This is a genomic window from Brevibacterium sp. Mu109 (assembly GCF_900169375.1).
GTDB classification, from domain to species: Bacteria; Actinomycetota; Actinomycetes; order Actinomycetales; family Brevibacteriaceae; genus Brevibacterium; species Brevibacterium yomogidense_A.
This window is the reverse complement of sequence record NZ_FXZF01000023.1, coordinates 1-49,817: the sequence shown is the minus strand read 5'-3', so window position 1 is coordinate 49,817 and position 49,817 is coordinate 1. Positions and strand designations below refer to the sequence as shown.

The following is a 49,817-nucleotide window of genomic DNA, read 5'->3' as shown; positions in this document are numbered from 1 at the left end:
GGCTACTGGGAGTAGCCGCCAGGACGACAGGTGCCGGCCCCGAGCACACGCTCGGGGCCAGTACCACTCCCACCGAGCACCAGTACCAGGTACGTGGACTATCCGTACCAACCGACGCTACGCGCCAACCGGGGTGGCGTCGGGCAGCTCTTCGGCCGCGGCTGACTTGTAGCCGGCGAAGCCATCCATCGCGACGTCCTCAATACCGTGACGGAATGTCTGCGATTGGGCGGCCAGCCAGGTCTTGAAGACCTTCTTCGATCGGCCCTCAACGATGTCCAGCAGGCGGGAGGGACCGGTCTTGTCGCGGATCGGGGTGAGATCGATGATGACAGTGACGAACTTGCTGCCGAACGGGGTATGCCGCCACACATGCTCATCGACCCCGAGGACCCGGACACCGTCGAACCTGCTGGGGTCATCGACCAGCAGCTGTTGGCCGGTGGCGAGGATCGCGGTGTTGACGGTGTGCCACGCTGCGCCCAGGCCCGCAGCGATGCGGCTGATGGACATCCTGTCGATGACGAGGCATTTCAGCGCCCACAGCACCGCCGACCTTGACAGCTTCGCCCGCGGTGCGGCGATCCGGGTGAGGTCTTCCCGCCAGACGCGTGCGCAGGTCGGGCACCGGTAGCGGCGGACGCGCACGTGCAGGAGCGTGGGTCGCCAGCCGAGCGGGACATGGACAAGCCTGCGCACCGCGGTTCCGCGGGGGACGCCTTCCGTGCCGCATTCTCGGCACCAGGAGTCGGGATCGTCGGTGGTGGCGCGGCACTCCAAGACTGCTTGATCGACATCGATAGCTTGTCCTGTGATAGTCACGGCGTGGGTGTCGAGGAGGCAGAACGCGTCAAGATCGGGGGTCGTGAAGCTAGGCTTGCCCATGTCGAGGTCTTCCGGATGGAGAGTGTGAGAACTTCCATCTTCAGGGAGGCCTCGACGTCTACCCCGGCAGCGACACGGACGGATCCCCGGCACCAGGCTGTACACCCTCAATTACGAAGAGCCGCTTTCTGCTTCATCACTCCGGTGAGTGAATCGCATTGTGGGTTTTGTCCGGACAACCGACGACGGATTCGCTCAGTTGAGCGCGAGGAGGAGGCCTCGAACCATTCCACGTCGTGAGTGTCGCGTCCCGCTGAATGGAGGCACTGTCGCCGGAGCGAACTGCGACTGTGCGTGGCTGGAGTCGTGACTACCGAAGGGCTGCGCGGAGGCGGCGGGCGGCGGCTTCCGGGTCGTCGGCCTGGGTGATCGCCCGGACGACGACGATCCGCTGTGCGCCGGCGTCCAGGACTTGGCGCAGACGCTGCTCGTCGATCCCGCCGATCGCGAACCACGGCTTCGCGGGGTCCTCGTTGGTGACGCGGTCTGCATCGTTATTCTCCGCATGTGCGACGTCTTCGACGAAGCTCAGTCCGGTGGCCTTGCGGCCCGGCTTCGTGGGGGTCTCCCAGATCGGCCCGGTGCAGAAGTAGTCGACGTCCGGGTCGAGCCGTGCCGCCTGGGCCTGCTCGACCGTGTGCGTCGACCGGCCGATGGCGACCTCGTTGCCCAGCAGCTTGCGGGCCTGGGCGGGGGTGAGGTCCTGCTGGCCCACATGGAAGACATCGGCGCCGATGAGGGAGGCGACGTCCGCGCGGTCGTTGACCGCGAAGAGCTTCCCGTGCGCGCGAGCCGCACGAGCGAGGATCTCCAGTGCTGCGAGTTCATCGGCGGTGCCGATCGACTTGTCGCGCAGCTGGATGATGTCGACGCCGCCGGCGTACGCGGCGTGGAGGAAGCTCTCCAGATCTCCGGGGCCGGTGCGAGCATCCGTGCACAGGTAGAGGCGAGCGGTGGCGATGCGCGCGGCCCTAGCCTGCGCGTCCTCCCCAGCGGGGGCGTCTGTATGATGGCTCACGATCCACGAGTGTAGTCACGACGATGCACGCACTCGTGGGGATCGCGAACTCTGCGGGAGCCCTACGGGGCTGAGAGGGCCCCAGCGCCGACCGTCGAACCTGATGCGGGTCATGCCGCCGAAGGGAAGGATGAGAGCAGTGGAACCGTCGCACCCGGATGCGCCACGCAGCGATGTCGTCATCGTCGGCGCGGGGGTGATCGGCCTCGCCACAGCTTGGCGTCTGCGTGAGCGCGGACTGTCCGTCTCGATCGTCGACCCGGACCCGGGAGGAGCGGCCTCCCGTGCCGCGGCGGGGATGATCGCCCCGGCCAGTGAGGTCCAGTACCAGCAGCACGCCCTGTACCCGCTCATGCGCAAGGCCGCGTCCAACTACCCGGACTTCGTCGCCGGAGTCCAGGCGGCCTCGGGCCACGACGTGGGCTACCGCCGGACGGAGACCCTCGTGTGCGCCGGCACCCCAGCGGACCGGCAGGGCTTGGCCGAGCTCCGCGAGCACCAGAACGCGCACGGGATGGAGGTCGACGCGCTCACGGTCCGTGAGGCGCGCGCGCTGGAGCCGGCACTGTCTCCCCGGTTGGCGGGGGCTTTCCGTGCGGTGGGCGACCACCAGGTCGACCCGCGCAGGCTGGTGGCGGGTCTGATTGCGGCATTGTCCTCGCGGGAGCATCGCGCGCACGCCACGCTCGTCACGCAGGCGGCTGTCCGGCTGTGTGACGACGGCGGGGGAGTCGAGCTGGCGGACGGCTCCCGGATCGCCGCGAGGCACACGATCCTCGCGACCGGCCTGGGCAGCGACCTGTTCGCCGGCCTGCCCGCCTCCCCGGCGGCCGTGCTGCGACCGGTGCATGGCGACATCCTCCGCGCGCGGCTGCCGGACGGCGCCGCGCCGCTCCTCGAGCGCACGATCCGCGGCGTCGTGAACGGTGTGCCGGTCTATCTGGTGCCGCGGGCCGACGGCGAGATCGTCATCGGGGCGACCTCGCGCGAGGACGACCTGGCGGGCGCGAGTGCGGGCGGTGTGTACCGACTGCTCCGTGATGCCCAGACGCTCGTCCCTGCGGTCTGCGACCTGGAACTGGTCGAGGTCATGGCCCGTGCTCGGCCGGGCACCCCGGATGACGTGCCGCTGCTGGGACGACTGCGCGACGGCGATGGTGCCGAGGCACCCGGCCTCATCCTCGCGACCGGCGGCTTCCGGCACGGAGTGCTCCTCGCACCTCTGCTCGCGGATGCGGCCGCGGCGCTCGTCACCGGTGATTCTCGGGGGCCCGACCTCACAGGCGTCCTGCGAACCACCGACCCGTACCGCTTCCACCCGACAGATTGACCCTGGACACCGCTCAGGAAGGACCTTTCATGCCCACCCTCGCCGTCAACGGGGCCGCGCATCCGATCGAGGATGACGCCTCACTCCTGGACCTCGTCGCCCAGACGATCGATCGACCGCTCACTGCGGACGGCACACCGGCGGACGGCGGGCGCCTGGGTGTCGCCGTCGCCCTCGACTCCACCGTCGTCCCGCGCAGCCGCTGGCAGCACACGCGCCTGGTCGACGGCCAGACCGTCGAGATCATCACCGCGATGCAGGGAGGCTGAGAGCCGTGACGATGGCGACTCAGACGACGGCGGACATCCCCACGGACACCGGGGACTCGCTCACCATCGACGGTGTCGAACTCACCTCACGCCTCATCACCGGCACCGGCGGGATCACCTCTCTGAGCGTCCTCGAGGAGGCGCTGCTGGCCTCCGGCACAGAGCTCACCACCGTCGCGATGCGGCGCTACTCGAAGCAGGCCGGCGACTCGCTCTTCGCCCTGCTGGAGCGCAATGGCATCCGCATCCTGCCGAACACCGCCGGTTGCTACACCGCACGCGACGCGCTGCTCACCGCAGAGCTGGGTCGCGAAGCCCTGGAGACGGACTGGGTGAAGCTCGAGGTGATCGCCGACGAGGAGACGCTCCTGCCCGATGCCGTCGAACTCATCGATGCGACGGAACGCCTGGTGGCGGAGGGCTTCACAGTGTTCGCCTACACCTCCGACGACCCCGTGGTCGCGCAGCGGCTCGAGGACGTGGGAGCCACCGCGGTCATGCCGCTGGGCGCGCCGATCGGCACCGGCCTGGGCATCCTCAACCCGCACAACATCGAGCTCATCGCCTCCCGCGCGCAGGTGCCGATCATCCTCGACGCGGGGATCGGGACGGCCTCGGATGCGGCGCTCGCGATGGAACTGGGTTGCGATGCAGTCCTCCTCGCCAGCGCGGTGACCCGCGCGCAGAATCCGGTCCTCATGGGCCGGGCGATGAAGGCCGCGGTCCAGGCGGGACGGCTGGCCGCGCAGGCGGGGCGGATACCCGCTCGCAGGCATGCGCTGGCGTCATCGCCCGCGGACGGGCTCATCGATCCGATCGGCGCTGTGGGGTCGACGGGCGACGCGAACGCGGCCGTCGGCGGGATCCCGCGCGGTGACTGGCCGGAGGTGGGGCAGCCGTGAACGCCACCGTGCAGTCGAGTGCGCTGCCTCCGCTCGTCGAGCCGGGGCCGGAACTCACGGTCGAGGAGATCGAGCGCTACTCCCGCCACCTCACCCTCGAACAGGTGGGGGAGACCGGCCAGCGTAGGCTGAAGAACGCCCGCGTCCTTGTCATCGGAGCTGGCGGACTGGGAGCGCCCGTCCTTCATTACCTCGCTGCCGCCGGGGTGGGGACGATCGGGATCGTCGACGACGACCGCGTGAGCGTCTCCAACCTGCAGCGGCAGGTCCTCCACGGGGTCGAGGACGTGGGCGACCTGAAGACGGAATCGGCTGCTCGGGCGCTCGCCCGCCTCAACCCGCTCGTCGCGGTCCAGCAGCACCCGGTGCGGCTGAACGCCCAGAACGCCCGGGACATCGTCGCGGGCTACGACCTCGTCCTGGACGGGGCGGACAACTTCGGAACCCGGTACCTCGTCTCTGACGCGTGCGCGCTCGAAGAGGTTCCGTGCGTCTGGGGATCGATCCTGCGGTTCGAGGGGCGCGTGAGCGTGTTCTGGTCCGGCCGCGGTCCCACGTACCGCGACCTCCACCCGGAGCCGCCACCCGCAGGTGAGGTCCCCAGTTGCGCGGAGGGTGGCGTACTGGGCATGCTGCCGGGGACCATCGGCTCCGTCATGGCGGCCGAGGCCGTCAAGCTTCTCACCGGGATTGGGGAGCCGCTAGTGGGGCGGCTGCTCCTCCACGACGCGCTCGCCATGACGTGGCGCGAGCTGCGCGTCGTCGCAGACCCCGCGACCCCGTCGGTGACGCGAGTGTCCGACGGGACATTGGACGCGGACGGCCCTGGTGCGTGCGAGCGAGCGCCGGGAGCACCGGGTGAGCCGGGAGCGGAAGCGGAGACGACCTCGGCGGCGAGGGACGATGCGGTCACCGCAGGTGAGCTCGCAGCGATGCTGGACCGGCGCGCTGCGGGGCGTGCGGAGTTCGCCCTCATCGACGTGCGCGAGGACTGGGAGCGCCGCCTGGTCAGCATCCCCGGTGCTGTCCCCGTCGCACTCGACGCACTGCTGGACCACGGGATCGAGGCACTGCCGGCAGAGGCCCGTGGAGTGCCAGTGGTCCTGCACTGCAAGTCCGGGGGTCGATCGGCACGAGCGCTGGCGCGTCTCCAGCCGAACTTCGCGTACCGGGAGGAGACGGTGCGCCACCTGGACGGGGGAGTCCTCGCCTGGGTGCGCGACGTCGCACCGCACCTGCCGGAGTACTGAAGGCGGCATCGACCAGGCAGGTCGCAGAGTCCGTCGTCGTGCACGCCCCGTCACCGCATGACGAGTCCTCCGTCGACGAACAGGCACGCCCCGGTCACGAAGCCCAACCAGTCTGAGGTGAACGCCAGCACGGCGCCGGCCACGTCCTCGGGCTCGGCCAGTCGACGCAGGGGAGTGGCGGCCTCGAGCCCGTCCCGCAGCTGATCGTCCGTGCCCACCGCGGCACCGGTCGACGGCACCAGCCCCGGCGCCACGCAGTTGACCGTCACCCCCAGCGGCCCCAGCTCTGCGGCCATTGCCCGCGACCACCCCAGCAGCGCGGATTTCGCGGTCACGTACTCCGGGTAGGGGACGCCCGGACGCTCGATGAGGTCGGAGAGCACGGACACGATGCGCCCGCGCCCGTGCCCCGTGAGGTCAGGCAGCGCGGCCTGCGTGACCGCGTGCGCGGCACCCACCGCCGCGTTCACCTGCGCGGTGTAGTCCTCGACACTCAGATTCCACGCGGCACGCCGTCCCCGGGGATCGAACTGGAATCCGGCCAGCGCATTGTGGACCACGATGTCGATTGGCCCCAGCTGCTCTCGGGTCTCTTCGACCAGTCGCCTCGCCGCGGCCGGATCCGTCACGTCCGCAGCGATCACGATCCCGCGACCGCCTGCCGCCTCGACATCCGCGACGACCCTTTGGGCGGACTCCGTGTCGCGCAGGCAGTTGATCGCGACATCCGCTCCGTGCTGCGCGAGACCGCGAGCGATGGCCGCCCCGATCCCGCGGCCCGAGCCGGTCACGAGCGCCGTCCGCCCCTCCAGCATCCGACTGGTTCCCAGCATTCTGTCTCCTATACGTCCCATGCGCGCAGCGGCCCCGCCAGACTCGCGGTGGCCGTCAGCCGTGTTGTCGTCAGCGCTGCCGTCATCCGCCGGACCGGTCGTCCGGGTCGTAGAGGTCGAGCTCCACATCTACGGATGGCTCGAGGTCCGTCCACGTCACGAGGTCGCCCAGCCCCGGTCGCCCGTCGTGGTGCCAGCCAGCTGCTGGCGCTCCCATCCGGCCCAGCGCGGCGATTCGATCCACGCCGGATGCCGCCAGCACCTCTGCGAACGCCTCCGTCCTGGCCGGTGCGCAGGCCAGGCCTGCCGACTGCACGATGCGCGTCACCCCGGCCAGGCCGCGACCGATCGCCGCCGGTTCGGTCACGGGGATGAGGCGCACGAAACGTCCCAGCGGGGACGCTTGGAATGGTGCATCGAGGGGCTCGACCGTGACAGCCCACGGGGAGTCGTCGCCGGCAGTCAGCAGGGAGCGTGACTCGTCGTCCCAGGTGGCGAACTCTGTCTCCTCTCGCGCGCTCGCCCAGCTTGCGGCCTCCTCGAGTGTGAGCGGTGCGCGCGGACTGCGGCGCTCGATCGTTGCGAGCTCCGTCGCGACAGCCGCGGCGAACACGTCGACGGGGACGCCCGTGTCCGATGCAGTCGTCTCGATGTACGCGACGTGTGGGGAGAGACAGGCCTGCTGGTCGTAGTGGGCGACGTCCCGGGCGAGCCTGCGGGCGGTCTCCTGGAAGCGGTCGGTGCGCAGGGCCTCGGCGGCGAGGACCGCAACACTCACCGTCGCGCCGTGCTCGATGAGTCGTATGCCTGCGGGTACGCGGGTGCGCAAATCCGCGAGTGCGGTCCGCGATCCCGTCGCGACGACGGCATCCGACCCGGCGAACGCGGCGGTCTCGATCGCGTCGTCCCCACCGGGCCACGGCAGGATGGCGAGGCAGGAGGCCAGGCTCGCGTCGACCTCGGCGACGGAGCGGGCGAAGAGCGAGGCGAACAGCGGCTCGCCGGAGGCGGGCTTGCCCAATGACGCGGACTTCACGAGCAGCCCGCAGAGCAGATCCCAGGCGGGCAGACCGGGCACATTGCCCGCGAAGACCTGCGTGAGGACGGCGGGACCCCGGGCTCGGCGGCGACCACCGGCCGGAGAGGGGCGGAAGCCGTCGAGGACGCCCGGATCCGGGAAGTCCTGTGCCAGGAACCGCAGGAGCCGATCGCGGCGGAACGTCGTGAGGTAGTCGCGCAGGGTGCGGCGCACATGCAGCGGCGCGTACCCGGTGAGGCGGGGGAGTGCGTCCTCCGCCGTGCGCCGCAGGGAGAAGTCCGGGTTCGCCCATAGTGCTTGGACGCGGCCCAGGGCGTCGACGATATCGAGCACAGGACGGTCAGCCAGGTGAGTTTGCTGGGCATCTCGCAGTCGCTCGGTGAGAGTGGTGACGAGCGCCGGGGTGGGTTCCGGCGCCTGCAGCGCGACGCCTCCGCGCGTGGATGTCGTCCACGTGAGGGCACTGTGCTCCGCGTCTGTGAGCTGCGGGAGGAAGGAGACGTCGAGGGTCATGGGCGGGAGGGCGGGACGGCCGGGGCGCGATTGGCACTGAGGACCTCGTCCAGTGCCAGTGAACACCCGCGGGCCTCTGCCCCTGCGGCTCGGCCGCGCAGGACCACGTCCGCAGTTCCCAGTCCTGGTGAGGTGTGGGCGCGGGCTGTCGGATCGGAGCCGACCGCCCAGCCGATATCGTCAGACAGAACGGCCAGGCACGAGCTCGCGTTCGCCAGGTCCAGGTGCAGCAGCAGGCCCGGCTCGCCGTGGGGGACTGGCGTGCGTGTCAGCGGATCGACCACGACCAGGCGCGCCCAATGGGGGACGATCTTCGCGCGCTCGCCCGGGGCTTCGTCGCCGGCCGGGGCCGTCGTAGCGGCTGTGGACGCGTCGGAGTCCGTCGCGGGGGTGGCGTGCGCTCGGTCTGCCGGACCTGTGCCCAGGGGCGTGCGGTCGTAGTACTGGGTACTGATCTCCGTCATGCCGTAGTAGTTCGCACAGTGATCCTCCGGCACGCCCAGCCGACCGCGGAACGCCTGGCGCAGGTCTTCGGCCGTCACTTCGCGCGACTTCCCCTTGAAGCCGCCGGTGTCCAGGACACGGGAGCGTGCAGGGAGCTGGAACGTCCTGTCCGCGTCGGCCATCGCGTCGAGGAGGTGGACGAAGGAGAACGACGTGCCCAGGACTGCCAACGGCTCGCCGGTCTCCTGGGCGTGCGCGAAGGCCTTCAGAGCTGCGTCGACGTCGAGTCCGTCCTCGCTCACGAGGTGGAGGCTGTCGGGAGTGCCCCGATGCTCGACGAGGGTGGAGAAGAAGTGCGCGATCGACGAATGCGGCGCCTGACCCCGTGGTGCGTTGAGAACGACGATGCGCATCCGGTCGCGACCCGCTGCGGTATCGTCTGCGAGCCCGCTCTGCTCCGGCAGGAACTGGTCGCGGAAGGCGCGCAGGAGCGAGGCGTCGTAGAGCGCCAGGTGCCGGTGGTGGTTGCGGCCTCGGCTGGCGGGGTCGGTGCTGCCAGAGGTCATGAAGACGGCGGCGGCATCCTTCTCTGGGACGGTCGTGAGAGTGAGGCGCTTGAACGCGGTCAGTGGCACAGCGGGGATCTCACTCCAGTGCCGCAGCCGGTCGGGTGTGGCCTTCCGGCTGCGGCAGTACCGCTGATACGCGGGGTTGGCCTCGAACTGATGGGCGAAGAGCCGCAGCGCCAGCGCGTCGAACGTGGCGGGGTCAGGCTCCTCGGACTGGATGAAGGCGAGGATGTCCGCATCGAGTGCTGAGAGATCGGCAGTGTCGTGGCTCGTGGAGTACGAGGCTGTCGTCATCGTGGAATCCTCTCGTTCAGCGATCGAGCAGGCCGGCTGCGGCGGGTGTGGTCGTGCGCGTGTCGCCTTGTGCTGGAGATGCGGGTCGGGTGAGGAGGCTCAGCACCAGCGTGACGAGCCCCGAGCCCAGGAGCGCGGCGGCGAACGGCCCCAGCGTCAGCCCGTCCGCGAACGTCGTGACGGCCAGCGCGCTCGCGGGGTCGAATCCGGTGACGACCAGCCCGTACCCGGCAGCGGACACGAGACCCGCGACCGCGCCGGTCAGCGCACCCGTCCGCGTCGTGCGGCTCCACAGCCCCAGGAGGACTGGCACCAGGGTCGCGGCGCAGAAGAGGTCCGCGATGAGGAAGAGCCGCAGGACGGAGAACCCCTGGAAGGCGATCGCTGCGGGGATGAGCGTCGCGATGACTGTGAGGACGCGCGCCCCCGCGACTCCCAGTCGTGGCGCGCGCACGGCGATCGCGGCAGCGATGCCATTCTGCAGCGTGTCCGCGGTTGAGGCGATGAGGGTGAGCGTGAGCACGAGGATCGCCAGGAGCAGCCACGTGGGCCCGCCCGCCACGAGCGCGAAGAACGGTGCCGGGGGAGACCCGGGATCCAGACCCAGGACTGTCGCGACGATGCCCACGCACCCGGCGGCGACGACGATGGGGAAGCGGGTGAGCGATCCCAGGACTGCGCCGCGGCGCAGTGCGGTGAGGTCGCGGGCGGCCCACACGCGCTGCCAGTAGCCGTTGTGGAACAGCGTCGTCGCGGTGACCGCGATGGCGACGGTGACACCGGCCTCGATGCCGGTCCAGTCGACGGTGAGGAATGCGGAGGCGGGCAGGGCAGGGGTGCTGGCCCCGGCCTCGGCGGTGGTCAGGGGTGCGGTCTCCAGCAGGCCCAGGCCGCGCAGGGCCAGCCACCCCCCGATGACGATGACGAGAGCGAAGAGCAGCCACGACTGCCAGCGGTCCGTGCCGATCGAGGCGCGCAGCCCGCCCACCGCGGTGTAGGCGGCGGTGACGGCCGCGACCGCGATGATGCCGATCCGGGGATCCAGGTCGGAGATGCGGCCCAGCACGCTGCTGACGGCGGTCAGCTCGGCCGCCAGCGCCGTGAACATGTAGAGCATCGAGATGAGCAGGACGTAGCCCTGCATGCCGGGACCGAAACGGAGGCGGACGAACTGGGCGAGGTCATAGCCCTCCGGCAGCAGACGGCGCAGGCGGCCACCCACCAGCAGGAGGCCCACGAGCGGCAGGACGACGCCCACCCCGTAGCCCACGGCGGCGGCGATCCCGCCGGTGGCGCCGACCTCGGGGGCGGAGAAGAGCATCCAGGAGCCCACGCCCGAGGCGAAGAACGACAGGCCCAGGGCCGCGCCGGACTGGGTGCCGCGGGCAACGGCGAATTCCTCGACGGATCGGTCCGCGCCCGTGCGCAGGCCCACCACGAAGAAGCTCGCCAGGGTGAGGGTGAGAATGAGTGCTGTGACAGTGGTGCTGAGCATCGACTTGTCCCTTCGCCGGCATTACCCGGACAGGTTCGTGCGGTCGACGGCCAGTCAGCCGTCCTCTCAGCCCGGTTCACCGAGCTCCCGCGTCTGTTGTTCGCCGTCGACTCTAGCCCATGGGGCGGGGACGTGGTCTATCAGGCACGATCGGGCACGTCGATCGTGCACGGGCGCGGCTGGCCGCTGTCAGCGGTAGACCTCGCGACGGTGACCGATGGCGAGCACCATGCGCTGCGCGACAACCCGGTCGAGCTTGCGCAACGACGTGAGGGCCGACTGCGAATACGTGATCTCGTATTGCACGAGCGGAGGTCAGAGATCGAATTCGGCCATCACGTCAGCGTGAGGTGTGCGCGGATCAGTTTCATTTCGGGCTTCTGCCGCGGCCCGGATGTCAGCCTGCTCCTCGAGCGCCTGCACAGCGCGGTCGTAGAAATCCGGCGACACGACGACTGCGCGGCTTCCCACGCCGCGTGACGTGATCTCGACCGGTTCGCGTTGCGCAGCAGCGATGTAGTCACTCTGACGCGCTCGGAACTGGGTGATCGAAGTCATGCCGACATGTTTCAACGTGTACAAGTTGTCCATAATGGTCATGGTGCAGCGAGGGTCTATCGGCGCGCCAGTGATCTCATCTGCGGCTCTCCGAGCGCCGTGTCAGAGACCTCTGCCGCGCTCCAGGTGAAGACGGTGACGGCGCCCACGACCATGGCGGCGAGCGCGCCCCAGTTGGTGAGCTTCTGCCAGTAGAGGCTCAGCACGATGATCGGGGCCTCGGGATCGCCCAGGTCGATGCCGCGTTGCTCGATGTACGCGATGCCGATGAGGCCCGCGAAGACCGCGCCGGACAGCGAGATGATCTGCCAGGTGACGCCGATCCGACGGGCGCTCGCCGCCTCCTGGGGCTTCCGCAGCGCGATGAACCGCACGGCGATGTGCGGCGGGCCGAAGTAGCCCAGTCCCCACGCCAGTCCGGAGAGCACGCCGATGACGGTGGCCGAGGTGAGACCGGTGCCGCCGAGCAATGTGTACGCCAGCGTCACGACGGTCAGGAGGATGGGACTGCCGCACAGATAGGTGACAGTTGGGGTGTCAGGCTGCGAGGGCCGCGGTGGGGTTCATGATGGTCTCGTATTCGATGGGGATCAATCGGCTCAGGCGGGGCTGTCGGCGGCGTCGGTGGTAGGTCCTCTCGGTCCAGGGGGTCTGCTGAAGGTTTAGTTGACTCAGGGGTTTATGCCGCCAGAGCGACGGCATCGTGGCTAACAGCCTCGTATTCGACCGGGGTCAGTTTACCCAGCCGCCGCTGTCGTCGACGGCGATGGTAGGTCCGCTCGATCCGGTGAATGATCGCTGCCCGCAACTCGTCGCGTGTGCCCCACGTGCGTCGGTCGAGCACGTTGTTCTGCAGCGTCGCGAAGAACGATTCCATCGCTGCGTTGTCCCCAGCTGCCCCGACTCTGCCCATCGAGGCGACCAGCCCGTGATGTTTCAGCGCCAGCTGGAATCTCCGAGATCTGAACTGGCTGCCGCGATCGGAGTGGACCACGCACCCAGCCACCCTGGAAACCCTGCCACGACTGGCCACAGCGTCATTGAGCGCCGCCACAGCCAAGCGGGACTTCATCCTGGAATCGACGGCGTACCCGACGATCCGGTTGCTGTAGACGTCTTTGACCGCGCAGAGGTAGAGCTTCCCCTCACGCGTGCGATGTTCCGCTGGGACCGACCTGACGAGGCTTTGGACCGATCGGTTCCTGGCCATTGGGAAGGCGATCTGATCATCGGGAAGAACGGTCACTCCGCGATCGGCACGGTCGTGGAGCGCCACTCGAACTACCTTCTCCTGGTCCATCTGGAGCCGACGAAGAACCGCGTCGAGGGGCTATCCGACGGGCTGGTGTCCAAGCTCGCAGAGTTGCCCGAGGCGCTCAAGCGCTCGTTGACCTGGGACCAGGGAACAGAGATGTACGCTCATCAACGCATCGCGCAGATGGCCGGTATCGACATCTTCTTCGCGGATCCTCATTCGCCGTGGCAGCGAGCGACGAATGAGAACACCAACGGTCTGCTGCGTCAGTACTTTCCCAAGGGCACTGATCTCAGCGTCCACAGCCAGATCGATCTCGACCACGTCGCCGATCAGATGAACCGCCGACCACGTCGGCGTCTGGAATTCGCGACTCCCTACGAAGTACTCTCAGACCACCTGTTGCGATGACCCACTGAAACCGCCCGCCCGGCTGGTCCGGATGTTGCGCTCTCGACGGGCGAACGCACCCATGATTGGTCGTCCACGCATCGCGGTCGCACGCACGCATAGGCTGGGCGCGTGGACAACGCGTTCGAGCACCTCACAGAACCCGCCGCCGAGGGCCCGGTCGCCTGGTCGATCGACGTGACCGACCTGCGGACGGGCGCCCCGCTGCTGCGGCACGAGCCCGACCGGGTGCTCGCGACGGCGAGCGTCGCGAAGGTCTTCCTGCTGCTCGAGACCGAAGCCCGCATCGCCGACGGGCGGATCGACCCCGTGGCGCGGCTGCCGATCCGGCCGGAACACGAGGTCGCCGACTCCGGGCTGCTCCACCTCTTCCGCGACCGGACGATCACGGTCGCAGACGCCTGCCTGCTCGTCGGTGCGGTGAGTGACAACCTCGCGACGAACGCTCTCACGGCACTCTGCGGTCTGGACGCTGTGCGCAGACTGTCCGCGGCCCTCGGCTTCGCGAGCACTGCGTTCCTCGACGTGATCCGCGACGAGCGGACGCCCGCGCACCCGTGGGCTCCCTCGTGCGGAACGGCGGCGGAGATCGCGCGCCTCTTCGCGATGCTCCATGCGGGGGAGGCGGTCTCCCGCGAGGTCTCCGCCCGCGTTCTGGCACATCTGTCAGCCGGCGTCGACGCGTCGATGGTCGCCGGCGGCCTCCACCTCGATCCGCTCGCGCACGGCGAGGCGGACGGCGGTGTCCTCCTGAGGCACAAGACCGGCCACGACGCCGGAGTCCGGGTGGACGCGGGACTCGTGACCGGTCCGCGCAGGGGAGTGGCCTACGCCGTCGGTGCGAACTTCTCGCCGGAGGCCGACACCGGTCCGCATGGCGTCCGCGTGGTCGTCGAGGACCACATGCGGCGGATCGGCGCGGCGATCAGGACCCACGTCCTCGACGGCTGAACCCGTCCCCGGCTGTACCGGGGCCCGTCCGCACCTGGTTCAGTCGGAGCCCGGCCCCGTCGCCAACCCGGCCCCCATCGTCACCGTCGCGCAGCGTCCAGCGCCGACCGCACGATCGCGTCGGCGTCGATACCGTGGTGCCGGTGCACGTCGCCGATGTCGCCGGATTGGCCGAACTCGCTGACGCCCAGCGCGACGTGCTCGACCCGGTTGATCGTCGCGAGGAACGACAGGCTGTGCGGGTGTCCGTCGAGCACGGTCACCATCGGCCGGGCGCGCGAGGCGGGGAACACCTGATCGAGGATCCACGAGCTCCCCGCCCGCTGGTCCGGTCGCCGCACGCTCTGCAGCGCGCGGAACAGCTGACCGGGGCTCGTCACGCACACGACGTCCGCGGCCAGACCCTGCTCAGCGAGACGGTCCGCGGCGGTCAGGACCTCCGGCATCATCGCGCCCATGCCGACCAGCGTCACCGCCGGCTCCTCCGCGATCCGCAGGAGGTAGCCGCCTTCGACCGCCTGCTCCCGCCGCCGCTGACGCGCCGCCGGGTCCGTGGGCACCGCGGCGAGCTCCTGGTCGATCCCACGGGTCGTCAGCCGCAGGTAGGAGGACATGCCTCCGGGCCTGCCCAGCTGCGAGATCGCGTGGAGCAGCGTCCACTCGACGTCCTGGGCGAAGGCGGGCTCGTACGCGAGCAGCCCGGGCACCTCGATCCCGGTCGACGGGGTCGTGATCGACTGGTGCGCCCCGCCTTCGGGAGCGAGCGTCACTCCGGACGGCGTGCCGACGAGGATCGACTGGCCGCCCGCGTACATGCCGAACGTCCACGGCTCCAGCGCACGATTGACGAACGGGTCGTACATGACGCCGATCGGGTAGAGCGGCTCGCCCCAGCGGCTCCACGTCGCACCGAGCTCACCCAGGAGTCCCACGAGGTTCGTCTCCGCGATGCCCAGCTCCATGTGCTGCCCGTGCGGGGACTCGTTCCAGTGGAGGATCGTCTCCTTGTCGTCCGCGAACCAGTTCGGAGCCTGCGAGGCGCTCCACGCTCCCACCTTGTTGACCCAGCCGCCGAGGTTCGTCGTCGACGACACATCAGGGCTCACCGTGACGACGCGACGAGCGGTGTCCGGCGACTGCCGGCTGAGGTCCATGAGCACCCGGCCCAGCGCTGCCTGGGACGACGACGTGCCGCGGTGCGGGCGCCCCAGGTCCAGGAGCGGTTCCGGCTCGGGGGCCGGAGGGAAGTCGGGTCGGGTGAGGCGCTGCGCTGCCTCTGCGACGGCTCGCCCCTCGGCGCTGTCCGGTGAGAAGCGCGACCAGGGGCTCGCGGGGTCCTGGCCGGACTGGACGGCGAACTCCTCGTACTCCTCCTGGCTGATGAGTGCGGAGTGGTTCTGCGGATGCCCGGAGCTCGGCAGCCCGTAGCCCTTGATCGTGTAGGCGATGATGACGGTGGGGCGTGTGTCGTCGATCCGGGCGAAGGCGTCCAGGAGGGTGGGGATGTCATGCCCGCCCAGGTTGCGGATCGCCGCGGTGAGGGTAACGTCATCGAGCGTCTCGATGAGTCCGCGCAGAGCCTCCGCACCGCCGTCGGGCCCGTCGCCGGGCAGCCGGTCGCGCAGCTCCTGCGGGTCGCACCGCAGCAGCCGCTGGTACTCCGGATTGGACATTGAGACGATGCGCGCGCGCAGCTCGGGACCGCCGGGCCGGGTGAACAGCTCTTCGAGGAGCGCCCCGAACTTCACGGGCAGGACCTGCCAGCCCGCGGCGTCGAACATCGCCTCGATGCGGCCGGCGGCGATGTCGGGGACCACCCGGTCCAGCGACTGGCGGTTGAGGTCGACGATCCACACGATCTCACCCAGGTGCTTGACCTCGGGATCGATCACGGCCTCCCAGATCGCGCCCTCGTCCAGCTCTGCGTCGCCCACGAGCGAGTACTGCCGGCCGCTGCCGACGGGGCGCAGCACGGAGTCGACGTAGCGGCGGGCCACGGCGCCCCAGATCGGAGCCGTCGCGCCGATCCCCACGGAGCCCGTCGAGTAGTCCGCCGGGACCGGGTCCTTCGAGCGGCTCGGGTAGGACTGGAGACCGCCGTACTGGCGCAGCGTCGTGAGGTGCTTCTCATCGAGCTCGCCCAGCAGGTAGTTGATCGCGTGCCAGACGGGACCCGCGTGCGGCTTGACGCTCACGCGGTCATCGCGGGTCAGCGTCGTGAACCAGAGTGCGGTCATGATCGACGCGATCGATGCGCAGGACGCCTGGTGGCCGCCGACCTTGAGCCCGCTCAGGTTGGGGCGGACACGGTTGGCGTGGTGGATGATCGACGTCGACAGCCAGAGGACCCTGCGGTGGATCTCTTCGAGGAGTGCCGGGTCGACCGACACGGGGGCGGCTGCGTGCGTGGGCACTGCAGGGGTGGCTGCCCCGTGGGTCTGAGAGTTGGGGTGAGAATGCACGATCTGCCTCCGGTGGCGAACGACGAACTGGTCCGAGGGCCCGTGGGGCCGCCGGTGGGTGTGCCGGCGAAAGGTGGACGGATCGTCCGGATGCTGTGCAGACGGGGTGTGTCGTGCAGGTGCCGATGCGGTTGCCCTCGACGTGTGAGCCACACAACCACGAAGGTGCAGAGTGCTCAACCCTGCTCTGTAGAAGTGAGCGGTATGCTCAGAATGAGAGTGCCGGAATGGGCGCACGCTGATGGATTCGATGAACAGGAGACCCGCTGTGGGAGACGGAACCGCGTCGGACCCGATGCCGCCGCGCCGTCGGCGCAGGCTGAGCGACGCCCTGGACGCGAAGATCCTCCTGGCACTCGTGGCGGACCCCCGTTCCACGATCGCAGGGCTCGCGCACCGCCTGAGCGTCGCCCGGAACACGGTGCACGCGCGGATGAACCGCCTCGAGGAGGAGGCGCTGCACCCCAGCGACCACCGCATCGACCCCGCAGCCCTGGGGTACCCCCTGCGCGCATACGTGCTCGCGAACCTCAAGCAGCGCCGCCTCGACGAGGTGGGGGAGGCGCTGTCGCAGGTCCCCGAAGTCCTCGAGGTCATCGGCATCACAGGCCCCGGCGACACCCTCATCCAGGTCGTCGCCCGCGATGCCGATGACCTCTACCGGGTCGCGGGGCGGATCCTCGCGATCCGCGGGGTGAAGCGCACCCGGACGCTGATCTCGATGCGGACGATGGTGCCCTACCGCCTGACGCCGCTCCTGACGCGGCTGCGCGATGGACGGCGCCTGGAAGCCTCACCCGAAGTCGACTAGTGTTCGCATCATCCCGGAGGGGCTCACATCCGGCCGATCGCAGTGACGCGACCGGCGGATCCGTACGCGAAAGGCCGCGAACATGAAGAAGGCTTCTTCGTCGGGCGCGGAGTACCTCGCCCGCGAGTATCAGCGTGAGGTGACGCGCGCGTTCGGGCGGCTGTCCGCACGCGCCTCGGAGACCGGCCTGAACACCGTGCGCAGCATCGTCACGGAATCATGGCAGCGGTCGCTGGGCGCACTGCCGCCGACGGGTCGGGAAGCCGCGTCGATGGGCATCGATCCGGACGAACTCGCCCGCCTGCGCAGCGAGGGGCCGCTGGCGAACGCGCTGCCGATCGTCCGCCGCCTCCTCATCGAACCCGCGCGGGACACCGGTCTGGTCGTCGCGATCGGCGATGCGCAGGGACGCCTCCTGTGGGTCGAGGGCGACCACTCTGCGCTGCGACGCTCCGAATCGATGGGATTCGCCGTCGGCGCCGACTGGTCAGAGACCGGCATGGGCACCTCGGCACCGGGGATCGTCGTCGCCACCGGGGAGTCCGCGGCCGTCGTCGGCGAGGAGCACTTCTCACCCTCCGTGCGCGAGTGGAGCTGCACGGCCGTGCCGCTGATGGATCCGCACACCCGTGCTCTCCTGGGGGTCCTCGACATCACCGGAGGATCGGAGGCGGTGTCCCCGCTCAGCCTTCCGCTCCTCACGGCCGCCGCCGCGGCGATCGAGGCGGAGCTCGCAGCCCAGCTGCCGGCCCCGTCACCGGAGGCGACCATCGCCGAGGCGCGGGAGGCGCTCGTGGTGACCGGCACCTCGCACGCGGGAGACGCGGGTGGAGCCGGCTTCCCCGTCTCGGGGATCCGGACGGCGCATGCGGCGCAGCCCGAGGCAGACGCTGCCGGACCCGTCGTCCGGGTCACCGGACCGGGCGCACCCGCGCTGATGAGCGGCGGGCGGGAACAGCAGATCGGCCTGCGGCACGCGGAGATCCTGACCCTGCTCGACTGGCACGACGACGGACTCACCGGGCCGCAGCTGGGCGAGATGGTCTACACCGAAGTGCCGGAGGCGGCGACCGTCCGGGTCGAGATGCACCGGCTGCGCCGGGTGCTCGCGGAGGCCTCGGCCGGTTCCATCGAGCTCGCGTCGCGCCCCTACCGCCTGGTGTCCTCAGACGGCGGCGAACGGCCGCCGCTCACGGATGCGCGGGCGGCCCGCGACGCGCTCGCGGACGGCGACGTCGACCGCGCCGTCCGACTCTGCCGGGGCGAGGTCCTGCCTCCGTCGTCCGCACCGGAGGCGGAGCGGATCCGCTCCGTGCTGTCTGCGGAGCTGCGCGAGGCGGTCATGCAGTTCGCCGACCACGACCTCCTCTGGACCTACCTGCGACGGCAGGACGCCCAGGACGATCAGGACGCGTGGATGCTCGCTCTGCAGCTGCTGCCCGCGGATGACATCCGCCGGGCGGCCGCCGTCGCGCGTCTGGATGCGATCGAGGCGGAGCTCGGCGCGGGCTGATGCCGCCGAGGCGACCGTTGGTGACGCCGATGGGGCGACCGCTGCTGACGCTGCTGAGGTGGCCGCTGCGGTCGGTGTGATCCACGCAACGTCCGTGCAACGTGGTGCCTTCTAGTGTGGAGTCACAGCCCGGCGGATCGGGCAGATTCGCACGACCGCCGCCGGGACACTCGAACGCACAGCGACGTGCAGAAGGAGGAGGCCGACATGGCCGTCTACGCACATCCCGGAACATCCGGAGCCCTCGTCGACTTCAAGCCCCGCTACGAGAACTGGATCGGCGGCGCCTGGACGCCGCCGGCCAAGGGCGAATACTTCGAGAACGTCACTCCGGTGACCGGCAAGGCCTTCACCGAGGTCGCACGGTCCACGGCGGAGGACATCGAGCTGGCCCTCGACGCGGCCCACAAGGCTGCGCCCGCCTGGGGCAAGACGACACCGGCAGAGCGCGCCGTGATGCTCAACAAGATCGCGGACCGGATGGAGGAGAACCTCGAGAAGATCGCGGTCGCGGAGTCCTGGGACAACGGCAAGGCGATCCGCGAACCGCTCGTCGCCGACATCCCCCTGGCGATCGATCACTTCCGCTACTTCGCCGGAGCGATCCGGGCGCAGGAGGGCGGCCTGTCGCAGATCGACGAGGACACCGTCGCGTACCACTTCCACGAGCCGCTGGGCGTGGTCGGCCAGATCATCCCCTGGAACTTCCCCATCCTCATGGCGGTGTGGAAGCTCGCCCCGGCCCTCGCTGCGGGCAACTGCGTCGTCCTCAAGCCGGCAGAGCAGACGCCCGTGTCGATCCTCGTGCTCATGGAGCTGCTCGCGGACCTCCTCCCGGCGGGCGTCGTGAACATCGTCAACGGCTTCGGTGCGGAGGCGGGCAAGCCGCTCGCCTCGAACAAGCGGATCTCCAAGATCGCGTTCACGGGTGAGACCACCACCGGTCGCCTCATCATGCAGTACGCGTCGCAGAACATCATCCCCGTCACGCTGGAGCTGGGCGGGAAGAGCCCCAACATCTTCTTCGACGACATCGCGCAGGAGAAGGACGCCTTCTACGACAAGGCGCTCGAGGGCTACGCGATGTTCAGCCTCAACCAGGGCGAGGTCTGCACGTGCCCGTCGCGCGCACTCATCCAGTCCAGCATGTACGACAGCTTCATGGCGGACGCGCTGGAGCGGGTGAAGGCGACGAAGCAGGGCGACCCGTTCGACACCGACACCCAGATCGGTGCGCAGGCGTCGAACGACCAGTTCGAGAAGATCATGTCCTACCTGGACATCGGCAAGCAGGAGGGCGCCAAGATCCTCACGGGCGGTGAGGCCGTCGATCTGGGCGGTGCGCTGTCGGGCGGGTTCTACGTGAAGCCGACCGTGTTCGAGGGGACCAACGACATGCGGATCTTCCAGGAGGAGATCTTCGGTCCCGTCGTCGCGACGACGCAGTTCAAGGACTACGACGACGCGATGAGCATCGCGAACGACACCCTCTACGGACTGGGCGCCGGCGTGTGGGCCCGCAGCGGGACGACCGCCTACCGGGCGGGGCGCCAGATCCAGGCCGGCCGCGTCTGGGTGAACAACTACCACGCCTACCCGGCGCACGCGGCGTTCGGCGGCTACAAGTCCTCCGGCATCGGCCGCGAGAACCACCTCATGATGCTCGACCACTACCAGCAGACCAAGAACCTGCTGGTGAGCTACAGCGACAACGCACAGGGCTTCTTCTGATCCTGCAGCGCTGACGCCGCAGCACACTCACGCAGCATCCGGGGCCGGGCGGTCCGCCGCCCGGCCCCGCCATGTTTCAAACCCCTGAACCACTCGAAGAAGAGCGACACACAAGGAGCAGGACCATGAACGCAATGCAGGCAGCGATCGTCGAAGACTTCGGACACGAACTGACAGTGGGGGAGACGCAGAAGCCCACACCCGGACGGGGCCAGGCACTGGTGAAGGTCATCGCCACCGGCGTCTGCCACACGGACCTCCACGCGCTGGAGGGGGACTGGCCGGTGAAGCCCAAGCTGCCGCTGGTGCCGGGCCACGAGGGCGTGGGCATCGTCGAGGAGCTGGGCGAGGGCGTCACGAACCTCGAGGTGGGCCAGATGGTCGGCAATGCGTGGCTCTGGTCGGCCTGCGGCGAGTGCGAGCACTGCCGCCAGGGATGGGAGACGCTGTGCGAGCAGCAGCAGAACGGCGGCTACTCCACGGACGGATCGTTCGGCGAGTACATGCTGGTCGACGCCCAGTACGCCGCGATCATCCCGGAAGGATCGGATCCCGCGGAGATCGCCCCGGTGCTGTGCGCCGGTGTGACGGTGTACAAGGGGCTCAAGCGGACGGAGGCGCGCCCCGGCCAGTGGGTCGTCATCTCCGGGATCGGCGGCCTGGGACACATCGCAGTCCAGTACGCGGTCGCCATGGGACTGCGCGTCGTCGCGGTCGACATCGCGGACGACAAGCTGGCGCTCGCGAAGAAGCACGGCGCGGAGGTCGTCGTGAACGCGATGGACGGTGATCCCGCCGCAGCCGTGCAGGAGGCGATCGGCGGCGCCCACGGCGTACTCGTCACCGCAGTCCACAAGGACGCCTTCGGCCAGGCGATCGGGATGACCCGCCGCGGCGGGACGATCGTCTTCAACGGGCTGCCGCCCGGTGAGTTCCCGGCCCCGATCTTCGACATCGTCCTGAAGGGGCTGACGATCCGCGGCTCGATCGTCGGCACGCGCCAGGACATGGTCGAGGCGCTCGACTTCTATGCGGCCGGCAAGATCCACCCGACGTTCACGAAGCGGCCGCTGGGCGACATCAACGCGATCCTCGATGAGATGAGGCACGGCAAGATCGACGGACGCGTCGTCGTCGAGTACTGAGCGGGACCGCCTCGCGCTCTGACCAGGAGCGGCGCACCTGCGCTCAGGAGCGCAGCGGCCCGGTGGAGGACGTCCTCCACCGGGCCGCTGCGCGTCGCAGGGCTCCTCACACGACGAGGCTCGCGAGCATGATGAGTCCGAGGGAGATGACGGAGGCGATGCACATCGGCAGGGTGAGGGTCTTGAGGGTCCCGAGTGTGGTCAGGCGCAGCAGAGGCTGGAAGATCCAGAAGAAGTTGCTGTTGAGCTGCATGCCGAAGAGTGCGCCGGACGAGGCGACCAGCGCGACGAGCACGGTCGGCACGTCGAGCGTGGACATGATGGGGGCCAGGATGCCGCCTGCGGTGATGATCGCCACCGTGGCGGAGCCCAGCGCGATCTGGAGGATCGCGGCGACTCCCCAGGCGATGAGCAGAGGGGCGAAGGCGCCGGCGGAGAAGTAGCCGCCGAGGATGTCCTCCAGACCTGTCTGCCCGATGACCGCGGCGAGCGAGCCGCCGGCGCCGGTGATGATGAGGACGATGCCGGACTCGCGGAAGCCCGTGCCGATGGCGTCATCGGCCCTCGTGCGACCGAGCGTCCTCCACGCCAGGAGATATGCGAGGACGAGTGCGGCGAAGATCGCGATGACCGGATCGCCGACGAATCCGAGGACCCCCTCGCCGGCACCGACCATGTCGGTCACGACTCCGGCGGCGACGAGCAGCACGGCGACGACGATCGGCAGCAGCGAGATCCGCAGCGGTGCCCTCGTCGCGACAGTCGCGTCGGAGGCGGCCGCGCCACCCGTGGTCGCCTCGCCACTCATGGTCTGTGCGCCACTCGTGGTCCCCGCGTCGCCGTGAGTGCCCGTACGGCCCGCCTCCGGGTCGTCCGCGGACGAGTCGGCCTCGACGTCGCCGAGGCCCACGAGCTCGTCCTTCTCCGGGTTCCACAGTCCGAACCGGAGGAGCTGGTTGTACACGAGCATCGTGAGCACCGCGGTGGGCAGGGCGAGGAGCAGTCCGGCGAAGAGCATGGTGCCGAGCGGCACGCCCAGCAGTCCGGCGATCGCGATCGCCGCGGCACCGGGGACGACGAAGACGAGGCCGACGTTGATGCCGACCGCCAGAGCGGTGCACATCTTCGCCATTCCGCCAGGGCCCAGCCGCGGAGCGAGGGAGCGCACGATCGGAGCCATGAGGACGAGGAGCACGTCGCCGTAGATCACCGGGAAGAAGACAGTGAGCGTGAGGCCGGCGGCGTAGGGGAGCTGCTTCGGCGTGAAGAGGGCCAGGAGTCGGTCGACGATGTTCTCGAGGGTGCCCATCGACGCGAGCAGAGATCCGAGGAGGACTCCCATGGCGATGATGAGGCCGACCTCGGCCATGATGTCGCCGAACCCGGTGGCGAGGGCCTCCGTGGTGCCGGTGAACCCGAGGCCGGCAGCGAGGCCCAGGTAGATGGAGCCCGCCAGGAGGGCGATGACTGCGTTGAGGCGGGCGCCCATGATGAGCAGGACGATCAGAGCGATCGCGATGCCGGTGTGGACGAGGACCATGACGTCTCCCATTGCGCTCACCCCCTGTCCGCTGCACGGTTGAAGAGCGCACGCGCTCCGCTGAGGTCCGAGAGGGACTCGCCCGCATCGATCCGGCGCTTCTGCTCCGGTTCGGCCGCCTCCTTCTCTGCGAGGAGCTTCGCGAGGCCCTCGACGGATCCGGATGGGAGCACCGCGAGTCCGTCGGAGTCGGCGAAGACGATGTCTCCGGGCCGGATGACGGAGCCGCCGATCGAGACGGGGACGTTGATGCTCCCCTCGAGCCCGAGCAGTCGTGTGGTGTGCGCCGCGGTGCCGTGGGAGTAGACGGGGAACCCGAGCTCGGTGACCTCGCGGACGTCGTTGACGGGTCCGGAGAGGACTGCGCCCACGGCTCCCTTCGCCTGTGCCGCGTAGCTGCCCATGCCGCCGAAGCAGGAGCGCGTATCGTCGCCGGACTGGTCGATGACGAGGACGTCGCCGCGTCGCAGCGAGTCGATGGCGATGTGGACTGCGGTGTGATCGATGTGGGGGATCTTCACGGTGACCGCCGGGCCCACGAACTTCAGAGGCCGGTACAGCGGGGACAGCCCGGTCGGGAACCCGAAGTCGGTGAGGTGGCCCACTGTCGAGACGGAGGTCTCTGCGAGTGCCTCCAGCACGTGGGCCGGCGGTGGTTCGGGGGCGTGATGTTCGACGAACACGTCGGGTCCTTCCAAGGGGCGGATGATCTGTTGAGCGTCGCGATGATCTGTCGAGCGTCGCGGGGGATCGCATACACGCCGAGCGTCAGAGCGGCTGTCCGCGCAGACGGTCGACGACGCGCAGCAGCGCTTCGGCATCGCGGTCCGCGTCCGTGGTGGCCAGGGCCGCGGTGGGCGAGTCGGCCGCGAGCGACGCGGAGTAGAGGCCGTCGCCCATGAGGAGGACCGCACGGGCGACGTCGTCGTCACCCACGTCGTCGGTGATGAGGCGCAGCCAGCGGGCTCGGATCTCCTGGAGGGCCTCCGTCACGCGGGAATCGGTGCCCAGGGACAGGCGGAGCGCTGCGAGCAGCGTCCGGTCGAAAGCGGAGTCGACCTCGGCAGACGTCCGCACGTAGTGGGCGGCGGATCCCTCCGGTGCGTCGCGCATCTCGTGGGCATCAACCTCCGCCCGCTCCTGCAGCCGTGCGATGAGCCCGTCGACCAGCGCGGCCTTCGACGCGAAGTGGTAGAGCAGGCCGCCCTTGGACACGCGTGCCCGTGCGGCGACGGCGTCGAGGGTCGCCGCGCGCTCGCCCTCGTCGATGAGGATCTCCTCGAGTGCATCGAGGAGTCCTTCGCGTGCCGTCGTCATGGGTGCGACCCTATCGGACGGGGGAGCGCGCCGACCGTGTGACGGAGCCCTCGCAGATACTGTACCGGCTGGACGGTATTGTGCTGTTCCGGGCCACCGCCCCCCCCCTTCCACACCTCACGACGGAGCCTCATGTCCGCCACCGCACCGCCGACGAACTCGACGACCAGCACCGCCCCCACTCTGACCGTGCGCCGACGATGGGCCGCGCTGGCCGTCCTCATGCTCCCGGTGATCCTCATCGCGGTCGACAACACCGTGCTGGCCTTCGCGCTGCCGGGGATCTCCGCGGCCCTCGCGCCGTCGGGGGCACAGCTGCTGTGGATCGTCGACGCCTACCCACTGGTCCTCGCGGGGCTCCTCGTGCCGATGGGGAGCCTGGGAGACGCCGTCGGTCGTCGCAGGCTGCTCATGATCGGCGGTCTGGGCTTCGCCGTCGTCTCCGCATTCGCGGCGTTCGCGCCGACCGCGGCCGCACTCATCGCCGCGCGCGCCGCGCTGGGGTTCTTCGGGGCGATGCTGATGCCCGCGACCCTGTCGATCATCCGCAACGTCTTCACCGATCCCACGGAGCGGCGCACGGCGATCGCGGTGTGGGCCGCCGGGTTCTCCGGCGGTGCGGCACTGGGCCCCATCGTGGGCGGAGTCCTGCTCGAGCACTTCTGGTGGGGTTCCGTGCTGCTGCTGGCCGTGCCGGTCCTCGTCCCGCTCCTGGCACTGGGCATGTGGTTGATCCCCGAGTCCAAGGATCCGGACCCCAGCCCCATCGACCCGCTGAGCATCGTCCTCGTGATGGCGACGATGGCCCCCATCGTGTGGGCCGTCAAGGAGGTCGCGTACGCGGGGGTGACGGGGACCTCGGCGGCGGCCGTTCTCGTGGGGGTGGTGAGCGGAGCGCTCTTCGTGCACCGCCAGCTGCGGCGCCCGCGTCCCATGCTCGACGTGCGGCTGTTCACCGTCCCCGCGTTCAGCGGAGCGCTGGCGGCGAACCTGCTGAGCGTGTTCTCCCTGGTCGGGTTCCTCTTCTTCATCTCCCAGCATCTGCAGCTGGTGAGCGGGCGCAGTCCGCTGGAGGCGGGACTCTTCCTGCTGCCGGGACTCGCGGTCACCGTGGTCGCGGGGCTCGCCGCCGTCTGGCTGGTGCGGGTGTTCACACCCGCGACCGTCGTCTCCGGCGGTCTGGTGCTGAACGCCGTGGGCTACGGCGTGATCCTGGTGAGCGGGCAGGCCGGATCCGACCTGGGTCTGCTCATCGCCTTCGCGATCCTGGGCGCCGGCGTGGGTATGGCGGAGACGATCTCGAACGACGTGATCCTGTCAGCGGTGCCGGCCCACAAGGCGGGGGCGGCCTCTGCGATCTCGGAGACCGCCTACGAAGGAGGCGCGGTGCTGGGCACCGCGGTGCTGGGCAGCGTGCTCACAGCCGCCTACCGCTCGCACGTCGAGGTCCCGGACGGTGTGTCCGCCGCAGACGCGACCACGGCGGGAGAGACGCTGGGCGGCGCGGTCGAGGTGGCGGGCACGCTGCCTGGCCCTCTAGCCGCGGATCTTCTCGAGTCCGCCCGCAGCGCCTTCGACTCCGGAGTCGTGGTCACCTCGTCGATCGCGGCGGTCCTCATGCTCGTGGCCGCGGTGATCGCCGGACTGACCCTCCGGCAGCGGCGCTGAACCAGGGGCAGAGCCGCTGAACCGCTGTCAGCGGCGCAGCCGCTCGTCCCAGGCCGCCAGCACGGGCTCCGGCGTGGGGCGCGAGGCCAACGAGCCCACGAGGTAGGCGACGATCGAGGCGGCGAGGCCCAGGTAGATCGGCGAATCCGCGAAGATCCCCGCGACGATCATCATGACGACCGTCGTCACGGTGCCTGCGATCATGCCTGCCAGCACGCCCACGATCGTCCCGCGGCGGAACACGAGACCGCCGATGATCGGGATGAGCAGACCCGCGACCAGGATGTTGTAGGCGACGGTCAGCGCTTCGACGACGCTCGGCATGACGAGGGCGAGCCCCATGCTCGCGATGCCGAAGACGACCAGCCAGATCCGTGATGCTCCGACCCGGTCCGCGGACTCGTCGACGCCGCCCAGGTCCTGGGCCGCTCCGGTCCTGCGCGCTCCCCACTGCTCGACGACGTCCTGGCGGAACACCGTGGAGCCTGCGATGAGGGCACCGGAGGCCGTCGACATGACTGCGGCCAGCGCCGCGGCCAGCACGAAGCCGGCGAGCAGAGGCGCCATCGAGTGGTCGACCACGGCGGTGAAGACATCGTCGCTGACCTCGATGCCGGGCACCAGCACCTGGGCGGCGGTGCCGATGAGTGCCCCGGCGACGGCGTAGAGCAGGCAGTAGAGACCGGTCGACAGTCCCGCCCAGCGGGCGACTCCGGGGGAGCGGGCGGTGAAGACGCGCTGCCAGATGTCCTGACCGATGAGCAGGCCCAGCGTGTAGATGAGGAAGTACGTGAAGATCGTCGACCCGCCGATCGCCACGGGGTCGAACGCGTCCGGGCCCAGCGTCGCGCCGATCTCTGAGAACCCGCCCGCCTGCACGATGACGATGGGCAGGAGGATCAGGAAGATGCCGATCGTCTGGATGACGAACTGCACGAAGTCCGTCAGCGTGATCGACCACATCCCGCCGAGCATCGAGTAGATGACGACGACGGACCCGCCCAGCAGGATCGCGGGGATCCTGTCGATGCCCAGCAGGGCGTGGAAGATGCTGCCGTAGGCCACGGTCGAGGTCGTGGCGATCATGAGCCCGTACGCGGACATGATGATCCCCGACACCTGGCGCGAACCGCGGCCGTAGCGCAGCTCGAGCATCTGGGAGACGGTGTAGATCTCCAGCCTCTGGATCTTCGGCGCGAAGAAGAGGCTGAGCGCGATGATGCCCAGGCCGATGCAGAAGACCAGCCACATGCCGGACAGCCCGAACTCATAGCCCAGGCCCACGCCGCCCACTGTCGAGGCGCCGCCCAGCACGACGGCGGCGAGGGTGCCGGTGTACATGAGCGGACCCAGGCGACGGCCCGCGACGAGGTAGTCCTCCTGGCTGCGCGTGCGGCGCATCCCCCAGATGCCGAAGCCGATCATGGCGGCGAGGTAGATGAGGACGACTGCGATATCCATGCTCGGAGTCCGTTCGCTTCCGGGACCGGCGTACCGGTCGGTCAGGTATCAGATGAGGAGGGCGGGCCGGACGGGGATCAGGCGTCGACGCGGACGTGGACGACGGTCGGCCGATCCGCGGCGAGGGCGGCCCGGATCGCATCCGGCAGGTGCTCGTCGAGGTCCGTGAGCCCGACCGTGCTCCCGCGCGCGCCCATGGACTCGCCCAGCAGTGCGAAGTCCGGCCGATGGAGGCGGACGGCGAAGGGGCTGATGCCGCGCTCCACCATCTGGTGCTCGATCTCCTCGTACCCGCCGTTGTCGACGATCACGAAGGGGATCGGCAGCGCCAGTTCGACCGCCGTGACGATCTCCTGGATCGCGAACATCGCCGCGCCGTCGCCCACGATGCACACGACAGGGCGATCGGGTGCCGCGAGGCGACCGCCGATCGCGGCGGGGATCCCGTAACCGAGCGTCGCGTAGCCGGGCATGTAGAGCAGCTGATCCGGCGTCCGGGCGACGAGGGCGTGGACGGACCCGTCGTAGGTGACGCGCGAGGAGTCGCCGGAGACGATGACGTCGTGGCCCGCGGCCTCCTGCACGAGTGCTGTGACCCGGGCGCCGATCTGAGTCGCGTCGAATTCGCGCGCGACCTCCCGTCGCAGAGCCGCGGCGCGGTCCGCTCCGTTTTCGCGGCTGCCTGCGGGGATCCGGCTGTCTGCGCCGCTGCCGGTTCCCACGCCGGTGCGACTGCCGAGGCGTGCGAGGAGTCCGTCCGTGAAGGAGTGCGCGTCGCCCAGGACGAGCACGTCGCCGCGGAGGTTCTTGTGCAGCTGGTCCGGGTCGATGTCGCAGCGGATCACCGTCTGCGAGCTGTCGTCAGCGCCGGACTGCTCCTGGACGCCGATGAGGCCGCCCCACAGGTCCGAATCGGCGATCTCCGTGCCCACGACCAGCAGCACGTCGGCATCCCGCGACGCCTGCTGGACCGACGGCCAGCGGACGTTCGCGCCGAGCGCCAGAGGGTGCGTCTCGTCGAGGATGCCCTTGCCGTTCGCCGTCGTCGCGACGGGTGCGTCCAGCGCCTCGGCGAGAGCCGTGATCTGCGCGGAGGCTCCGCGTGCCCCGCCGCCCGCGATGATGAGCGGGTGGACGGAGGCGGCCAGGGCCTCGGCGGCGGTGTCCACCGCGTCCTCATCGAGGGGACGCGAGCGGGGAGGCCAGGGGGCTGCGGTCGTGCCGTGCCACCCGCCCTCGAGCACGTCCAGCGGGACCTCGATGTGGACGGGCCCGGGACGGGCTCCGGCGAAGAGCGCGAAGGCGTCCGCGACGGCCTGGGCCGCGCCCTCGGCCGTCCGCGTTCGATGCGCTGCGACCAGCAGGTGGCTGAGCGCGCCGGAGGAGTCCTTGGTCTCGTGCAGCATGCCGACGTCGGCCCGCTCCAGTCCCGTCGGCACGCCGGGGGACAGGATAAGCATGGGACGTGACTCCGCGTATGCGGTCGCCGCCGCTGTGATGACGTTGGTGAGGCCCGGGCCCGAGGTCGTGAGGACGACGCCGGGACGTCCGGACACCACGTAGTAGCCGTCAGCGGCGTAGCCGGCGCCCTGTTCGTGGCGCGGTGTGATCGCGCGGATGCCGAACCGGTCGAGGTGCCGGTAGAACTCGAGGTTGTGCGTGCCGGGGATGCCGAACACCGTGTCGACGCCGTGCGCGGCCAGAGCCGCGACGACGGCGAGCCCGCCGTTGGAGTATGCCTGGTCAGTCGGGGTGGTCCGGTCGTTCATCGCGCGTCTCCTTCCGAGCGCAGATGCTCTGCGACGGGGCCGCCGACCGCGGTCCGCCCCTGCTTCGCACCGGCCCACAGTGACAGGATCTCAAAGCCCAGCTGTGCGGCGGCGAGGCCCGTGACCTCTGCGTGGTCGTATGCGGGCGCCACTTCGACGATCTCCGCGCCCACCACGTTGAGGCCCGCCAGCCCGCGGACCGCGTTGAGGAGCTCGCGATTCGTGAGGCCGCCGGTCTCCGGTGTGCCGGTGCCGGGTGCCGCCGCGGGGTCCAGCACGTCGATGTCGATGGACAGGTAGACGGGTGCGTCGCCCAGTCGTGTCCGCATCCGCTCGACGATCCGGGACAGCGGCTGGAACTCGAAGTCATCCGACCGGATCACCTGGAACCCCAGCACGCTGTCGGACTCGAGGTCCTCCTCGCCGTAGAGCGGGCCCCTGATGCCCACGTGGAGGCAGCGCTCGAGGTCGAGGAGGCCCTCCTCGCTCGCCCGGCGGAACGGGGTGCCGTGCGTGTACGGCGCTCCCATGTACGTGTCCCACGTGTCGAGGTGGGCGTCGAAGTGCAGCACGGCGATCGGGCCGTGGGTCCGGTGCACGGAGCGGATGTTCGGCAGCGCCAGCGTGTGGTCGCCTCCCAGGGTCAGCAGCTTCGCGCCGTCGGCGCGCATCGCGTCCGCGTTCTGCTCGACGTCGGTGATCGCGGCTTCGATGTCGAAGGGGTTCACCCCCAGGTTGCCGCAGTCCGCGACCTGCTGGGCGTGGAAGGGGCGGACGTCGACGGCCTGGTTGTAGGGCCGCAGGAGCTTCGACGAGGTCCGGATGTGGTCGGGGCCGAACCGGGCTCCGGGACGGTAGCTCACACCCGCATCGAACGGGACTCCGAGGATCTTCACGTCGATGTCCGCGTCCGGACGCGCCGCTTCGACCTCGTCGAGGCGGGGGAGGAGGCCGAAGGTCGGCGGTCCTGCGAAGCGGGGGGTGGCGCTGTAGTCGGCGGGGCCCAGGGGCTGATCGTCGGACATGGTCCTCCTCGTGGGTGGATCGACGCGCGGGCGGATCGACGCGCGGCGGAGAGTCATCTGTCAGAGCGGGAGGTCAGGATGCTCCTCCAGGAATGCGGCCGTCACGTCGAGGACGCGGTCGAGCGCCTCCTGCGGGCCGACGCTGATGCGGACACCGGCGCCGAGGTTGCGGACGGCGAGCGCCTGTCGGCTCGCCGCGATCTCGAAGGCCTCGGACCACTCGCCCAGGGGGAGCCAGACGAAGTTGCCCTGCGCCTGCGGGACGGTCCACCCCTGTGCGCGGAGCGCGTCCGCGAGCGCGTCGCGCTGGGCAGCGATCTCACGGGCACGGGCGAGCACCTCCTCGTGATGGTCCAGGGAGACGAGGGCGGCCGCCTGGCTGACCTCCGTGACGCCGAACGGTATGACTGCCTTGAGGAGTCCCTCGATGATCGATTCGTGCGCGATCGCATATCCCACGCGCATCCCGGCAAGACCGTGCGCCTTGGAGAACGTCCGCAGGAGGACGAGGTTCGGGTGGGAGTCCAGCAGCTCGAGGCCGCGGGCGGCGTCAGGGTCGGTCGCGAACTCCCAGTACGCCTCGTCGAGTGCGACGACGACGTGCGGCGGCACGCGCGCGAGGAAGGCCGTCAGCTCCGCATGCGTGAGGACGGGGCCCGTGGGGTTGTTGGGGGAGCAGAGGAACACGAGGCCGGTGGCGTCTGTGACGGCCTCGGCCATCGACTGGAGGTCGTGGCGACCGTCGGGCAGCAGCGGAACAGGGTGGCGCTTGGCTCCCGCGAGGCCGGTCACCTGCGGGTACATCTCGAAGGACGGCCACGGGTAGATGGCCTCGGTCCGATTGTCCGACGTGATCTGCGTGACCGCGACGAGGAGCTCCGAGGCCCCCGTCGTCACGATCGTCCGTTCGGGCGAGACCCCGAACACCTCGCCGATCCTGCGGCGCAGTGCGACGGCCGCGTCATCCGGATACCGGGTGGGCCCGGAACCCGGCCGGGCGAGCTGCTCGAGGACCGCGGGGAGGGGATCGAGATGGTTCTCGTTCGACGACAGGCGGAACGGGGTGAGACCGGCGACGTCGGCGGGCGCACGCCCGGGGATGTACGGAGGGAACGTCTGCAGTTCGGCGCGCAGCCGGATCGGATCGTCTGTGACCATGCGCACATGCTGTCATACGTGACGGACACTCACCACGGTTTCGAACCGGGTTCCCGCACCCCCGATCCGGTGCCGCCCTCATTCGTCTGCGAGTGGCGCTCCTCCGACTCCTGGCGGCGCTTCTCGAGCTCCTCCATGCGCTCGTCGCTCTCCCCGGACTCCTCGCCGGACGTGTCTCCGCCCGAACCGTCCTGGGACTCCTCACCGCCGCCGCTGCCGTCTGAGTCGCTGTCGCCGCCGTCTCCGTCCTCGGAGTCGCCGCCGTCCGACCCGTCGTCGCCGTCGGTGCCCTCCTCACCGCCCTCGCCGCCGGAGGAGGGGTTGTTCATCTCCTCCTGCGATTCGTCGACCCGCTGCTCCTGGGAATCCATCTCCTCATCCTGTCCTGAGCCGTCGGGGCGGCATTCCTCGGGAGCCTCCCTGAGCGTCGTGCGCGCCGCGTCGTAGCGGTCGTTGGCCGCATCGACGTCGTCGGCATCGCGGAACGCGTCGGCCTGCCCCTCCTGCACGAGCGCGAGGTTGACCCGGACCGCGCACTCGTCGCGTGCGGGAGCGGTGGACAGTGCTGTCTCCAGCTCCGCCTCCGCCTCGTCGAGCGCTCCGTCGCCCGCGAGCGCGGTGCCGGCCGCGAAGTGGCCCTTGTGGCGCTCGAAGGGGCTCATGTCGAGGAACCGATCCGCGGACTCCTGCGCGGCGGTGTAGTCGCCCGATTCGAACTGCGCGCTCGCCCGCGCCAGCTGCCAGTGGGTGAGCCCCGACCACGCGGCGACCGCCAGCAGGACGAGGATGACCGCGCCTGCGGCGATGAGTCTGCCGCGGGAGCTTCGGTGCCGGGTCTGCGGTGCATCGGTCTGAGCGCTCATGTCGACCGCCTCGATCCGGAGAGCAGGCCCAGGCCCCGGATCCGTCGCGCGACGAAGACGCCCTCCACCGCGAGCCAGGCCACGAGCGGGATGAAGAGGATCCAGGTGAACTCGGAGACGGCCTGGGTCGTGTCCTCCTTCTCCTGGACGATCCGGTCGACATCGGGGAACTCGTAGGAGACGGCGTCACCCACGGTGCGGTGCTCGTACTCGACGCCCATATCGTCCGCAATGCCCTGGAGGTTCCCCTCGTCGATGGTCGAGACGGCGGGCGCATTCGTCGACGGGTCCGTGATGTACTCCGTCTCCTCGTCGTTCCAGTACCCCCGGGTCTCCTGCATGCGTCCTCCGCCCGACGTCCCGTAGCCCCAGACGGCACCGCCGTCGACGAGGTCGGCGACCCCGTCCATCGGCGCGGGCTCGTCGCCGGACGTCTGTTCGCCGTCCCCCAGGTAGAACACGAGGCGTGCGCTGTCCGGACGGTCCTCGGCGGCCTTCTCCAGGCGCTCGACGAGGTGGTCCCGCGCTGACGTGATCGAGCTGCCGGAGGAGTACAGCGTCACTTCGGGGCGCAGCACGTCGAGCGCGGAGCGCATGGCGGTGTCGTCCGTCGTCAGCGGCAGGACGGTCTGGCTGGTCGCAGCGAAGGTGATGAGGGAGTAGCGGGCCTCCGGCGCCTGCTCCATGAGCTCCGAGACATCCTCTTCGACGCCGTCGAGACGCGGAGCGTCCCCGTCCCAGTCCTCGGCCACCATCGACGCGGTGACGTCGACGACGACGAAGACATCGAGAGCCGCCTCGCTGCGCTCCGTGACAGCGGTGACCGGGATGCCGGGACGGCTGAACGCGAGGGCCAGCACGACGACCGCGGCCGCACGCAGGACCCACTGGGTCCGCCGTCCGGCTGTGCGCACGGCGAGGACGACGCAGCCGGCGACCAGGACGAGGGCGATCGCGACGAGCACGGGCCACGGCAGGAGCGGATTGAAGACGAGGTCGTTCACAGGCGCATCCTCCATGCCAGGAGCAGCAGTGCGATGATCCCCAGCCCGCTGCCCACGAGCGGGACCACCGGCTTGTCGTGGAACAGCGTGACGAGACGTCCGTCCGTCAGCCTGGCCTCCGTCTCCTGGACCGAGGTGACGATCCGGTCGACGGCGCGTTCGTCGGACATCGAGTGGAACTCGCCGTCCGTCGCCTCCGCCGCGCCCTCCAGCTCTTCGAGGTTGAGGGGGAAGAAGTAGCGCGACGGTGCGAGCGCGTAGATGCGGACATCGGTCTCGAGCGCATGGTCGGAGGCCTCCGACAGGGTGAAGAGCGGATCGCCCGCCAGTTCGTTGTCGGTGGCGAGGATCATCGAGCGGGAGCGCTCCTCCTCCTTCCGGTCGAAGGCCTCGACGCAGTTCACCACGCCATCGCCGATCAGGGAGGATCCCGGCACGTTGTCCGGCTGGGTCGGGGTGATGAAGTCCAGGCCGTCGGTGCCGTACGACGAGAAGCCCTCATGCGCGTCCTCGAGGAACGACTTGGCCATGTCGTAGTCGTCCGTGAGGGGGAAGACGGTCACGGCGGTCGCGTTGAAGATCGTCATGCCGATGCGCTCGCCGTCGAACGAGTCGACCATGTCGATGTACGACTCGATGATCTCCGCGTCATAGCCGACCATCGACCCGGACACATCGAGGCAGAGCATCACGTCGCGCAGGTGGCGCTTGGGGCTGATGGTCTCCATCGTCGTCGGCCGGGCGACGCCCGCCAGGGCGAAGACCGCGGTGAGAGCGACGATCGCGAGTCCCGCGAGGCCCCCCAGCAGCAGGCGGCGGCGCGCCCGCACGTACTCCGGCAGGGCTGTGAGGCGGGAGAGGAAGGCGACCGGGGTGCGGCCTCGGCTGCGGGAGGGGAGCGCGAAGGCGATTCCCAGAGCGATGAGCCCGGCGACGCCCAGGACGATCGCCAGCCAGAGCATGGGGGTCGTCACCATCGGGTGATCACCTCCCGGGCCACGCGCAGCTCTTCCGCGGCCGTCTCCGGCACATCGCGCTCGAACTCCGCGGTGTAGAGACGGGAGACGGCATCGGCGAGGGGAGCGATGCCGGCCTCTCGCATCTCACGCTGCGTCATGTGCTTCGCCGAGGCGCCCCACGCCTCCGAGGCGAAGTCGCGCAGCAGTGCGCTGAGCTCCTGAGCCGTCGTCCTGGTCGTGAGGTCGCCGCTCGCGTAGCGCTCTTCGATCGCGTCGATGAGTGCGGCGTAGCGGCTGCGGACATGCACCGGCACCGAACGAGGGCCCGTCGCGTGGCCGCGCAGACGTCCGATGAGCGGGAGGAAGCCGACGAGGACGGCGAGGAGGACTCCGAAGACCGCGGCCGCGATCCAGAAGTCGGAGGCACCGAGAGGGGGTATCAGCTCACCGGGCACGACGGTGCCTCTCCGCTGCGCGGTGGAAGGCGGGCAGGGCCTGCGCCGATGCGCCGACCCTCTCCTGCACGATGCCCGCTGCGCGCAGGACTCGCGCCGTGCTGTCCCGGCGGGCGGATTCCGCCGCGCGGTACGCCTCAGCGACGCGGGGATCGGCAGCCAGCAGGGAGGGGACGGTGGAGCCGGAGCGCACGGTGCCGGCGGCTGCCCCCGCCACCGTCGCCCCGATGTCGAAGGGGGTGTCGTCGGCCGCAGCCAGTGCGAGGGGGTCGGCCTCGAGCACTGTGAGCCAGAGGATCTCGTGGTGCCCCGAGATCTTGCGCAGGAGGCGCAGGTGGGCATCGGTGAGGTCGATCTCGTCGCTGATGACGATGACGAGGTGGCGGCGGCGCAGGCGCGTGCTCAGCCAGTCCAGGAGGTCGAGGGCGGTGGAGTCGTCGTGGGTCCCGCGGCGCGCGAGGATCCGGCGCAGCAGATGCTCCAGGCCCGCTTCGCTCGATTCCGGTCGGGTCAGGTGCACGCGGTGCCCGTCGTTCGCGGCCATGCAGACCTCGTCACCGCCGCGCACGGCGAACCATCCCGCCATGCCCGCCAGCAGGATCGCGAGGTCGCGCTTCGATTCGCCGCCGGCGGCGGTCGCGTCCATCGACCGACCGGTCGCGACGACGAGCGCGAGGCGCAGGCGCCGGTGATCCGTGTACCGCTTCACGAGGGGGACGGGGTGGCGTGCGGACGCCTTCCAATCGATGTCGCGGATCTCGTCGCCGTCGACGTATTCGCGCAGGTCGTCGAAGTCGAGCGACTGCCCGTGGAACAGCGACGCCCAGCCGCCGTCGAGCAGGCTCGCCACGCGCCTGTGCGTGTGGAGGGTGAGCCGTGCGCGGATGCGTGTGAGGAGGGCCGTCATCAGGGAGTCCTCACGCGGTTGAGGATCTCCGTCACGAGCTGGGTCGTGGTGATGCCCTCCGCGATGCCCTCGAACGTCAGGGCGATCCGATGGCCGAGGATCCGCTGGGCGAGGTCCTTCACGTCTTCCGGGATGACGTAGTTGCGGCCGCGGATCAGCGCGAGGGCGCGGGAGGCGCGGGTGAAGGCGATCGAGGCGCGCGGTGAGGCGCCGGCTTCGACGAACGCTCCCCGCGGACCGATCACGCGGTCCGCCGCGCGGGTCGCCCAGACGAGCTCGACGATGTAGCGGCTGATGGCGGGGTCGATGTAGATCTTGCTCGCCGACTGCTGCATGGCACGCAGCTCTTCGACGGTGCAGGCCGGTTCCGGGTGCGATTCGAAGACGCCGTCGTCCAGACGGCGCAGGATCTCCAGCTCCTCGTCCGGGGTGGGGTAGGCGAGCACGTCCTTGAGCATGAAGCGGTCCAGCTGCGCCTCCGGGAGGGGGTACGTGCCCTCCTGCTCGATCGGGTTCTGCGTCGCCATCACGAGGAAGGGGTTGGGCAGGTCGAACCGCTTGCCGCCGATCGTGGTCTGCCGCTCCTGCATGGCCTCGAGCATCGCCGACTGGGTCTTCGCGCTCGACCTGTTGATCTCGTCGAGCAGGATGATGTGCGCGTGCACGGGCCCCAGCCTGGTGTCGAATGCGCCCGTCGACGCGTTGTAGACCTGGGTGCCGATGATGTCGCTGGGCAGCAGGTCCGGGGTGCACTGGATCCGGGCGAAGGACGAGGACACGGCGCCGGCGAGCGCGGAGGCCGCAGTGGTCTTCGCGAGGCCCGGAACGCTCTCCAGCAGGAGGTGGCCCTCCGTGAGGAGGCCGATGAGCAGCGATTCGCGCAGCCGCTGCTGTCCGACGACGAACGTGTCCACATACCCCTGGACGCGTGCCAGGACCTCTGCCGCAGACGTGATCTCACGGGTGTTCGCCGTCGACGGCTGGTGCGCTGTCATGCTGTCTCCTCCGGTGTGGGGCCGAGCGGTGGAGCCCCGTGCGGTGCGGGCCCCGCGCTGCAGGGGCCGGTGCGGTCCCGTGGTCGCTGCACACCACGGTATCGGTGCCCGCTGACACCGCGCTCACTCCGGTGTGGCGGTTCCGGAACAGTGGGGTCGGACACCGTCCATCGGTGAGCTGCGACCCATCGGCGGAAAATCTTCTGGTGTGGATCCGCAGGCTCCGGTTGGGGACGACATGGGGACGCGAGGTGCTCTCCGGAACCCCGTCGGACTCCGCATCCCGCGCGAGGGGCGGGAAGGCGAACCACACGGCTGTTGTTCACACCCTGTGGAGAAGTCGGATCGGGTGTGTGCACCCCCTGTGCACGACACGCGGAGAGCGGTCGAACCACACTGGTGTAACACACCATATGGGGGTACCGTTGTCCATGAACACAACATCTAGTGGTCTGGTCGCTGCGGGAGCGCAGCGGTCGGACGGCACTCAGACAGCGGACGAAGGACGGGAATCCCATGATCACGGTGTACACGAAGCCCTCTTGCGTGCAGTGCAATGCCACCTTCCGCGCCCTCGATGCACGAGGTGTCGAGTACCGCACGGTGGACCTCAGCAGGGACCCGGGGGCGCTCGACGTCGTGAAGGCGATGGGCTACATGCAGGCACCGGTCGTGGTGACCGACGACGATCACTGGTCGGGCTTCCGCCCTGACAAGATCGGGACCCTCGATGCGCAGGCGGACGCGGCATCCTCCGTAGCCTGAGCGAGGTGATGCTCGTTGCTCGTCGTCTACTATTCGAGCCCCTCCGAGTACACCCATAAGTTCGCGCAGAAGCTGCATCATCCGGTGCTGCGCCTGCCTCTCGTGACGAAGGCCCCCACCCCGCTCATCGCTGAGCCCTTCGTCCTCATCACCCCCACCTTCGGCGCGGGCATCAATCGGGGCTCCGTGCCGAAGCAGGTCATCAAGTTCCTCAACGTCAAGGACAACCGCGACAAGCTCGTGGGAGTCATCGGCGCGGGGAACACGAATTTCGGCGAGGACTACTGCCGCGCGGCGCACATCGTGGCCGCCAAGTGCGGAGTGCCGGTCCTCTACCGCTTCGAGCTCCTCGGAATGCCCGAGGACGCCGAGAACGTCAACAAGGGATTGGACGAACTGTGTCAAGCACCAGTGTAGAAAGAGACGTCGAGGCGATCATCCGCGAGGAGACAGAACTCGACTACCACGCACTCAACGCCATGCTGAATCTGTACGATGCGGACGGCCGCATCCAGTTCGAGCGTGACCGCCAGGCAGCGCGTCAGTACTTCCTCCAGCACGTCAACAACAACACGGTCTTCTTCCACAACCTCAGGGAGAAGCTCGACTACCTGGTCGACCACGACTACTACGAGAAGGACGTGCTGGACCAGTACTCGTTCGAGTTCATCCAGCGCCTCTCGGACCTCGCGTACTCGAAGAAGTTCCGCTTCCAGACATTCCTGGGCGCCTTCAAGTACTACACGTCCTACACGCTCAAGACGTTCGACGGGAAGCGCTACCTCGAACGGTTCGAGGATCGTGTCGTCATGGTCGGGCTGTTCCTCGCCCGCGGCGATGAGACGCTCGCGACCCGCCTGGTCGAGGAGATCATCACCGGCCGCTTCCAGCCGGCGACCCCCACCTTCCTCAACGCGGGGAAGAAGCAGCGCGGCGAGCTCGTCTCGTGCTTCCTCCTGCGCATCGAGGACAACATGGAATCGATCGGCAGGTCGATCAACTCCGCACTCCAGCTGTCGAAGCGCGGCGGCGGCGTGGCGTTCTCGCTCACGAACATCCGTGAGCACGGGGCGCCCATCAAGAAGATCGAGAACCAGTCGTCCGGCGTCATCCCGGTCATGAAGCTGCTCGAGGACTCGTTCTCCTACGCGAACCAGCTGGGCGCACGCCAGGGTGCCGGTGCGGTGTACCTCAACGCACACCACCCGGACATCTATCGGTTCCTCGACACGAAGCGTGAGAACGCGGATGAGAAGATCCGGATCAAGACGCTCTCCCTGGGTGTCGTCGTCCCGGACATCACGTTCGAGCTGGCGAAGACCAATGAGGACATGTACCTCTTCAGCCCGTACGACGTCGAGCGCGTCTACGGTGTGCCGTTCACGGAGATCTCCGTGACGGAGAAGTACTACGAGATGGTCGATGACGCGCGGATCCGCAAGACGAAGATCAGTGCCCGCGACTTCTTCCAGACGCTGGCAGAGATCCAGTTCGAGTCGGGCTACCCCTACATCATGTTCGAGGACACGGTGAACAGGGCGAACCCGATCGACGGCCGGATCACGATGTCGAACCTGTGCTCGGAGATCCTCCAGGTGTCGGAGCCCAGCCAGTACGACGCGTCGCTGGGCTATGACCAGGTGGGCAAGGACATCTCCTGCAACCTCGGTTCGCTCAACATCGCACTCACGATGGACTCAGAGGACTTCGGCGGCACGATCGAGACCGCGATCCGCGGTCTCACCGCAGTCTCCGACACGTCGGACATCAATTCCGTGCCATCCATCGCGCGCGGCAACGACATGAGCCACGCGATCGGTCTGGGGCAGATGAACCTGCACGGGTACCTCGCCCGCGAGCGCATCTTCTACGGGTCCGATGAGGGCCTGGACTTCACGAACATGTACTTCTACTCCGTCACCTACCACGCGGTGCGTGCGTCGATGGAGATCGCGAAGGAGCGCGGACGGACGTTCGCCGGCTTCGAGCGTTCGAAGTACGCGACGGGGGAGTACTTCGACAAGTACACCGAGCAGACCTGGGCCCCGCGCACGGAGCGCGTCGCGCAGCTGTTCTCCGAGGCCGGCATCCAGATCCCCACGCAGGACGACTGGCTGCAGCTGAAGGCTGATGTCGCCGAGCACGGCATGTACAACCAGAACCTCCAGGCCGTGCCGCCGACCGGTTCGATCTCGTACATCAACAACTCGACGTCCTCGATCCACCCGGTCGCCTCGAAGATCGAGATCCGCAAGGAAGGCAAGATCGGCCGCGTCTACTACCCCGCGCCGTTCCTGACGAACGACAACCTGGAGTACTACCAGGACGCGTACGAGATCGGCTACGAGAAGATCATCGACACGTACGCCGAAGCCACGCAGCACGTGGACCAGGGCCTGTCGCTCACGCTGTTCTTCATGGACACCGCGACGACGCGCGACATCAACAAGGCCCAGATCTACGCATGGCGGAAGGGGATCAAGACGATCTACTACATCCGTCTGCGTCAGCTGGCGCTGGAGGGCACAGAGGTCGAGGGCTGCGTCTCATGCATGCTCTGACCCTCGCCCCGCACCGCACACATCCCGTTTCCGAGGAGATCGTATGACTGAGAACCTCCAGCAGATCGTCTCGCCCGTCGACGCGATCAACTGGAACCGCATCGAGGACGAGGTCGATTCCGAGGTCTGGGACCGCCTCACATCCAACTTCTGGCTGCCGGAGAAGGTGCCGCTGAGCAACGACGTGCAGTCGTGGACGACGCTCACGGAGGCGGAGAAGCTCCTCACGATGCGGGTCTTCACCGGCCTCACGCTCCTGGACACGATCCAGGGCACCGTGGGCGCGGTCTCGCTGATCCCCGATGCGATCACGCAGCATGAGGAGGCCGTCTACACGAACATCGCGTTCATGGAGTCGGTGCACGCGAAGTCGTACTCCTCGATCTTCTCCACGCTGGCGAACACCACGGAGATCGACGAGGCGTTCCGCTGGTCGGCGGAGAACCAGAATCTGCAGAAGAAGGCGCAGGTCATCGTCTCGCACTACGAGGCGGACAATCCGCACAAGCGGAAGATCGCCTCGGTGATCCTCGAGTCGTTCCTCTTCTACTCCGGGTTCTACCTGCCGATGCACTGGTCCTCGCGGGCGAAGCTCACGAACACCGCTGACCTCATCCGCCTCATCATCCGTGACGAGGCGGTGCACGGGTACTACATCGGGTACAAGTACCAGCGGGGACTCGACGGGGCGAGCCAGGAGCTGAAGGACGAGCTCAAGGACTTCACGTTCAACCTGCTCTTCGACCTGTACGAGAACGAGGTCCAGTACACGCACGACCTGTACGACGAGGTCGGGCTGGCCGAGGACGCGAAGAAGTTCCTGCACTACAACGCGAACAAGGCGCTCATGAACATGGGCTACGAGCCGATGTTCCCGAAGGACGTCACGGATGTGAATCCGGCGATCCTCGCAGCGCTGTCGCCCAATGCAGACGAGAACCACGACTTCTTCTCCGGGTCCGGTTCCTCCTACGTCATCGGCAAGGCAGAATCGACAGAAGACGAGGACTGGGACTTCTGACCCGGTTCCAGCCTCGTAGGAGGGCAGGCCGCTTGAGCGCCGGCCCCTGAACGCCTTCGTCCGACGCGTGCACACACGTCGGACGAAGGCGTTTCTGCGTCTCCTGGCACTGCAGATAGAATCGTGCGCCGGGTCACACAGTCGCGCATCGAGGAGTACGAGTGCTGGTCGTCGTCTTACCGCTGATCGTGCTCTTCACGATCGCGACCGTCAAAACCATTCCGGTCATCGGCGGGGATGTGCGCATCGCACTCGTCGCAGCCGGGCTCACAGCATGGGTGATGGGGGAGCCGTCGCTGCCGTCGCTGGGGGCGGGCATCGTGGACGGCATCGACACGCTGGCATGGGTCATGTGCCTGAGCCTCTTCGGGTCGATCTACGCGGAGAGTCAGGTGCGACTCGGGACGATGGACGCAGTGCTCGGCGTCCTCCGGAGAGTATTCGGGAACTCTCCGCGCGGCCTCATCGCCGCGACGTTCGTGACCCTGACGCTCGCCGGCTCCCTTCTGGGCGATGCGATCGCAGCAGCGACGGTCATCGGCTTCCTCGTCATCCGTGCTCTCGCGGAACTGAAGATCCCCGCCGAGGCGATCGCGATGATGATCCTCGTTGGCGCCTCGATCGGTTCCGTCATGCCTCCGATCAGCCAGGCTGTCTTCCTCTCAGCGTCCCTGCTCGAGATCGATCCGGCGCCGGTTGCGACGATCGCCTACGCAACCGTGACCGGGTCGCTCATCCTCGTGCTGCTGCAGTCGTTCCGCTATGTCCGTGGACGGTCGCTTCCCGTCGAACTCATCCCCACCGAGACCCTCGGCGCGCTGGTGAGGCGAACGTGGCCTGTCTTCGGGCCGCTTGCGCTCCTGGCCCTCATCGTCGTGCTCGACACCGGTTTCGGGGTCAATCTCTTCTCTCTGCTGCCAGGCGGGTCGACGGCTCTGGCGTTCCTCGACTCCACACCGATCCTCCGTGGCTTCTCGAATCTCGTCGTGCTCGCGATCATCGCAGCGACCCTGTTCGCACTCCTGTATCCGACGGTCGGGAAGAACGTCGGCTCCATCGTCGTCACAGGTGCGAAGAACGTAGGAGGGACACTTCTCCTCCAGCTGTGCGCCGGCTTCATGGTCGGAATGTTTCAGGTCTCCGGAGCGATCGACACCGTGGCCGAGGCCGCACAGGGCCTGTCCGGGAACGCGGTCGCCCTGGGAGCGGTCGTCGTCATCGCCGTGCTGGGCATGATCACCGGGTCGCAGACGACCGCGCAGACTGTCGTCGTTCCGTTCGCCGGGCCGCTTCTCGTCGCAGCCGGCGGCGGCTCCGTCGCCGTTGCGCTCGGCGCCTCGCACATCGCGAGCGGCGCGCAGAACCTACCGCCCGTCGGCCTCACGGCGTTCGTCGTCTGCGGCTTGGTGGGTGCGTCCCTCAACCAGCGCGTCGATCCGGTGAAGACGATGATACTGGCGCTGCCCAACTCGCTGTACTTCATCGTCGTCGGCCTGCTCTTCTGGCTGTTCGGCTGACGAGCACGCGGAACCGCCCGCCGGGAGAGTCCGACGGGCGGTTCTGCGTGCGCAGCGATGCTGCTGGGCGATGGGGCCGGTCAGCCCCTGGAGGCCTCGTCGGCAGGCACCTTCGCCGCGTCAGCGGCGTCTTTGAACCAGTCTTCGACGAGCTCGTCGTAGCTGCCGTCCTCGCGCATGTCTGCGAGCAGGGCGTTGAACTCTTCGAGGACGGGGCTGCCGCCCATCTGCACTGCGGCCGCCAGGTGCTCGTCCGTGTCGAACGATTCGACGAGCTCGACGGAGTCGTCCGCCTGCATCACCGCGAGCACCAGCGAGATGTTCGCGATGCCGGCTTCGATCTGTCCGGCCTGCAGCGACTGCTGGAGGAGCGACGACGCCTCGAACTGGACCGTGTTGAGGCCCTGTTCAGCGGCGAACTCAGAGCTCGTCGTCGCGTCCTGCACGCCGACCTTGGAATCGCCGAGGTCGTCGATCGACGAGTAGCCCGCGTCCTCCTTGGCCATGAGTGCGAGGTTGTCGTAGACGATCGAGTCGGAGAACTGCATCTTCGACTCGCGCTCTTCGGTCACCGTCATCGCGGCGAGAGCGATATCGCATTGCCCCGTGTCGAGGGCGGCCGCCGATTGGATCGACTCGAACGGGGAGTTGATGTACTCCGGCTCCACCTCGAGTCGCTCGGCCAGTGCCTGGGCGAGGTCGATCTCGAGACCCTTGGCCTCCCCATCCTCCTCGAACTCGAAGGGCGGGGCGGGCATCGTGGTGCAGACGGTGAGGACTCCCGATTCGACGAGGCCCATCCCATCGTCTGAGCCGCTGTCGTCCGAGCCGCCGCAGGCGGAGACCGCGAGCAGGGGCAGGAGCGCCGCGGCGGCGATGCTTGAACGCCGTCCGGCGCGTCGCATGGTCATGCCGCCTGTCCGAGGCCGGCCTGTGCCTGCCGGTACTCGGCTGCGAGGCGCGCGATGAGCTCACGTGCGGAGACCGATTCGCTGATCATGCCGATCCCCTGACCGGATCCCCAGATCTCCTTCCAGGCCTTCGGCTTCTTGCCGTCCCGGTCGGAGCCGAACGTCATCTTCGAGGGGTCGGAGACCTCGAGATCATCCGGGTTGAGTCCGGCGTTCTCCACGGACCCGCGCAGGTAGTTCCCGTGCACGCCCGTGAAGAGGTTGGAGTAGACGATGTCAGAGGCGCTCGAATCGACGATCATCTGACGGTATCCGTCGACGACGTTGGCTTCCGGTGTCGACAGGAATGCCGACCCCACGTATCCGAAGTCCGCGCCCATGACCTGGGCTGCGAGGACGGAGCGGCCGTGGGCGAGCGCGCCGGACAGGGCCAGCGGGCCGTCGAACCACTCGCGGATCTCCTGCACGAGTGCGAAGGGGGACAGCGCGCCGGCGTGGCCGCCGGCACCTGCGGCCACGGCGATGAGTCCGTCCGCGCCCTTCTCGATCGCCTTGTGGGCGAAGCGGTTGTTGATGATGTCGTGGAGCACGATGCCGCCGTAGCTGTGGACGGCTTCGTTCACCTCTTCACGCGCACCCAGGGACGTGATGACGATCGGGACCTTCTTGTCGACGACGACACCGAGGTCGTGCTCGAGGCGGTCGTTCGTCCGGTGCACGATGAGGTTGGCGGCGACGGGACCCACCGGCTTGCCGGGGTTCGCCGATGCGAACGCATCGTTCTCCTCGTAGATCTCGTCGAACCAGTCGGCGAGCATCTCCGCAGGGCGGGCGTTGAGGGTCGGGAACGATCCGACGATGCCGGCCTGGCACTGCGCCTTGATGAGGTCGAGTCCGGACGCGATGAACATGGGTGAGGCGATGACGGGCACGCTCAGGGGGCGAGCGAGTGCTTCAGGAAGTGACATGTTTCTCCTTCTGTGCGTCTGCGATGACGGCGTGTGAACAGCCTAGCCCTTAGTCGAACGCTCGAAAAGTGCGGCCGGGCGGCGGCTGTGCGAACGACTGCGGGCCCCACAGCGACTCGTCGTCGCTCCGGGGCCCGCAGATCGCGAGGGTGAGGATCAGGAGTCGGTGAAGTCCGGCTTCCGCTTCTCGATGAACGCCGCCATCCCCTCGGACTGGTCGTTGGTCGCCAACGACGAATGGAAGAGCCGGCGCTCGTAGGAGAGGCCCTGCTGGAGGGTCGTCTCGAAGGCGGCGTTCACTGCCTCCTTCACCATGCTCGAGGCGATGAGCGACTTCGACGCGATCGTCGCGGCGATCGACTCCGCCTCCTCGAGCAGCGCATCGTGCGCGACGACTCGCGCGACGAGACCGGACCGCTCCGCCTCCTCGGCATCCATCATGCGGCCGGTGAGGCACAGGTCCATCGCCTTCGCCTTGCCGATGGCGCGGGTGAGCCGCTGGGAACCGCCCATGCCAGGGAGCACGCCGAGGTTGATCTCCGGCTGGCCGAACTTCGCCTTCTCCGATGCGATGAGGATGTCGGCCATCATCGCGAGTTCGCAGCCGCCGCCCAGAGCGAAGCCGTTGACTGCGGCGATGATCGGCTTCGAGACGTCGCTGAGGCGCGACCAGCCGGCGAACCAGTTCTTCCGGTAGGCGGTCGCGAAGTCCAGCGAGGCCATCTGCTTGATGTCCGCGCCGGCGGCGAATGCCTTGCCCGCACCGGTGAGGATGATCGCGCGGACGCTGTCATCGGCATCCGCATCCGCGGCCGCAGCGGTGACGTCCTCGAGGACCGTGAGGTTCAGCGCGTTGAGGGAGTCTGGTCGGTTGAGGGTGATCGTCGCGATGCCCTCGGCGTACTCGACGAGGATCGTCTCGTATGTGGCGGGAGTGCTCATGAAAAGACCTTTCGCGTCTGCTCTGTTGCAAGGATGGAGATGACGAGCTCGTCATCGACGTCGTCGAGCGTCGCCGGTGACCACTGGGGATTGCGATCCTTGTCGATCACCTGGGCGCGGATGCCTTCTCGCAGATCGGGCTGGGCGCTGATGCCCGCACCCGTGCGGAGATCGCGTTCCAGCACCTCGTCGAGCCCCATCGCACCGGCTGTCCTCACCAGTTCGAAGGTGACGGCCACGGACAACGGGGACTTCGCGGCGATGAGGTCGCCGGCCGCCCGCGCGCGTTCGTCGTCGTGGGCACGCAGGGCGGCCACGACCTCGGCGGCGGTCGAGCTGTCGTACGAGGAGGAGATCCAGCCCTCATCGGCCGCCAGCTCGGACGCAGGGGCATCGTCAGCGAAGCGGGCGATCACGGCATCGACGTCGTCAGCCGATTCCGCCAGCGCAGCCGCGAGGTCATCGAGGTGCTCCCGGGGGACGAAGGTGTCCGCGAACCCGTACCGGATCGCGTCGCCGGCGCCGAACGGCTGCCCCGTGAGTGCCAGGTGCATGCCGACGCCCGGCTGGGGGACGCGGGCGAGCAGGTGCGTGCCACCGACATCGGGGAACAGCCCGATCCCGGTCTCCGGCATCCCGACCTTCGACGTCTCCGTGACGATCCGATGGGAGCCGTGCGCGGAGATCCCCACGCCGCCGCCCATCGTGATCCCGTCCATGAACGCGATGTAGGGCTTCGGGTAGTGGGCGATCTCGTAGTTCACGGCGTACTCGTCCGCCCAGAACTCCAGTGTTTCGCCCGTCTCCTCGACGAGGTCGCGATGGATGGCCTTGATGTCCCCGCCGGCGCACAGGCCGCGGTCGCCGCGTCCCGTCACGAGCACGGCTCTCACCGCGTCGTCGTGCTTCCACGCTGCGAGTGCCTCCGCGATGATCGCCACCATGTCCGCGGACAGTGCGTTGATCGCCTTGGGCTTGTTGAGCTCGATGCGACCCAGCCCGCCCTCGATGCGGGTGAGAACCGAGGCTTCGTCGCCCGTTGCTGTCATCGTCATCCCACTCCTGTGCTCCTGCGCGAGATGATCACGCGCATGATCTCGTTGGTTCCTTCGAGGATCTGGTGGACCCGCAGGTCCCTGACCAGCTTCTCCACTCCGTACTCTGCCAGATAGCCGTATCCGCCGAAGAGCTGCAGTGCGCGGTTGGCGACATCGAAGCCCGTGTCCGTGGCGGTGAGCTTGCCCATCGCGGACAGCAGCGTGGTGCTCGGATCGTCCGCATCGTAGGCGGACGCGGCGCGCCACAGCAGGGAGCGGGCGGCCTCGAGCTTCGTCTGGAGGTCTGCGACCTCGAAGCGGAGCGCCTGGAACCCTGTCAGGTCCTGGCCGAACGCCTGCCGCTCGCCCATGTAGGTGATGGCCTTCTCCAGGGCGGACTGAGCGCCGCCGAGCGACGAGGCGCCGATGTTGAGACGACCGCCGTCGAGGCCGGACATCGCGATCCGGAAGCCGGTGCCCTCGTCGCCGATCCTGTTCTCGAGGGGCACGCGGACGTTCTCCATGAAGACCTGGCGGGTCGGCTGGGCCTTCCATCCCATCTTCTTCTCGTTCGGTCCGAAGCTGAGTCCTTCGGTCCCGTCCTCGACGATGAAGGCGGAGATCCCGCGGGCGCCGTCCTGGCCGGTGCGGGCCATCACGAGGTAGAGGTCCGAGCTGCCGGCGCCGGAGATGAACTGCTTCACGCCGTTGAGGATGTAGCCGTCGCCGTCGCGGCGGGCGGAGGTCTTGAGCGCCGCGGCGTCCGATCCGGCGTTGGGCTCCGTCAGGCAGTAGCTCGTCAGCGCTTCGAAGGAGGCCATCGGGACCAGCCAGCGCTGCTTCTGCTCCTCAGTCGCGAACAGCTCGAGGCACTTCGCGACCATGTTGTGGATCGACATGTAGCTGGCGACCGCGGGGCAGCCGGTGGAGAGCGCCTCGAAGACGAGGACTGCGTCCATGCGCCCCAGTCCGGCGCCGCCGTACTCCTCGTCGATGTAGATGCCGCCCATCCCCAGCTCCGCCGTCTGGCGGATGGCGTCGACGGGGAAGTGCCCCTCGGCGTCCCATTCGAGTGCGTGGGGAGCGAGTTCTTCGTCTGCGAACGTGCGGCACATCGCGAAGAGCTCCTGCTGCTCCTCTGTGAGGCCGAACGGTATGACCGATGCTGTGCTGCGCGACATGCGCGCCTCCGATCTTCTGCTGGTGTCCGCGTGCTGTGCAGTTGAAGCCGGTCGAGGACCGGCCGACGACCGCAGGGATGCGGGTTCGGTCCAATCGTACGCAGAATTGCTAGGACGTCCAAGTAATGCAGGTCATGATTCCGCCGAGGTCCGGGCTGGGGCGGGCGGAGACGGTGCCGGGTGGGTCGGAGACCTGTTGAGTCAGAGCCCAGTTGAGTCAGAGAGGGGAGTCGGGGCTCTCCAGTGCTCCGCGCAGCTCCGCAAGGCGGGTGAGGAGGTCGTGGACGCTGTCCTGGGGGACCCCCGGCTGCCCGAAGACCGCGCTGTTGAGCTCATCGGTGGCGCGAGCGACCAGTGAACGGCCGTCCTCCGTGATCTCCACGAGCGTGGTGCGTCCGTCTTCCGGGTGCGGTCGACGTCGTGCCAGTCCCGCGGCCTCGAGCCGGTCCACCGAGTTCGTCGTCGACGTGGCATGCACCTGCAGGCGCTTCGTGATCTTGTTCATCGGAAGGCTGCCCCGTCGTGTGAAGGCGAGGAGGGCGAGCACCTCATAGCGGGAGAATGTGAGCGACAGCGGTCGCAGGACGCGGTCGACCCGTGCGAGGAACAGCTGGTGGATGCGCATCACAGAGATGACCAGCGTCATCCCGTCGGCCTCGTCCTCCCAGCCGTGGAGCGTCCACTGGCGTCGGGACTCATCGATCGGGTCGAAGCCTTCAGTCATCGTCGGCAGCACATCCTTCCGTCCCCTTTGCCCGGGTGCCGAGGGGGTTGGCCCGAGTGTATAGAGGTGGAAGGATCAGGAGCATGTGCGGTCGGATCAATATGGCGCTCGATCCCTCGGACCTGGTCGACGAGCTGGACATCGAGCACAGCTCATACGAGCACCGGGAGCGCTACAACGTGCCACCGGGGGGAACCGTGCCGATCATCGTCGATCGCCCGGACGCTGATGGGCTCGTCCAGCGTCGCCTCGAACCGGCCCGGTGGGGACTCGTCCCCGGGTGGGCGAAGGATCTGAAGATCGGCTTTCGGGCCTTCAACGCCCGGTCGGAGACTGTGCGGACGAAGCCCATGTTCCGATCCGCCTTCGCGCGGCAGCGGGCGGTGATCCCGGTGCACGCCTACTACGAATGGGTGAAGACGCCGGAGGGGAAGCAGCCCTGGATGATGCACGCCATCGGGCACGACCACCTCTTCATGGCCGGCCTCTTCGAGTTCAAGAAGCTGGACGAGGAGGAGAGTCGCGCGGTCGGGACGGATGCGGCAGCCTCCTCGGGGTGGCTGGTCTCCGCCACCATCCTCACTGCGGAGGCTCAGGGGCACCTCGCCGAGGTGCATGATCGAATGCCCGTCATGCTGAGCCGTGACGAGGTCGGGGAGTGGATCGACCCGACGGCCGACGCGGGCGATGCGGAGGAGTTCCTCTCCCGCAATCTCACATCGTTCGACGCGCGGTCGATCGACCGCTACAGGGTGGGAACCGCTGTCGGGAACGTGAGGAACGAGGGCCCGGAGCTCGCGCAGCCGCTGTGACTCGCACAACTGCTGTGAGCGGGCGACGCGCAGTGAGCGGGCGAGGCTCCGGCGGTGAGGCGCACATCACCCCCGATCGAGTTGCGCGGCTCTGAACGAAAGACATAGGTTTGTCCTCGTTGCCTCGACGAGATGCAGCTTCGGGACGTTGAAACTACGGTGAAACCGCAGGTGAGACGGGCTGGGGTGAATCGAGGGGCAGACGATGAAATTGAATGCGGAGAAGCCTCAGGGCTGATCAGGTGGAGCAGATCACGCCAAGCGGATTTGCGAAGCACGCAGCGGATGACCTAGAGTTATCTCTCGTTGCCTCAAAGCGAACATCTCAGGATGTGAGCGAGGCAGTGAAGCTCGAATGAAGTTCTGGAGCACGACGGCGAGTCGAGTTGCAGGAAGCGAGTTCGGGCGCTAGACTAACGAAGCCCCTTCGGGAGAAGCGGGCTTCTGAATACGGAGAGCACCTTTCGGTGAGGGCTGGGCGTTGTTTGTGTCTGGTTGGATCGGTTTGTGTGTCTGTTCTTTGAGAACTCAATAGCGTGTTTGTTTGTTTTTGATGATGCCAGTTATTTATTTGCTGGG

At 68.6% G+C, this 49,817-nt stretch carries 44 protein-coding genes, 2 pseudogenes and 2 riboswitches; of the genes and pseudogenes, 17 read left to right on the top strand and 29 right to left on the bottom strand.

Annotated features, from left to right (window positions below; all coding sequences use genetic code 11):
• Positions 1-126: 126 nt before the first annotated feature.
• Positions 127-885, bottom strand: a pseudogene (locus BSP109_RS13280) (ISL3 family transposase); the annotation flags it as partial.
• A 310-nt stretch (positions 886-1,195) separates the two neighbouring features.
• Positions 1,196-1,903, bottom strand: coding sequence for a thiamine phosphate synthase (thiE, locus tag BSP109_RS13275; protein WP_101601238.1), 708 nt, complete (start codon positions 1,901-1,903; stop codon positions 1,196-1,198).
• Positions 1,904-1,946: 43 nt separating this feature from the next.
• Positions 1,947-2,047, top strand: a riboswitch (TPP riboswitch).
• Between thiE and thiO the strand changes: the two genes are divergently transcribed.
• From thiO to moeB, 4 genes are all read left to right on the top strand, one after another.
• A complete protein-coding gene (gene thiO / locus BSP109_RS13270) occupies positions 2,034-3,233 on the top strand; it encodes a glycine oxidase ThiO (RefSeq protein ID WP_101601236.1) in 1,200 nt (399 codons plus the stop codon). It overlaps the preceding riboswitch by 14 nt.
• 29 nt (positions 3,234-3,262) lie before the next feature.
• The gene (gene thiS, locus BSP109_RS13265; RefSeq protein ID WP_101601234.1) at positions 3,263-3,502 is read left to right on the top strand and encodes a sulfur carrier protein ThiS; all 240 of its coding nucleotides are present in this window, start codon (positions 3,263-3,265) and stop codon (positions 3,500-3,502) included.
• A gap of 11 nt (positions 3,503-3,513) precedes the next feature.
• Complete coding sequence (locus BSP109_RS13260) at positions 3,514-4,404, top strand: thiazole synthase (protein WP_101601241.1); 891 nt, start codon at positions 3,514-3,516, stop codon at positions 4,402-4,404.
• On the top strand, positions 4,401-5,654 hold the full coding sequence (gene moeB / locus BSP109_RS13255; protein WP_101601232.1) for a molybdopterin-synthase adenylyltransferase MoeB: 1,254 nt from the start codon (positions 4,401-4,403) through the stop codon (positions 5,652-5,654). The genes BSP109_RS13260 and moeB overlap by 4 nt, the downstream gene beginning before the upstream one ends.
• Positions 5,655-5,704: 50 nt before the next feature.
• Here the strand turns inward: moeB and BSP109_RS13250 are convergent, their stop codons facing one another.
• From BSP109_RS13250 to BSP109_RS13220, 7 genes and pseudogenes are all read right to left on the bottom strand, one after another.
• Complete coding sequence (locus tag BSP109_RS13250) at positions 5,705-6,487, bottom strand: SDR family oxidoreductase (RefSeq protein ID WP_101601230.1); 783 nt, start codon at positions 6,485-6,487, stop codon at positions 5,705-5,707.
• Between the two features lie 82 nt (positions 6,488-6,569).
• The gene (locus tag BSP109_RS13245) at positions 6,570-8,039 is read right to left on the bottom strand and encodes an acyl-CoA reductase (RefSeq protein ID WP_101601229.1); all 1,470 of its coding nucleotides are present in this window, start codon (positions 8,037-8,039) and stop codon (positions 6,570-6,572) included.
• Positions 8,036-9,346: a hypothetical protein gene (locus BSP109_RS13240; protein WP_101601227.1), complete on the bottom strand. Its 1,311-nt coding sequence runs from the start codon at positions 9,344-9,346 to the stop codon at positions 8,036-8,038. The genes BSP109_RS13245 and BSP109_RS13240 overlap by 4 nt, the downstream gene beginning before the upstream one ends.
• A gap of 16 nt (positions 9,347-9,362) precedes the next feature.
• On the bottom strand, positions 9,363-10,841 hold the full coding sequence (locus BSP109_RS13235; RefSeq protein ID WP_101601240.1) for a sodium:solute symporter: 1,479 nt from the start codon (positions 10,839-10,841) through the stop codon (positions 9,363-9,365).
• Positions 10,832-10,939, bottom strand: a riboswitch (TPP riboswitch). Its footprint overlaps the gene before it by 10 nt.
• 217 nt (positions 10,940-11,156) lie before the next feature.
• Positions 11,157-11,432 (bottom strand): type II toxin-antitoxin system Phd/YefM family antitoxin, encoded by a 276-nt coding sequence (locus BSP109_RS13230; RefSeq protein WP_308297916.1) that lies wholly within the window; start codon positions 11,430-11,432, stop codon positions 11,157-11,159.
• Between the two features lie 23 nt (positions 11,433-11,455).
• A complete protein-coding gene (locus BSP109_RS13225; protein WP_257944694.1) occupies positions 11,456-11,887 on the bottom strand; it encodes a hypothetical protein in 432 nt (143 codons plus the stop codon).
• 191 nt (positions 11,888-12,078) lie between these two features.
• Positions 12,079-12,561, bottom strand: a pseudogene (locus tag BSP109_RS13220) (DDE-type integrase/transposase/recombinase); the annotation flags it as partial.
• Here BSP109_RS13220 and BSP109_RS13215 point away from each other — a divergent pair.
• Positions 12,556-13,065, top strand: coding sequence for an IS30 family transposase (locus BSP109_RS13215; protein ID WP_101601221.1), 510 nt, complete (start codon positions 12,556-12,558; stop codon positions 13,063-13,065). The pseudogene BSP109_RS13220 and the gene BSP109_RS13215 overlap by 6 nt on opposite strands.
• A gap of 111 nt (positions 13,066-13,176) precedes the next feature.
• Positions 13,177-14,016, top strand: coding sequence for a serine hydrolase (locus BSP109_RS13210; RefSeq protein ID WP_101601220.1), 840 nt, complete (start codon positions 13,177-13,179; stop codon positions 14,014-14,016).
• A gap of 80 nt (positions 14,017-14,096) precedes the next feature.
• On the opposite strand, the gene BSP109_RS13205 is transcribed toward BSP109_RS13210, so the two are convergent.
• Positions 14,097-16,430, bottom strand: coding sequence for a transketolase C-terminal domain-containing protein (locus BSP109_RS13205; protein WP_101601218.1), 2,334 nt, complete (start codon positions 16,428-16,430; stop codon positions 14,097-14,099).
• Positions 16,431-16,746: 316 nt separating this feature from the next.
• Here BSP109_RS13205 and BSP109_RS13200 point away from each other — a divergent pair, with 316 nt between their 5' ends.
• The 4 genes from BSP109_RS13200 to adhP all read left to right on the top strand — a co-directional run bounded on the left by BSP109_RS13200 (position 16,747) and on the right by adhP (position 21,678).
• Positions 16,747-17,289, top strand: coding sequence for an Lrp/AsnC family transcriptional regulator (locus tag BSP109_RS13200; RefSeq protein ID WP_256970210.1), 543 nt, complete (start codon positions 16,747-16,749; stop codon positions 17,287-17,289).
• 82 nt (positions 17,290-17,371) lie between these two features.
• Entirely contained in the window at positions 17,372-18,802 is a 1,431-nt protein-coding gene (locus BSP109_RS13195) for a GAF domain-containing protein (RefSeq protein ID WP_101601216.1), read from the top strand.
• Positions 18,803-19,009: 207 nt separating this feature from the next.
• Entirely contained in the window at positions 19,010-20,533 is a 1,524-nt protein-coding gene (locus BSP109_RS13190) for an aldehyde dehydrogenase family protein (RefSeq protein WP_101601214.1), read from the top strand.
• 125 nt (positions 20,534-20,658) lie between these two features.
• Positions 20,659-21,678, top strand: coding sequence for an alcohol dehydrogenase AdhP (adhP, locus tag BSP109_RS13185; RefSeq protein ID WP_087005035.1), 1,020 nt, complete (start codon positions 20,659-20,661; stop codon positions 21,676-21,678).
• A gap of 106 nt (positions 21,679-21,784) precedes the next feature.
• On the opposite strand, the gene BSP109_RS13180 is transcribed toward adhP, so the two are convergent.
• From BSP109_RS13180 to BSP109_RS13170, 3 genes are all read right to left on the bottom strand, one after another.
• Positions 21,785-23,230: a GntP family permease gene (locus tag BSP109_RS13180; protein WP_101601213.1), complete on the bottom strand. Its 1,446-nt coding sequence runs from the start codon at positions 23,228-23,230 to the stop codon at positions 21,785-21,787.
• 5 nt (positions 23,231-23,235) lie between these two features.
• Positions 23,236-23,901, bottom strand: coding sequence for an RraA family protein (locus tag BSP109_RS13175; RefSeq protein WP_219618550.1), 666 nt, complete (start codon positions 23,899-23,901; stop codon positions 23,236-23,238).
• Positions 23,902-23,986: 85 nt separating this feature from the next.
• Entirely contained in the window at positions 23,987-24,535 is a 549-nt protein-coding gene (locus tag BSP109_RS13170) for a TetR/AcrR family transcriptional regulator (RefSeq protein ID WP_101601209.1), read from the bottom strand.
• 132 nt (positions 24,536-24,667) lie between these two features.
• On the opposite strand from BSP109_RS13170, the gene BSP109_RS13165 reads away from it, so the two are divergent.
• On the top strand, positions 24,668-26,203 hold the full coding sequence (locus BSP109_RS13165; RefSeq protein ID WP_101601207.1) for an MFS transporter: 1,536 nt from the start codon (positions 24,668-24,670) through the stop codon (positions 26,201-26,203).
• Positions 26,204-26,230: 27 nt separating this feature from the next.
• Here the strand turns inward: BSP109_RS13165 and BSP109_RS13160 are convergent, their stop codons facing one another.
• The 10 genes from BSP109_RS13160 to BSP109_RS13115 form a co-directional block, all read right to left on the bottom strand.
• Positions 26,231-27,664, bottom strand: a complete 1,434-nt coding sequence (locus BSP109_RS13160) for a sodium:solute symporter (protein ID WP_087005024.1) — start codon at positions 27,662-27,664, stop codon at positions 26,231-26,233.
• Between the two features lie 77 nt (positions 27,665-27,741).
• The gene (locus tag BSP109_RS13155; protein WP_101601205.1) at positions 27,742-29,433 is read right to left on the bottom strand and encodes a thiamine pyrophosphate-binding protein; all 1,692 of its coding nucleotides are present in this window, start codon (positions 29,431-29,433) and stop codon (positions 27,742-27,744) included.
• The gene (speB, locus tag BSP109_RS13150) at positions 29,430-30,458 is read right to left on the bottom strand and encodes an agmatinase (RefSeq protein WP_101601204.1); all 1,029 of its coding nucleotides are present in this window, start codon (positions 30,456-30,458) and stop codon (positions 29,430-29,432) included. Before speB ends, BSP109_RS13155 begins: the two co-directional genes overlap by 4 nt.
• Positions 30,459-30,518: 60 nt before the next feature.
• On the bottom strand, positions 30,519-31,616 hold the full coding sequence (locus BSP109_RS13145) for a histidinol-phosphate transaminase (protein WP_101601202.1): 1,098 nt from the start codon (positions 31,614-31,616) through the stop codon (positions 30,519-30,521).
• 29 nt (positions 31,617-31,645) lie between these two features.
• Positions 31,646-32,479, bottom strand: coding sequence for a hypothetical protein (locus BSP109_RS13140; protein ID WP_101601200.1), 834 nt, complete (start codon positions 32,477-32,479; stop codon positions 31,646-31,648).
• A complete protein-coding gene (locus BSP109_RS13135) occupies positions 32,476-33,483 on the bottom strand; it encodes a VWA domain-containing protein (protein ID WP_180959736.1) in 1,008 nt (335 codons plus the stop codon). The genes BSP109_RS13140 and BSP109_RS13135 overlap by 4 nt, the downstream gene beginning before the upstream one ends.
• Complete coding sequence (locus tag BSP109_RS13130) at positions 33,480-34,460, bottom strand: VWA domain-containing protein (RefSeq protein WP_087005010.1); 981 nt, start codon at positions 34,458-34,460, stop codon at positions 33,480-33,482. Before BSP109_RS13130 ends, BSP109_RS13135 begins: the two co-directional genes overlap by 4 nt.
• Positions 34,454-34,897, bottom strand: a complete 444-nt coding sequence (locus BSP109_RS13125; RefSeq protein WP_087005007.1) for a hypothetical protein — start codon at positions 34,895-34,897, stop codon at positions 34,454-34,456. Before BSP109_RS13125 ends, BSP109_RS13130 begins: the two co-directional genes overlap by 7 nt.
• Entirely contained in the window at positions 34,887-35,804 is a 918-nt protein-coding gene (locus BSP109_RS13120; protein WP_101601197.1) for a DUF58 domain-containing protein, read from the bottom strand. The genes BSP109_RS13125 and BSP109_RS13120 overlap by 11 nt, the downstream gene beginning before the upstream one ends.
• A complete protein-coding gene (locus tag BSP109_RS13115; RefSeq protein WP_087005001.1) occupies positions 35,804-36,799 on the bottom strand; it encodes a MoxR family ATPase in 996 nt (331 codons plus the stop codon). Before BSP109_RS13115 ends, BSP109_RS13120 begins: the two co-directional genes overlap by 1 nt.
• Positions 36,800-37,315: 516 nt before the next feature.
• On the opposite strand from BSP109_RS13115, the gene nrdH reads away from it, so the two are divergent.
• The 5 genes from nrdH to BSP109_RS13090 all read left to right on the top strand — a co-directional run bounded on the left by nrdH (position 37,316) and on the right by BSP109_RS13090 (position 42,663).
• Positions 37,316-37,564: a glutaredoxin-like protein NrdH gene (gene nrdH, locus BSP109_RS13110; RefSeq protein WP_087005098.1), complete on the top strand. Its 249-nt coding sequence runs from the start codon at positions 37,316-37,318 to the stop codon at positions 37,562-37,564.
• Positions 37,565-37,579: 15 nt separating this feature from the next.
• The gene (gene nrdI / locus BSP109_RS13105) at positions 37,580-37,981 is read left to right on the top strand and encodes a class Ib ribonucleoside-diphosphate reductase assembly flavoprotein NrdI (RefSeq protein ID WP_087004998.1); all 402 of its coding nucleotides are present in this window, start codon (positions 37,580-37,582) and stop codon (positions 37,979-37,981) included.
• Complete coding sequence (gene nrdE / locus BSP109_RS13100; protein ID WP_101601195.1) at positions 37,963-40,125, top strand: class 1b ribonucleoside-diphosphate reductase subunit alpha; 2,163 nt, start codon at positions 37,963-37,965, stop codon at positions 40,123-40,125. The genes nrdI and nrdE overlap by 19 nt, the downstream gene beginning before the upstream one ends.
• Positions 40,126-40,168: 43 nt before the next feature.
• The gene (gene nrdF / locus BSP109_RS13095) at positions 40,169-41,146 is read left to right on the top strand and encodes a class 1b ribonucleoside-diphosphate reductase subunit beta (protein WP_101601193.1); all 978 of its coding nucleotides are present in this window, start codon (positions 40,169-40,171) and stop codon (positions 41,144-41,146) included.
• 161 nt (positions 41,147-41,307) lie between these two features.
• Positions 41,308-42,663 carry a TRAP transporter large permease subunit gene (locus BSP109_RS13090; RefSeq protein ID WP_101601192.1) on the top strand — a complete coding sequence of 452 codons (1,356 nt, stop codon included), beginning with the start codon at positions 41,308-41,310 and terminating at the stop codon, positions 42,661-42,663.
• 80 nt (positions 42,664-42,743) lie between these two features.
• On the opposite strand, the gene BSP109_RS13085 is transcribed toward BSP109_RS13090, so the two are convergent.
• From BSP109_RS13085 to BSP109_RS13060, 6 genes are all read right to left on the bottom strand, one after another.
• Positions 42,744-43,574, bottom strand: a complete 831-nt coding sequence (locus BSP109_RS13085; RefSeq protein WP_257944693.1) for an ABC transporter substrate-binding protein — start codon at positions 43,572-43,574, stop codon at positions 42,744-42,746.
• Positions 43,571-44,542 carry a nitronate monooxygenase family protein gene (locus BSP109_RS13080; protein ID WP_101601189.1) on the bottom strand — a complete coding sequence of 324 codons (972 nt, stop codon included), beginning with the start codon at positions 44,540-44,542 and terminating at the stop codon, positions 43,571-43,573. The genes BSP109_RS13085 and BSP109_RS13080 overlap by 4 nt, the downstream gene beginning before the upstream one ends.
• Before the next feature lie 156 nt (positions 44,543-44,698).
• Positions 44,699-45,484, bottom strand: a complete 786-nt coding sequence (locus BSP109_RS13075) for an enoyl-CoA hydratase (protein WP_087004982.1) — start codon at positions 45,482-45,484, stop codon at positions 44,699-44,701.
• Positions 45,481-46,539: an enoyl-CoA hydratase/isomerase family protein gene (locus BSP109_RS13070; protein WP_087004979.1), complete on the bottom strand. Its 1,059-nt coding sequence runs from the start codon at positions 46,537-46,539 to the stop codon at positions 45,481-45,483. The genes BSP109_RS13075 and BSP109_RS13070 overlap by 4 nt, the downstream gene beginning before the upstream one ends.
• Complete coding sequence (locus BSP109_RS13065; protein ID WP_101601187.1) at positions 46,536-47,702, bottom strand: acyl-CoA dehydrogenase family protein; 1,167 nt, start codon at positions 47,700-47,702, stop codon at positions 46,536-46,538. Before BSP109_RS13065 ends, BSP109_RS13070 begins: the two co-directional genes overlap by 4 nt.
• A gap of 217 nt (positions 47,703-47,919) precedes the next feature.
• Positions 47,920-48,426, bottom strand: coding sequence for a MarR family winged helix-turn-helix transcriptional regulator (locus BSP109_RS13060; protein WP_087005092.1), 507 nt, complete (start codon positions 48,424-48,426; stop codon positions 47,920-47,922).
• A gap of 83 nt (positions 48,427-48,509) precedes the next feature.
• On the opposite strand from BSP109_RS13060, the gene BSP109_RS13055 reads away from it, so the two are divergent.
• Positions 48,510-49,238: an SOS response-associated peptidase gene (locus tag BSP109_RS13055; protein ID WP_087004973.1), complete on the top strand. Its 729-nt coding sequence runs from the start codon at positions 48,510-48,512 to the stop codon at positions 49,236-49,238.
• Positions 49,239-49,817 lie beyond the last annotated feature (579 nt).

What these genes read in the sequence shown, in the direction of transcription:
- thiO (WP_101601236.1), top strand. Translation starts at nt 2,034, where the DNA reads ATGAGAGCAGTGGAACCGTCGCACCCGGATGCGCCACGCAGCGATGTC.
- thiS (WP_101601234.1), top strand. Translation starts at nt 3,263, where the DNA reads ATGCCCACCCTCGCCGTCAACGGGGCCGCGCATCCGATCGAGGATGAC.
- BSP109_RS13260 (WP_101601241.1), top strand. Translation starts at nt 3,514, where the DNA reads ATGGCGACTCAGACGACGGCGGACATCCCCACGGACACCGGGGACTCG.
- BSP109_RS13250 (WP_101601230.1), bottom strand. Translation starts at nt 6,487, where the DNA reads ATGCTGGGAACCAGTCGGATGCTGGAGGGGCGGACGGCGCTCGTGACC.
- BSP109_RS13245 (WP_101601229.1), bottom strand. Translation starts at nt 8,039, where the DNA reads ATGACCCTCGACGTCTCCTTCCTCCCGCAGCTCACAGACGCGGAGCAC.
- BSP109_RS13240 (WP_101601227.1), bottom strand. Translation starts at nt 9,346, where the DNA reads ATGACGACAGCCTCGTACTCCACGAGCCACGACACTGCCGATCTCTCA.
- BSP109_RS13235 (WP_101601240.1), bottom strand. Translation starts at nt 10,841, where the DNA reads ATGCTCAGCACCACTGTCACAGCACTCATTCTCACCCTCACCCTGGCG.
- BSP109_RS13230 (WP_308297916.1), bottom strand. Translation starts at nt 11,432, where the DNA reads ATGGACAACTTGTACACGTTGAAACATGTCGGCATGACTTCGATCACC.
- BSP109_RS13215 (WP_101601221.1), top strand. Translation starts at nt 12,556, where the DNA reads ATGTTCCGCTGGGACCGACCTGACGAGGCTTTGGACCGATCGGTTCCT.
- BSP109_RS13195 (WP_101601216.1), top strand. Translation starts at nt 17,372, where the DNA reads ATGAAGAAGGCTTCTTCGTCGGGCGCGGAGTACCTCGCCCGCGAGTAT.
- BSP109_RS13190 (WP_101601214.1), top strand. Translation starts at nt 19,010, where the DNA reads ATGGCCGTCTACGCACATCCCGGAACATCCGGAGCCCTCGTCGACTTC.
- adhP (WP_087005035.1), top strand. Translation starts at nt 20,659, where the DNA reads ATGAACGCAATGCAGGCAGCGATCGTCGAAGACTTCGGACACGAACTG.
- BSP109_RS13180 (WP_101601213.1), bottom strand. Translation starts at nt 23,230, where the DNA reads ATGGGAGACGTCATGGTCCTCGTCCACACCGGCATCGCGATCGCTCTG.
- BSP109_RS13170 (WP_101601209.1), bottom strand. Translation starts at nt 24,535, where the DNA reads ATGACGACGGCACGCGAAGGACTCCTCGATGCACTCGAGGAGATCCTC.
- BSP109_RS13165 (WP_101601207.1), top strand. Translation starts at nt 24,668, where the DNA reads ATGTCCGCCACCGCACCGCCGACGAACTCGACGACCAGCACCGCCCCC.
- BSP109_RS13160 (WP_087005024.1), bottom strand. Translation starts at nt 27,664, where the DNA reads ATGGATATCGCAGTCGTCCTCATCTACCTCGCCGCCATGATCGGCTTC.
- BSP109_RS13155 (WP_101601205.1), bottom strand. Translation starts at nt 29,433, where the DNA reads ATGAACGACCGGACCACCCCGACTGACCAGGCATACTCCAACGGCGGG.
- speB (WP_101601204.1), bottom strand. Translation starts at nt 30,458, where the DNA reads ATGTCCGACGATCAGCCCCTGGGCCCCGCCGACTACAGCGCCACCCCC.
- BSP109_RS13145 (WP_101601202.1), bottom strand. Translation starts at nt 31,616, where the DNA reads ATGGTCACAGACGATCCGATCCGGCTGCGCGCCGAACTGCAGACGTTC.
- BSP109_RS13140 (WP_101601200.1), bottom strand. Translation starts at nt 32,479, where the DNA reads ATGAGCGCTCAGACCGATGCACCGCAGACCCGGCACCGAAGCTCCCGC.
- BSP109_RS13130 (WP_087005010.1), bottom strand. Translation starts at nt 34,460, where the DNA reads ATGGTGACGACCCCCATGCTCTGGCTGGCGATCGTCCTGGGCGTCGCC.
- BSP109_RS13120 (WP_101601197.1), bottom strand. Translation starts at nt 35,804, where the DNA reads ATGACGGCCCTCCTCACACGCATCCGCGCACGGCTCACCCTCCACACG.
- BSP109_RS13115 (WP_087005001.1), bottom strand. Translation starts at nt 36,799, where the DNA reads ATGACAGCGCACCAGCCGTCGACGGCGAACACCCGTGAGATCACGTCT.
- nrdH (WP_087005098.1), top strand. Translation starts at nt 37,316, where the DNA reads ATGATCACGGTGTACACGAAGCCCTCTTGCGTGCAGTGCAATGCCACC.
- nrdF (WP_101601193.1), top strand. Translation starts at nt 40,169, where the DNA reads ATGACTGAGAACCTCCAGCAGATCGTCTCGCCCGTCGACGCGATCAAC.
- BSP109_RS13085 (WP_257944693.1), bottom strand. Translation starts at nt 43,574, where the DNA reads ATGACCATGCGACGCGCCGGACGGCGTTCAAGCATCGCCGCCGCGGCG.
- BSP109_RS13080 (WP_101601189.1), bottom strand. Translation starts at nt 44,542, where the DNA reads ATGTCACTTCCTGAAGCACTCGCTCGCCCCCTGAGCGTGCCCGTCATC.
- BSP109_RS13075 (WP_087004982.1), bottom strand. Translation starts at nt 45,484, where the DNA reads ATGAGCACTCCCGCCACATACGAGACGATCCTCGTCGAGTACGCCGAG.
- BSP109_RS13070 (WP_087004979.1), bottom strand. Translation starts at nt 46,539, where the DNA reads ATGACGATGACAGCAACGGGCGACGAAGCCTCGGTTCTCACCCGCATC.
- BSP109_RS13065 (WP_101601187.1), bottom strand. Translation starts at nt 47,702, where the DNA reads ATGTCGCGCAGCACAGCATCGGTCATACCGTTCGGCCTCACAGAGGAG.
- BSP109_RS13060 (WP_087005092.1), bottom strand. Translation starts at nt 48,426, where the DNA reads ATGACTGAAGGCTTCGACCCGATCGATGAGTCCCGACGCCAGTGGACG.
- BSP109_RS13055 (WP_087004973.1), top strand. Translation starts at nt 48,510, where the DNA reads ATGTGCGGTCGGATCAATATGGCGCTCGATCCCTCGGACCTGGTCGAC.